Genomic DNA, 57,671 nt, shown 5'->3' with positions numbered 1-57,671 from the left:
AATCCAAATGCAAAAAATAAGAACAGCAGTGCAGGGGGGCTGTATCAATTTCTCGATTCAACAGCAAAACACTATCAACTGAATGACAAGTTTGATCCCTTTCAAGCAACCGATGCTATGGCACGGTTAACGAAGGATAATACGCGTTATTTAGTCACAGCATTAGGCAGAGAGCCATCAGAGGCAGAGCTTTACCTCGCACACCAACAAGGAGCAGCAGGGGCAGTAAAGCTTATCAAAAATCCACATATTCCAGCAAGCCAGCTTTTAGGTCGACAGGCAGTCACACTCAATGGTGGCAATATGGAAGCTACAGCAGGGGATTTTATGAATCATATTTATGGGCTTTACAATAAAACGGGAGATGCTTTGAAGAGAACGATACAGCAAAACCAAAGCAATGGACAAGCAGCACCAAACGAGGTGGGTCCTTTGCGTGGGTTTGAGAGGCTTCAAAAGACACTTCAAGGTAATCAAGTGGGTCAAGGTGATCAAGGGGGCAACCAATTGATGGCATATGACACGCCATTCCCAAACAGAATGATGGCACCTGAAAGCAGAGACAATTTAACAGGACAGATTATGGAAACCACACCATTGCAAGCACAAGGTATTGATGCAGGTGCTCTTAAAAAGGGCTTTTCCGGTTTGCTTCATTTAATGAGAGAGAATGGAGAACGACAAAAACAGCAGGCACAGATGGTACAGCAACAAATGTTACAGCAACCAGTCATGGCGGGTTTCTCACAATCGACTGGGGGACCGACAGATTTAACACCTCTTATTGATCCTTCTAGGCGGCAATCTGTTGGTTCCTATGGGCGGCAAAAAGAAGAGCAATTGCGCGAAGAGCTATTAAGAAGAACGGGGGCTTATCATGTCTGATATTTATGACTGGTCACTCACAGCTGATCAAAATGCGAATTCCGATAGTATCATTAATTGGGCAGAAGGGCAGCCGCCTAGTTCTGTTAATGATAGTGCGCGGGTCATGATGCAGCGTATACGTGAATATCTTGCCGATAATGGTGGTTCTCTTGACTCAAAGTTTATTGTGAATGGAAAGGAACAAACAACATCAATCACGTTGACGACGGTGTCGCCGATAGCGAAATATAAAAACGATATCATTATCCGCTTTAAGGCGCGTGGTATAAATATTGGTACGACAACAATAAACATGAATAATATAGGAGCAAAGCCACTCTATAAAGCCACCAGCACAGGGATAGTACCATTAACAGGTGGTGAGTTACAAACAAATGGTATTTATGAAATAGTCTATAATGATGGCGTATCAACAAAAGGTCTTGATGGCTGGTATCTTTTAAACCCTACCCCCATTCCACCACCGAAGGTCGAAACCTTTCCTTGTGGTTTTATTGCGACCTTTGCTATGCAAGAAGTCCCAAACGGCTGGCTTTTATGTGATGGCGCTACTTATGAACGCAAGGATTATCCGCAATTATTCAAGGCGATAGGGGATAAATGGGGAAAAAACAGCGATACAACCTTTAAAGTTCCAGACTTTAGAGGAATGTTTTTGCGCGGCTTTGATAATGGGCGCGGTTTAGATCAAAATAGAGACTTCGCAGAGGTGCAAAAAGACAGCATTAAATCTCATACACATGCTTGTACCATTGAAGAGGCAGGTCAACATACGCATAAGCATGATTATTCTATGGTTACAAGAGTTGGTCAAATAGGTGGCAGAAATCCTGCTTTTGGTAATTCATATTATACAAAAGATACACAACCTGCTGGAGTGCACACGCATAAGGTAACTATTTCTTCAACGGGCGAGGCAGAAACACGCCCTGTTAATGTACCGGTTGTTTATGCCATAAAATCGTGAGTTTTTCAAATGATCAATAATCCGTCTGCTATTGATGATATTGCGGACGCGGAGCAAATCCGCGTCCTTTTTTATGCAAGCAATCGAATGGTTCATGCACCCTTAAATAAGGTACTTGATCTTGTCAAAAGCGACATACAGCATGATCTTTTAAGCGCTTTGGCAGAATATAAAGAAGCGACAGATCAACGCATAGAGATCATGCAAAAACTGATTGATGAATTGCAGTCCTCTCTCTCACACAACAAGACAACGAACTGATTAAGGAATGAAACGCGATGCCATTACCCTATCACACACATATATTTAAGCTTGAACCAGCAACAAAAGAAGAAGTCAAAGAAGGTGTTTTAGATAGTAAGGCTCTTGCACCTGTTTCAGTGGGGAGTGCAGCAGCTTATGAGGTAGAATATTTTGCAACCGCTGCTCAAGGAAAAAAGGCTGATGATGCTATTGCAAAGAGAGATATTGGAGCTCTTGCTTACAAAAATAAGGTCACAATTCACGATATTGAAGCAAGTGGTGAAGCGCATGAGAATGCGATTTTATCAGGCGCTGGCTGGGTAAAAATATCGCCTTTAGGGATTGGCGATATGAAGGCTGCTACATATGATCCCGACAATGTGGGGGCAAATGCATTTTCTATGGAAAATATGCACGAGGGTCCTACCAAAAAGATCTTAACCATAGAGGAAAGATCAAAGCTACGATGGTTGAGTTCTACGCAGCCAACGATGGAAAAATGGCGGAGGGGAGATGAAGGTGTTTATTATCCCATATCTCCGGTAGATCTCAAAAATACCATTCGTTATTTTGTAGGCTCAAAGTCTTTTGGTATGTCAAAATCAGTTTATGATCCAGATAAAATAGAAAAAGATGTATTTGATATGGAGAATATGAAGGAAGGGAAAAAGCATCTTATCTTAACTCCTCCAGAACGTGCACAGATTGCAAAAATTGATAAAGTTGAAGATGTTGCACAACAAGGGATTCATGTTGCAAGTGAAGCGAAGAACGTTGCAGATAGTGCATTAAGAACAGCAAATGATGCAAAAGCTTATGCAGTAGATGCAAAAAAAACGGCTGAGACAGCACAAAAAACGGGAGACAGTGCAAAAGCTGAGGCAAATATTGCGCAAACAGCAGCCGATAAAGCGCAAGATACAGCACATAGTGTACAGAAAAAAGTTGATCTCATTCAACCTCTTGCCAAACAAGACTGGATTGATGGCACAAAAACAGTGGATGCACTTATCTCACCAGCCAAACTGATGGCTTCAATCAAAGCAAATAGTAGCAATAGCAGCGGCGGCAGCAACAATGGTGGCGGGGTTAGAAAACCTGTTGAAATTCTGATGACAGAAAGCGGAGATATTCCATTGCCGGATGGTATTACTGCTGACACCGATATCGAAGTATGGGCTTGGGGCGGTGGAGGTGGTGGCGTTAAGGATGGCGGCGGCGGCGGTGGTCAATGTGTGCATGTTAAAATGAAAGGTTCTGATTTAGATAAATTAAAAACAGCTTACATTGGTCGTGGTGGTAAAGGCAATGACAGTAACATTTTGTGCAATGGTGGTAGAACAATGATTAAAGGGCTTGTTACAGCAGAAGGAGGATATTCCGTTTCCATGACTCTCGTTAACTTTGGAGGGAAAGGCGGCGATGGAGGAGGAAACAGGGAGGGCAGCAGTGGTGAAAGCTTTATTTTTTCTGGTGGTAATGGTGGAGGGAGTGGAATAGACGGCAAGAGAGCTGGTACTGGTGGAAGTTCTTTTCTTGGCGGCGGCGGCGGCGGCGGCGGTAAATGTAAGGGTTCTATCATGGGGCAGGGTGGTGAGAGTTACAAAGGTGGTAACGGTGGTAGAGGTGGTAAAGAATGTGGCGGCGGCGGCGGTGGATATTTTGATGGGAAACACGGAAGCGACAAAATTGGCGGCGACGGCGGTGATGGAGCAGTACTCATAAAGGTATATTTATAAGGTGAATTGAACAATGGCACGGAAAATAAGTAAAGACTGTTTATACTGTTTAAAAAAGTGGGAAGGTTTGCGCTTGCAGGCTTATCAAGATGCTTCTGGCATATGGACGATTGGTTATGGTCATACGAAAAAAGCCGGTCAACCAACAGTTGTTGAGGGTATGGTGATTACAGAAAAAAAAGCTGAAAACATGCTTTTAGCAGATTTGCGGCAATATGAGAGGGCGGTAGAAAAAGCAGTTTGTGTGAATTTAAGCGACGAGCAGTTCGGCGCTCTTGTTTCCTTTTGTTATAATGTGGGTATTGCAGCTTTCCAAAACTCTACATTGCTTAAAAGGCTTAATCGGGGGGATTATGAAGCGGTACCAACCGAATTGCAGAAATGGACCAAAGCGGGAGGCAAACGTTTACAAGGTCTCGTACACCGGCGTGTAGCAGAGGCAGGGCTATGGGCGAAAGGGGCTTATGTTTCTTCTAATTATCAAACAGTAGAAACGAAACAACCAACAGGGTTTCTCAAAGCAGAAGCATTGGCACCGATTATTGGTTCTTTCTCAGGTCTTGGTGGGTTTTTAGCGGGCAATGGACCAATCCAATGGGCTTTAGCCGCCATTATGGTTTTAGCGGCATGTACTGGCATTTTCTTTGTTGCTAAACGCTTTCAGGAGCACCGCCTATGATCTTATGGATGAAAAGAAACTTGATGGTAACAGGTGCGGCTTTAGCCGCTTTTTTTATTGCCTTAGCAAAAGCTTTTACTCTTGGGAAAAAAGTAGAGCAACAAAAGCAAACAGAAAAAGCTTTAAAAGCAGCCACAACACGGCTTGAGGTGGAAAGTGAAGTTAATCAAAAAAGTGATGCTGATATGCGTGCTGCTCTCTCTCACTGGTTGCGCGACAAATAAATATGCTTCTTCTTGTGTTGGCTGGTTGCCAATTTATTTAGACAAGAAAGATCTGAACGCCATCAGTTCCAATTTAGCAAGAGAGATCTTAAAGCACAATACTCTAGGTGAACGCTTGTGTGGGTGGAAACATGGTTAGAAAAAAATCCAAAAAACACACAGAGCTTACAGAATCAGAAAAAGAAATGCTTCAAGAAATGATCATCACCTATCAAAGCGTGAAAATGATGTCTCGCTTGATGAAGTGGATAGCATTTTTTCTTTTTTTGCTTATCCTCGATTTTGCACGCCTCATGGACGCGCTAGATAATGTCATTGCACATTTAAAGCAGTGGTTTTCAAAAAATTAAAAAAACCATTATAGTAAAAAATCAGTTAACAAAAACCTGAGAATTTCTGCTAGAATCACGAGAGAGCTTCTTTTTTAATAGGATTTTTTAGATGCCAACACCATTTGGTAAAACCTTACGCAAACTTCGCATTGATCATTCAGAACGCCTTTTAGATATGGCTAAAAAATTAGATATATCTGTAGCATTTTTATCATCTGTAGAAATTGGCAAAAGATCTGTTCCTGTAGGATTAGAGGAAAAGATAATTGAACTCTATACTTTAGATCAAGAGGTAGCAGAAATTTTGAGAAGAGAATCGGATGCTTGTCGCAAAAGTTTCACTATAAAGCCTTCTGATACATTCAGATGTGAAGCTGTTGGTATGTTCTCTAGACTGATAAACATTATTTCACAAGAAGATTTAGAACTATTAAAAAAATTATTAGAGAAAGCTGGCAAAAAGAATGCGCTTCGTAGAAGCATGTTCGAGAATCCTATTCCCGAACCTTTATTTACGAATCCCGCACCTTGAAAAAACACACATGAAATCAATAAGTTATAGCACCATAAAAGTGCTGTGGCGGAGGGGGTGGGAATGCTACATTTATATGCAATCAATAACTTATATAAAGGTAAGGGAATTTTAATTCCATTGATTTTATTAACTTATTTTTATGTCTATCCCGAACTTTTTTATAGCTTATTCTCAATCATTTTATCCAAATATGTAATCAGATTTTCCAGTATCTTACTTGACTCTTATTTTTATAAATCGTATAGTAATAGTATACGATAAGGGGTGCTAATGGCAATTGTGAGTTTCAGACATAAGGGCTTAAAATTATTTTATACAACAGGTTCCACAAAAGCTATTCGACCAGATCACGTAAAGAAATTACGCGTTATCTTAACGGCTTTAACAAGTGCTACCACGCCCGAAATGTTGAAAGCACCTGCCTTTAAAATGCATCCTCTTAAAGGTGAACTTACAGGATACTATTCTATATGGGTGAATGGAAATTGGCGTGTTACTTTTCGCTTTATAGGAACAGATGTGGAGCTTGTTGATTATCAAGATTACCATTGATGAAAGGAACGAAAATAATGATGCATAACCCCGCACATCCGGGCGAAGTTCTAAAAGTAGCTTTCTTAGACGAAATGGGGATAACAATACAAAAGTTAGCTAATCATCTCCATATGACAAGAGCTTCTCTATCAAGAGTGATTAACGGACATGCCTCTATGAGTACCGAACTTGCAGTGAAATTAGAACTAGCTGGTTTTAGTAAAGCGAAATTTTGGCTGGATATGCAAACAAATTATAATTTATGGCAAACAATGCAACAGACACAACCACCTATTTCTCCTCTGGTTTCTGAAGCACATCAAACGTCGCTTTGATTTCGTTTATAATTTTGACGGGGCTTTAGTTTTTTAGCTTCCGCCCGTTGCTCTAACCTTTTTGAAGTTTTTTAATGGCTTCTATTGCAAGGCGTTTTCTATCGGCTGTTTTGGTATAAAGAGATGCCATTTTATCTTCTGTCCAGCCAAAAAGCGCTTTCATTTGCGAAACTGTCGCACCAGCATTGGCTGCACGTGTTGCTGCTAATTTTCGCAATCCGTGCGCTGATTTTTTAATACCCGCCGCATTACATGCTTCACGAAAGAGGTTGCCAAAACTTTCTTTGACAAGCTTATTTCCACCTTTACCACAAATAAATGTTTCATTNTACGAATCCCGCACCTTGAAAAAACACACATGAAATCAATAAGTTATAGCACCATAAAAGTGCTGTGGCGGAGGGGGTGGGATTCGAACCCACGGTACAGTCTCCTGCACGCCGGTTTTCAAGACCGGTGCCTTAAACCGCTCGGCCACCCCTCCAAACTAGATATGCTTTCTGACAAATTTCTTGTAAAAGGTCAATCATTTTAATACGCATTTTAAAGCGTTCTTTGTAAAACTATTTAAGTTTCAATTAAAATAATTCTTCATAAGTTAATTCTTTGAGTGTGTTATCTAAGAGTTTCATTTTTTTACATGATAGTTTTTCCTGTTTAAAAATTTTTTACAAAGCAATATTTTTTTAAGTTCTAACAATCGTTTTCGTAATAATAAGAAATGTTTAGTTGAAAATGTTTGATAAATTATATTAAATTCCGGTCGTGTATTTTTGAATTATTTTACCTTTCCAGATATTTATTTTATTTAGATCGTTCATATTGGCGAAAAGAAAATGTTATTACTCTGACAGTTTATGAGAGATAAATTTGTAAGAATGACATATATATTCAAGGAAAGTTTTTATTGAGTTTAAATTAAGTACAATTCAATAAGAAAGCTCTTTAAAAGATTTTAATTTTTTAAATAAAAATATTCAGATATTTAGTGCATCTAAAAAGTACCTTGGAGGAAAGGGCTGATTTACACTATTTGAATAAAACATTATGTAAGATTTGCATCGACAGTTTAAAATCTCTTCCAGATATAACTGAAAATTAGGTTCTATAGTGCTTTTTCTTTGGGATAAGCAAAAAGTTAATTTGAATGGAAGAAAAGATTATTGAATGCTTAGATCAATAGATAGTTTGTTAAGGTATTGCATAGTTTTTCAAGAATAGAACTTAAAAACGCTAAATTATGCAGAGGCAAAAAGCATAAACTTTAACAGACAAGGTTAAAGCCGATTCATTCACAAGTATATGTAAAATAAAAAATTTATTTACAAAAAAATGGTGCCCCCAGAGAGCGAATCAGGCTTTAGCAACAAGATTCAAAGTATATAAAGATNTTGCTGCTAATTTTCGCAATCCGTGCGCTGATTTTTTAATACCCGCCGCATTACATGCTTCACGAAAGAGGTTGCCAAAACTTTCTTTGACAAGCTTATTTCCACCTTTACCACAAATAAATGTTTCATTACCTATGGGACCAATTTTAAGGGTTTCCTCTAGTTCTGGTAAAATAGGAAGAAAAACATCTGTTTTAAATTGGCTCTTTTCTGTTTTGAGATAAATGATATTATCTTTTACGTCTTTCCAGCCGATACGAACGGCATCACCACGACGCAAGCCTGTATAAAGAAGAACATCAATCCAGACGCGTTCATGTGTACCATATGACCAACGGTGATAATATTTGTCTATGTCCTCTTCTAGCCATGGCAGTNTAAAATGGTGCCCCCAGAGAGACTCGAACTCCCGACCCCCTGATTACAAATCAGGTGCTCTACCAACTGAGCTATAAGGGCGTAACCATGTAGGAGTTAGCACAAACTAACAAAAAGGAAAACAGAAAATTATTAAATTTTATGTATATTAAAAGAAAACTATGTAAAAAATAACCAATTTATTTCCTTTTTCCACTTTTTACAGCAAGGTTGGAACTATCCTTATGTTGATATCTTATAGAATCTTTTATAAGAATGCACCGTTTTGCTATCGAATTACGAATCTGAAGACTTTGATTGATGAGCAAGGTAATTTTCTAGCCAGTGAATATTATAATTACCATCAGCAACATCTTGATTATTAATAAGATCGCGAAAAAGAGGTAGTGTAGTTTTTATCCCATCGACGACAAATTCATCTAAAGCACGCCGTAAACGCATCATACACTCTAAACGGGTACGTCCATGAACAATCAGCTTTCCAATCATGCTATCATAGTAAGGAGGAATGCGATAACCTGAATAAGCGCCTGAATCAACACGAATCCCTAAACCTCCAGGTGTATGAAAATGTGTAATGGTTCCAGGTGATGGCGTAAAGTTAATAGGATCTTCTGCATTAATACGGCATTCAATGGCATGACCAGAAAAACAGACTTCATCTTGTGTCACTGAAAGTTTACAGCCTGATGCAATATGGATTTGTTCGTGGACTAAATCTATACCTGTAATTGCTTCAGTTACAGGATGCTCGACTTGTAAACGTGTATTCATTTCAATAAAATAAAATTCGCCATTTTCATAAAGAAATTCAATAGTACCAGCTCCACGATATCCAAGTTGGGCACAAGCATTTGCAACAATATTTCCAATTTTTTTCCGTTCAGTTTCATTAAGTGCAGGTGACGTAGCTTCTTCCCATACTTTTTGATGCCGTCGTTGAAGTGAACAATCGCGTTCTCCTAAATGAATAGCATTTCCCGCACCATCACCTATGACTTGAATTTCAATATGACGGGGTTTTTCTAAATATTTTTCTATGTAAACAGCGTCATCACCAAAAGCAGCTTTCGCTTCTGAACGCGTTGTTTTGAGAGCTATAGAAAATTCTTGTTCAGAATGAACGACTTTCATACCACGTCCGCCACCACCGGCAGAAGCTTTTATAATAACTGGATAACCAATTTCACGAGCAGTGCGTAAAGCATCTGATTCTTCAGTGACTGCTCCATCTGAACCTGGAACTACAGGAATACCAAGTTTTTTGGCGGTTTTCTTTGCTTCGATTTTATCGCCCATGATGCGGATATGAGTAGCTGTTGGACCGATGAATGTAATATCATGGGCTTCTAGAACATCTGCAAATTTTGCATTTTCAGAAAGAAAGCCATAACCTGGATGAACAGCATCCGCTCCTGTAATTTCACAAGCAGCAATAATTTGCTGAATACTCAAATAAGAATCACGAGCGGGAGGAGGGCCAATACAAACACTTTCGTCAGCAAGACGAACATGCATTGCATCTGCATCAGCGGTAGAGTGAACAGCCACGGTTTTTATGCCAAGTTCTTTACATGCACGTAAAACGCGAAGAGCAATTTCTCCTCGATTAGCAATGAGGATTTTTCGAATCATGGTTGCCCCTCGCTTTATTCAACAATAATAAGTGGTTCACCAAATTCAACAGGTTGACCATCTTTGACAAGAACAGTGGTTACCGTACCGGAGCGCGGTGATGAAATTTGATTCATTGTTTTCATGGCTTCAATAATAAGTAATGTCTCCCCTTCAGAAACATTTTGTCCTACTTCTACAAAAGGTTGTGCGCCTGGTGAGGGTGCAAGATAAGCTGTTCCAACCATTGGGGAGGTTATTGTGTTTTTTGATTTATCTTCTTGGATAGATTGTATAGGAGATTCAGCTGTTGGAACTGGAGAAGATGTTACAGAAAAAGTAGGAGTAGAAACAGGGGCATAGATTGCTTGCTCAGAAGAAGTTAAGGTATTTTGGCGTGAGACACAAATACGAAGCTCCCCTTGTTCAACTTCAATGTTCGTTAAATTTGTATCATTCAAAATTTCAGCAAGATCACGAATAATTTTCGTATCAATTGCGGTTTTTGCCGAATCCATTTTTTTTGTTGCCATTTTATTTCTAACTCCTTGATCAATGAAGATCGTCATTATCTCATTTTATGACCGAATATCTCTAGATTAGGGATGACATCTTTTGAGGCTTTAAAGATTTTTATTTCCTTTAAATCATTATACTTTGCAATTTAAAACTTGTATCTGCTTTACGTAAAATTGCACTTATAAGCCTGTTATCAAAAAAGAGAAAGCATAAAATTACCTCATTTACAGTATTCTTCCTAAAACGGATCAGGTATTCACTGTGTATTATCTATCGCTTGTTTTAGAATATCTTGTCTGGCTGCGCCGATGAATATTTTATCACCAATGATGTAAGAAGGTGTTCCCGTAATATGAAGTGCAGAGGCAATTTGAATGTTTTTTTTAAAAGCGTTTTGCAGAGTGGGATCTTTTATTGCATTATGTAGTTTTTTTTCATCTGCTCCTAATGAAACAGCTACTTTAATAGCTTTAGCTTCATTTGCACGACCCTGATACATTAAAAGCGTTTTGTGAAACTGAGGATATTTCTCTGGAAATTGTTTTCGAAATGCGTAGGCAACAGTATGGGCTGCCATAGAATCAGAGCTTAAAATTGGTAAGTCCTTGATAATAACCTTTAAATCTGGATATTCTTTTATCAAGTCTTCTATATTTGAATAGGAAATTTTACAATAACCACAGTTGTAATCAAAAAAATTGACAAGCACTCTTTTACCATTTGGGTTTCCCAAAACAGCGTCATGAGGAGAATGAAAAATCTCTTTTTCTAATGAATGAATGACAGAAGTTTGTTTTTGGTTTTCGTATTCATTCTGTTTTTCCAGCTTATCTTGAAGAATAAGCTGCATTTCAATCATAATTTCTGGATGAGTAAGAAGATACTCTCTGACGATTTGTTGAATATGATGAGAATCAGTATGTGGTATCATTTTTTCTTTAAGCTTAGATAAAAAGCTAGAATCTTCCAAAAGTTGTGATTTAAGCTTTTCTAAGCTTAAATCATTTGCTGTTTTTGAGTGTGATGTTGCGTTTGATAAAGAAGGTAAAAAGATTAAAATACTCGACATAACTATGACTAAAATTTTTGAAAAAAGTGTTATTTTCGAGTTTTGAGAGTGATAATTCATTTGTATACCTTCACATTTTTTAGGGTGTCATTGAGTGAACTATATGAAAAGCGCTATCTATGTGCAATGAAGCATTTAGTTATAGTGTATCTTTAAGAATGAGAAAAAACATCAATTTTTCTCTAAAAAGATTTCATATGATAAACCTTGGCTTGGTAAGGATTATGTTTTGTAAAAGATAAAAAAAATCTCTTTAATTTGTCAAATGTTGTTTTGATGTATAAGGGTATCAAAAGCTTTTTGTGCGTGTTTATTTTAGGAAAAAGTACGTTGATAATACAATGAAGAACATTTGTATTATTTTTTCCTGTTGCTTTATTGAGTACTGAGAAACAAAATTAAATAATGAAAAGTGAAATTATGAAAACCACAACACATTATGATCTGTTTATCATTGGAGGAGGGATAAACGGCTGTGGATTGGCAAGAGATGCAGCAGGACGCGGATTTAAAGTGGGATTGGCTGAAATGAACGATCTTGCATCTGGGACCTCAAGTGCGTCAACAAAGCTTATTCATGGTGGGCTTCGTTATCTTGAACACTATGAGTTCAAACTTGTTCGTGAAGCATTGAAAGAACGCGAGATTATTTTACGTATGGCTCCACATATTGTGCGTCCTTTGCGTTTTCTCCTTCCTTATCATAAAGAATTGCGCCCTGCTTGGATGTTGCGTTTTGGACTTTTTATTTATGATTATTTAGGGAATTGGAATCAGAAATTGTGGCGCAGTAAAACGATTAATTTTTCACAAAAATTTTGCTCTACACTGAAGAAAGAATATCAGAGAGGTTTTGAATATTCTGATGCAAGAGTAGATGATGCGCGTTTAGTTATTGGCAATGCTCGTGATGCAGAAAAGTGGGGAGCTGATATAAAAGTACGAACAGAAGTTCTCTCTTTAAAAAAAGAAGACAATAAATGGCGTATCTTTCTTCAAGACAAGTTAAGTAGCAAAGAATATAGTGTCACAGCTTCTTATGTCGCGAATATGACAGGTCCTTGGATTGATCATGTTTTAGCAAGCATATTAGATTGTAAAGAACATTCACCAGTACGGCTTGTTAGAGGTTCTCATATTTTGGTTCCCAAGCTTTATACTCATGATCGTGCTTATATTTTTCAAAATGGTGATGGGCGTATTATATTTGCTATTCCGTATCAAGAAGAGTTTACCTTACTTGGAACAACAGATTGTAATTATCAAGGAGATCCGGCTGACGTTCATATTACTGATACAGAAATTGATTATATTTGTGCAGCAGCCAGTGAATATTTCATACAACCAGTGTTGCCTGAAACGATTGTCTGGTCTTACTCGGGAGTTCGTCCACTCTATGATGATGGAGCTTCAAAAGCACAAGAAATTACGCGCGATTATGTTTTAAAAGAAATGGGAACAGGAACGACACCAAAGATACTTAATCTTTATGGTGGAAAGATTACAACTTATCGTAAGTTGGCTGAAGATGCGATGAAATTTGTTGAAAAAGAGCTTGGTAAAAAGGGAGCATCATGGACGGCTAAGGCAGTACTTCCAGGGGGTGATTTTCCCTATAACAAATTAGATACAATCGAAAATAGGATTGCTCTTTTAATGCCAGATTTAGATGCTTTTACACATCGCAGGCTTGCACGCTCCTACGGTACGGAAGCATTGGTGATCTTTGCACATGGTAAGGCAAATAAAGGAAAAAATTTTGGACATGGGCTTTATGAAGTAGAAGTAAAATGGTTGATGGAAAAAGAATGGGCTAAAGTATGTGAAGATGTGTTATGGCGTCGTTCAAAACTGGGGCTCCTATTTAATGAACAAGAGGTTGATACTCTTTCTTCCTATATGCAAAGCCAACAAGAGATTGAACAACGTTTATGATCATTTCATTTTACAGATTGTATCTGCAATATTGTAAAATATTTTCCTTCGAGAGATACTGATATTAGTTATAGATATTAAAAAGGCAATGGTTGTCTATACCCTGATTTTAGTTTTTTTTTGCAAGAATCACAAAATGGCAAAATTAGATAGAATATTTAGGATGAAATTTGTCTATCTTATAAAGTGAAATTCAAGAATGTTACCAAGAATAACTCATTGAAAAAAAATGATTTATAATTAGATTCATGTGAAATAAGGATTTTTATTCTTTCTTTAGGAGAAGATAAAGATACTTTCTGTAGCATTTATTTGCACAATAAGTTAAAAAAATCTAAAGAAAATTAAATCTATTATAAAAAATTGTATAATGTGTTAGTTTAGCATTTATTATCTTAAATGCTGTGCTAAATCATGTAAGGATGGAGGCTTGATGAGCGTAAGAAGAACTTGTAAATGAGTTTTTTATATTATGGTGAAAATCTTCTTTTTTCATGTTTATATACCTAAACACTAATCTATGAGAAATGCGATATTGTGTTTTATCATGATTGATTGTAGTAAACCTTGATATCAATTGAAAATAATGAACTGTTATTATACTCATGATAGTATAAGAGAATAAAATTTTCCGTAAACTAAAAGTAAGTATTTTTCTATGTATAAAGAGAGAGCTATAGGGACGTGAGAGTAATACCCTCATGATATTTTACAACCTTCCATCGCCTATAAAATTTGCAGTAGCACCAATGTTGGACTGGACAGACCGACATTGCAGGTTTTTTTATCGTCTTTTAACGAAAAAAGCTCTCCTTTATACGGAAATGATGGTAGCAGATGCTGTCATTCATGGTGTTCGCGAACAATTGTTGGCTTTTAGCGATAAAGAACGTCCAGTTGCATTACAACTAGGGGGGGCTGATCCGAGAAAGTTAGCAGAAGCTGCACGAATTGCTGAGGATTTTGGCTACAACGAAATAAATCTTAATGTCGGGTGCCCATCAAATCGTGTTCAAGCAGGTGTCTTTGGGGCTTGTTTGATGCTACATCCAGACATTGTGGCAAATGCCGTGGAAGCGATGAAACGAGAGGTTACTATACCTGTAACTGTCAAATGTCGGATTGGAGTGGACGAACAAGATGAAGAGTTAGCGTTAGATCTTTTGGCTAATCAGGTTTGGAATGCTGGATGTGATGCGCTCTGGATACATGCACGCAAGGCATGGCTGCAAGGATTGAGTCCGAAAGAAAACCGTAATATTCCGCCCCTTAATTATGAAAGAGTTTACAAATTAAAACGTAAATATCCTCATAAATTCATTGGGATAAATGGTGGAATTAAATCGATTGATGAGATCAAAGAACACTTAACTTTCTGTGATGCTGTCATGGTTGGTCGCCAAGTTTATCATAATCCAGCTTTGTTAAAACATATTGATTTTGAACTCTATGGTGAGACGCAAAATAATCTGAGTGAGAGTGATCTTATTGAGGTTATGTGTGATTATACAGCTCGACATATTGCATCGGGGGGGCGGCTTTCTCATGTGACACGTCACATGATTGGTTTATTTCATGGGCGGGGTGGGGCACGTCGATGGAGGCAAATATTATCAAATGATGCGACAAAACCAAATGCAGATATATGTATTTTAAAAGAAGCTTTTTATGCTCTCATTTAATAATAGCCTAATAATTAACATATATTAAAGTTGAGATCCTTTGCGTTTGGATGTCTTTGCGATAATTTTGATCTCTTCAATTTTATAAGTTTTTGAAAGTTTATAACTTTTATTATGCATAAGAATTGTTGGAATGTATATATTAAACGGCATGCTGATTATGCCTATTAAATAAAAAATAGGTTAAGGGTATCACTGTAAAGGTAATCATAAGATATTAATAACATTTTGAATCTTGCACGTTTGTTATTAGGGTTGAAAATAGAATGTAGAAATTATTGCTTTCATAGTATTTAACATTTTTAAAGCACTGTTAAAAAAACAATAAATTATTCATATCCTGTATATATGACGGGATTTTCATAAACATTGTAGATTTTAAAAGGTATCCTTATGACCGCTAGTCCATTTGATGATTTTCGTGCTTTGCTTACAAATTTACCTGTTGCTGATGAGTTTTCTATAATTTTGGCAAAAAAACGGCAAAAAGACTTAACAAAAGAGCAAGGAACATTAGGAAAACTAGGAGATATTGCTGTTTGGTATGCGGGGTGGAGGGGTACAGAAAAACCTATCGTAACGAGACCTTTGGTCGCTATTTTTTCTGGAAATCATGGTATTGTAGAGGAGAATATTACACCATTTCCACAATCTATGACACAAAAAATGGTAGAAAATTTTGCCTCTGGTGGAGCTGCTATCAATCAAATTTGTATTGCTTATGATCTTGGATTAAAAATATTTGATTTAGCATTAGAATATCCAACAATGAATATTACGAAGGATGCCGCAATGGATGAGCGGAGTGCGGCTGCTACAATGGCATTTGGAATGGAATCCATTGCGGGTGGAACAGATCTTTTATGTATTGGAGAAATGGGAATTGGAAACACAGCAATAGCTTCAGCTTTATGCTTAGCATTGTTTGGAGGGGAAGTGGAAGAATGGACAGGAAATGCTATGGAATCAGAAGGTGATTTTTATCAGCGTAAAATTGCAGCGGTTAAGACAGCTATTTCTTTGCACAAGGATTATTTCAATGATCCTTTTGAGATAATGCGTCGCTTAGGAGGACGTGAGATTGCTGCTATGGTTGGTGCTATTTTAGCAGCAAGAATAGAAAAAATACCCGTTATTTTAGATGGTTTTGTGGCAACAGTAGCTGCAGCGGTTCTTTATAAAATGCATCCAAAAGCTCTTGATCATACCCTTGTTGGACATGTTTCTTCTGAGACAGCTCATCGTAAACTTTTAAAAAAAATTGGCAAAGAACCACTTCTAGATTTGGGGATGCGTCTTGGTGAAGGGACAGGAGCAGCTATGGCAGCTGGTATCGTCAAAGCCGCTGTTTTAACACATGCACAAATGGCAGTTTTGGAACAAGAAAGTTTGAATGCCTAAAAGATCATGAGACGGATATAAAAATCTTAAGAGTTTTGTTCATGCGTCTTGTCGTGTAATTTAATATAATTAAGTGGAAGTTCCGTTGTATATTTAATCTGTTCCATTGCGAAAGAAGATGAGACATCACGGATATCAATTTTAGAAATTAATTTTTTATAAAAAAGATCATAAGCTTCAATGTTGGGCACAACAACACGCAATAAATAGTCAATATCTCCACTCATTCGATAAAATTCAATGACTTCACGGAATTCTTGCACAATTTTTGAAAAACGCTTAAACCATTCATGACTATGTGTATTTGTGCGAATAGACACAAAAACAGTGACGTGTGCGTTTACTTTTTCTGGAGAAAGAACAGCAACACGACGCTGAATGACGCCATCTTCTTCAAGTTTTTGAATTCTACGCCAGCAAGGAGTGGTCGAAAGTCCCACTTTTTTAGCAATATCAGCAACAGAAAGTGTCGCATTTTCTTGCAAAAGATGTAAAATTTTTCGGTCAAGACGATCCATATTTTTTCTCAATATTTTAATTTATAAAAATTTACGCACTAAACAACGCAGATATACAATAAGCTCATCGTTAAACCATGGGTTTTTCTGTAACCAAGAAGTATTTCGCCATGACGGATGAGGCAAAGGCATAACATTATAGCCTCGAGGTTGAGGAATGGAAAGAATATTTCTCCAATCACCAACAGTTGCAGAAACGGTTTTATGTTTTAATTCTGTAATGTGCCACTTTTGCGCATAACTGCCAATAGCAAGAACAAGCTTTATTTGAGGCATTGCCTGAAATATCTTTTCATGCCATATTTCTCGACATTCACGTCTTGGTGGTAAATCAGCTTTATTTTTATCATAACCTGGAAAACAAAATCCCATAGGAACAATAGCAAAGAGAGATTTATTATAAAATTCTTCTTTCGTGACACCTAGCCAATTACGCAATTTTTCGCCAGAGCGATCATTAAAAGGGATAGAAGTTTCATGGACACGCAACCCTGGCGCTTGGCCTGCAATTGCAATCGAAGCAGTATCGGATAAATAAACGACAGGGTTTGGTTCATGAGGAAGAGGAGGAAAATAATGGGGTTGTTGGACGCAAACACGACAGGAATAGATCTCTTTTTCAAGTTTGATAATTGGGCTACATTGTTTCATTAGTAAATAAAATTAAAAAATATTTTTTTTATTCTGTGCGAGGATTTGCTTTGCGCCATTCTTTTGGTCGTTGAAAACTTGATGCCCATATTCCTTTCTTTTTCTTTCTAGCTTCTTGCTCTTCTTTGGGGTATTCATAATAATTTACAGCCCAACCATTATGTACAAGTGTTGCGTTGATATTGCTAACTTGTTTTGTTTTACATGTTGCAAGAATACGGCGATATTTATCTGTTTTTTGCCAGTGACATGTAACAGTTTGATTTTTTAATAGTTTTTCTAAATATTTCTTTGCTTCAAGCCCACAAGGGTAGCGTGCTTCTTTTTTTCCACAAAATTGGTGGAGTTCAGGAGCATCAATTCCAGCTAGTCGAATCTTAATTGAAGAAATCATAATGGTATCGCCATCAATGATTAATGCATTTCCTTCAACAGTGTTTTGAGAAGAAAATTTTTCTTTTTGAGGCAACAGCTGAGTTTTCTTAAAATAAGTTGACATAATGATAAGAATGCTAGCAGCGACAAAAATACTGAAACCGATAACTTTTAGATTAAAGCTTCTTAGATTAAAATGAGAAAAAGATTTTTTCATGAAATAAAGAAACTGCTAACATTATTATAACTCTATTTTAGTATTGTTTATAATTGACCCGAGAAACTTTATTCATATGACGAAACAGTGTTTCGTTTTAATGACAAAATTTTCATTAGATATCACAATAATCAAATACTCATACAGAATATATGTAAGCAACTTAAATAATAAATCAACTTATCCAAATCCGTACAAAACATACAAAGTTTAAAGTAAACTTTTTAAACTTAAGGAAATAAAAAAACATCCCTCAAAAAATAACTTTGAAGAGCAATACTCCCACATTTCTTTTGGAGTATAAAATCTATCAATTTAATAATAATTTTATTTATTTAATTTTTGTTTCCTTAAATTCAACGTGCTTTTTTACAACTGGATCATATTTACGCTTGCTCATTTTATCTGTCATTGTACGGCTGTTTTTCTTTGTTACATAGAAAAAACCAGTATCTGCAGTTGATAAAAGCTTGATCTTAATGGTTGCTGCTTTAGCCATAATGTAAATACCCTATTTATACTGAAAAAATATTATTGCTGTCAAAACTTATTTCCGACATCATCAGATTTTCCGGCAACACTACGGATGTTCTCAAAAAAGTCAAGAGCTGATTAATTTTCTCATAAGTTGGACAAACACCAAAATGACATATAAACCGAAAAAAACAGCCATGGCTATTGAAAAACCAAAGGGTTTAAAGATATCCATGGATTTTCCGATAAAGGTCGGTCCGATGAGCATACCAATTCCATAACAAAAAATAAAAGCAGAATTAGCAGCAGCAAGTTCTTGCCCCTTGAGACGGGCTCCTAAATGTGCAAGACTAATTGTATAAAGGCTCGCTGATACACCACCCAGAAAAAACAAATCAAGCATCAGAATCCATGGATATTGAAGAATCCATGGTACTATAAAAGTTCCTATAAAACCTAGAATAGCGCAACTCATCAGCGGGTAGCGTCGATCTTTGGCGTAGTCGCTTATAATGCTGATAGGAATTAAGAGGAAAATATTCCCAAGTGCAAGGGTTGCCATAAAATGTGCTGCTTCATTCTCATTATAACCAATGGATAAACTAAAGGGTATTATAAGAGTTAATACGCCCATTTGAATGGCCCCGTAAACAAGGACCGCCATCATTGCACTTGGAACGTGAAAAAGATAACGAAAAAATGGCATATATTGATTTTTTTGAAATTCTGGACTTAATTTCCAAGCGGTAAGAATTGGTATAGTAGCAAGTATAATAAGGCTATATCCAACAGCAAAAGGAATAAATCCTTGTGTTCCCACTTTTGCTAGCAGCGTTAGACCTATTATAAACCCTAATCCTAAGACAATAGCATAAATAGAAAGGATCAAACCGCGTTTTTTTGGGGGAGCATAACTGTTGATCCAAAACTCTGACAGGATAAACATAACTGTCATGCTGAAATGTAATATAAACTTTAAAATAAACCAAATCCATATGGGATCAAAAAAATAGAATCCTAAAAAACTTAAAGATCCTATCGCCATCATAAGCAATATTGTTTGAGCGATTCCTAAGCATAAGGCAATTCGAGACGTAAAAATAGCTGCAATAATTGTGGCGATTCCACCAACTGTTCCACTATAGCCGATTGTACTGTTGGAAAGTCCTTTCTCTGCCATAAGAAGAGAGACAAGTTGTGTTCCCATTGCCAATGCTGTTCCAACAGTGCCAATGGTTGCAATAGCGGCAATAATTGCACGCAAAGAATTATTTTGAGAGTCAAAAGGTTTTTTTTTCATGAGAATGGCTTAAGGTACTCTTGTTTATTTAAACAATGAAAAGATGAGCTGAAATGAAAGGGAGCCAAAACTATCCTTTGCAGTTTCTCTCATTTTCTAAGTATAAAAAACTGCAAGATTTTTATATGGTTATTATAGACTTAACAATAAAATTTATCCTCTTGTATACTAAAGAAATAAGATTGTATATATAAATATTATATAATATAAGTCATTTCTTAAATTGAATTTATTATTCATATATATTCAATGGAGGGCAAGAAGATTAATTTTTTCTTTTCCCATAAAAAGTATACTTTTGTTTTTTTAATTTGTTTTTATGGTAGGATGTCGGTGAAAATTTTATTGGACGAGGTTTTGTTAACAGTTCAAAGCATAAAGCGCCAGCAAAAGGTTGTACCGTTATAAGTTTTACTTCTACAACATCACTGAGCTGATAGCCTTTATGGCTACGCTGTCCTACAAGAACATGTTGTGCTTCATCAAAATGATAATAATCATTTTTAAGTGTAGAAATATGGACAAAACCATCTGTATTGAGTTTATCAAGTGAGATAAAAAGACCTGCTTTTGTAACTCCGGAAATGCGGCCTGTAAAAATACGACCGATTTTATTCGTTAAATAGTGAGCAACAAGCCGATCAATCGTTTCTCTTTCAGCCATCATTGCACGGCGTTCGTATAAAGAAACTTGCGTAGCAATTTCTGCAAGATTTTGTTCTTGTGTATCTGTTAATTGATCATTTCCTAATTTGAGAGCTTTAATGAGTGCTCGATGAATAATGAGATCAGCATAACGACGGATTGGTGATGTAAAATGTGTATAGTTCTGCAAATTCAAACCAAAATGGCCACTATTTTTAGGGTTGTACTCTGCTTGTGATTGTGAACGCAAAATAACTTGATTGACTAGTTCTTGTTGTTGAGTATGAGCGACCTTTTCTAAAATTCTATTAAGGCGCGCTGAGGTAAGTTCGCTTCCGCGGGAGAGTGGTATCCCCAAACTTTGAAGAAAGCTCCGAAGTATTTCTTGCTTAGCAAGAGAAGGTTTTTCATGAATACGATAAATGAGCGGCTGGTGATGTTGTTTTAATGTTTCAGAAGCTGCAATATTAGCTTGTATCATAAACTCTTCAATTAAACGATGCGCTTCTAATTGTGTTTCACTCACAACATCTTTTATGCATCCATTTTGATCAAGAATAATCTTTTTTTCTGCAATTTCTAATTCTAGTGGTTGGCGACGATTTCGCGCAGCTTTAAGGCATGCATAGGCTTCCCATAAGGGGTGCAAAATGCTCTCAAAAAGAGGGGTTATTTTTTCATTTATATTACCTTCAATTGCCAATTGTACTTCTTGATAAGAAAGTTTGGCTCTTACACGAATCATAGTACGATGAAAACTATGTTTTCGTTTATTACCGTTTGCATCAAAAATCATACGAACGGCTAAAGCTGGTCTTTCTTTTCCTTCACGCAGAGAACATAAATCATGAGAAAGGCGTTCAGGTAACATTGGCACAACGGTATCGGGAAAATAAACAGAATTTCCACGTTTCAATGCTTCTTTATCTAAAGCACTTCCTGTTTTGATATAATAAGAAACATCTGCAATGGCTACAATAATAATCCAACCATCATTATTTGCTGGATCCTTATCCTTGGTTGCATAAACTGCATCATCATGGTCTTTTGCATCTGGTGGATCAATTGTAATAAAGGGTAATTGTCGCCAATCTTCACGATTATCCATATTGGCAGCTTTGATATGTTTGGCTTGCTCAAGAACACTTTCAGGAAAAATATAAGGAATTCCTTTCGAAAGAAGCGCTATCATTGAGAGTGTTTTCTCACTCTTAATGTGCCCTAAAACATTCTTTATTTTTGCGCTCTTTAATCCGTAACCAGTATTTTTTTTTATTTCGACTTCAACGAGATCACCAATTTGAATCTTCATTTCTGGAGACATTTCAACAATGAGTTCATTGGTTTTGCGGTCTATAGGATCAAGGCGCCATTGATTATTTTCCAATTTTCGTACAATAGCAAATGCGCTTTTGGGAGATACATCAATTTTACGAATAATTCGTCCCGTATAAGGATGGCTTGAGCTTTCAGAATTTTTATTTCGAAAAACTTTTACAAGAATATGATCTCCAACACCAATATTACTTCCTGTTATGTGATGAAAAGAGTGTATTTCAATATTGGGCTTTGGAGAATCTTCCCATTCAAGAGGTTGTGCAATAAAACTTCCATCTTTATCACGTCCGCTAATTTTTACTAAAGAAACAGGGGGTAATTTTCCTTTGTTTATTGCTCTTTTGTGGTGTTTAGATATGAGATTTTGATCCTTTAACTCACGTAACATATCTCTAAGCCAGATACGAGAATCGCCTTTTAAGTTAAAAGCTTTAGCGATTTCTCGTTTACTTGAGTGGTTAGGATTCTCAATTATAAAGGAAAGGATTGCTTCCTTATTGGGAAAAGTTTTCCCCTTGAATGAAGAGAGATATTTTATGTTTTTTTCACCTTTAGCCAAAATTTATGTCTCTTTTATTTTTGCTTTTGTTTTAGAAGAAGCTCTTTTTGAAGTTGTTTTTTTACTCGATGCTTTAGCCGATATAAGTTCTAGTGCCTCTGGAAGTGTTACACTAATGGGATCTTTATCTTTTGGCAATGTTGCATTAATTTTACCCCAATTGACATAAGGACCATAACGCCCGTTGCGCACGGTAATGGTTCCTCCTTCGGGATGCTCTCCTAATGTTGCCAATGCTTCAGGTGTTGTTCTGCTTTGCCTGGTTTTGTTTTCTTGTTGTTCTGCTAATACTGTAACAGCGCGATTGATACCAATATCAAAAACTTCATCTGCATGAAGAAGGCGCGCAGATTTTCCATTATGGCTAAGATAGGGACCATATCGTCCAATCGTAGCCGTGATTGTTTTTCCGGTTTCAGGATGAATGCCAATTTCACGGGGAAGGGATAGTAAAGCCAAGGCTTTATCAAGGGTTACATTTTCTGCCTGCCATTCTTTTGGTAATCCTGCACGCTTAACTTCTTTGCTTTCACCAAGTTGAATATAGGGACCAAACCGGCCATTACGAAGAGAGATCTCTTTTCCTGTTTCAGGGTCAATACCAAGTATAACAGGTTCATCATTGCGTACAGCTTCATTCTCTTCTCCAGTATCTGTACCAAGTTGGTGTGTGTATTTACATTCGGGATAATTGGAACAGCCAACAAAAGCACCATAACGCCCAAGTTTTAATGATAATTGACCATTTTTACAAAGAGGACAGGAACGCACATCACTTCCATCTTCGCGTTCAGGAAAGGCGAGAGGTGCTAATGTTACATTTAAAGCATCAAGAACATTGGTTATACGGAGTTCTTGGATATTGCTAATAGATGCATTAAATCCATCCCAAAAATCTCGCAATACGTCTTTCCAAGAAAGTTTGCCATCAGAGATAAGATCCAGCTTTTCTTCAAGATCTGCTGTGAAACCATATTCTACATAGCGATTAAAAAAATTTTCAAGAAAGGCTGTAACAATACGTCCCTTGGCATCGGGAATAAGCTTTCGTTTATCAATGACAATATATCCACGGTCACACAATGTCGCTAATGTGGATGCATAAGTTGAAGGACGACCAATTCCTAACTCCTCAAGCTTTTTAATTAATGAAGCTTCAGAATAACGAGAAGGGGGCTCTGTGGTATGTTGTACAGATTCAACTTTTTCTTTTGTAAGTGCTTCACCAGTGTTTATTTGTGGTAAACGTGTTGTTTCATTTTCTTCATTATTTTCTTCGTCTCGTTGATCCGTGTAGACGGAAATAAAGCCATCAAAACGAACAACAGATCCTGTTGCCCGTAGATTTGCACGCTCTTCTCCTTGCTGTGCTTCAATTTCAACGGTTGTACGTTCAATGTCAGCAGAGCGCATTTGGCTGGCAATGGCACGCTTCCATATCAGATCATAGAGCTTTGCTTGATCGCTATCGAGAAAATTACGGACTTGACTAGGATTGCGTTGAAAATCTGTTGGGCGGATCGCTTCATGTGCTTCCTGTGCATTTTTTGCCTTTGTTGAATAAAAACGTGGCTTTTCAGGAATATAGTCTTTTCCGAAAGTTTCATGAATAACTTTTCTTGCTGAATCAATAGCCTCAGGTGCTATCTGCACACCATCGGTACGCATATAAGTAATAAGCCCTGCCGTTTCACCATTAATTTCAATGCCTTCATAAAGCTTTTGGGCAATTTGCATAGTGCGAGAAGCTGAAAATCCTAATTTTGAAGAAGCTGCTTGTTGTAGTGTAGAGGTTGTAAATGGAGGAAAAGGATTTCTCTTTGTAGGTTTTGCTTCAACACTGAGTGTATGATATTGAGCTTTCTCCAGCATAAAGCGAATTTGGTCTGCTTGTTCTTGAGATTGAATATCAAGCTTGCCTATTTTTCTTTGATTAAACATTGTCAATCTTGCTTGGAAACTATCATTTCGGATGGTTTTTAACTGTGTTGTAATGGACCAATAATCTTCTTTGATAAAATGTTCTATTTCTGATTCACGATCACAAATAATACGCAAAGCAACCGATTGAACGCGTCCTGCTGAACGCGCACCAGGGAGTTTACGCCATAAAACAGGTGAAAGTGTAAAACCAACGAGATAATCGAGAGCACGACGTGCAAGATAAGCATCGACAAGGGATGTATCAATATCACGTGGATTATTCATAGCATCAAGCACAGACTTTTTGGTGATGGCATTGAAGACAACTCTTTTAATAGGTTTATCTTTTAAAACTTTTTTTTGACGAAGAACATCCAGAATATGCCATGAAATAGCTTCCCCTTCACGATCAGGGTCTGTTGCTAATATAAGGCTATCAGCTTCTTTAACGGCTTTTGCTATTTCATTTAAACGTTTAGCGGCAGCAGAATCTATATCCCATTTCATAGAAAAATCTTGATCCGGTAAAACAGAACCATCTTTTGCAGGCAAATCACGAACATGTCCAAATGATGCGACAACTTTGTATTGAGATCCAAGATATTTATTAATTGTTTTTGCTTTTGCTGGAGATTCAACGATAACGATATTCATAATTTTACCCAAATATTGAAATAAAAATTTTTTTATAAACGCCTTTTACGCGAATAGCTAATGCCAATTGCTTAAGAGCACATAAAAAAATATTAGCCATATAAAAAACATGAATATTGTACAACTTATGATTGTCATTATTAGAGTACACCCTATATAGAATTACACGATTTATTTTCCACTGTTATTACAAAAACATACGGCGAAATACTAAGATAACGTCTATTGAGAGGTAGGAGGGGAAATGCTCAAGGATAGAGGATTATGTTTATAAATCATTTAAAAGTTATCCAATATATTACAGACATGTCAAAGCAAATGAATCAGATGGCGCGTCAGGCGCACAGTCCGCTTTTAGCATTGCTTTTGGATATGGTTGCCAAAGAAGGGCAAAGCATTATTAATAGTGCTGAGGCTCTTGGGGAAGATCAAGATTCGACAATGACACACAACCACCAGAGTGTCGAATAAGCTTTCCAGCAAGCTCGAGTTCTACCAACAAGAGGTAGAGAGTTGGGAGTGAAATACCTGAGTGGATACTGAGTGTGTCTAAGTCGATTGGCGTTGTTGAAAGAGCGGAGAGAACTGCTGCACGTGCTGCATCATCATCTGCTAAAGAGAGATCGCTGTTTTTTTCATCTGCTAAATTAAAATTCTCCTTTTCAAGTTGTAAGGAGGATGGTTCCTCAAAAAAATTGAGTTGCGAATTTGGAAGCGGTGAAATTAATGGCGTAAGTGTTTCTATAATGTCAGAAGGATGTGTGGTGAGTAGAGCACCGTCTTTGATAAGATTGTTTGTACCAACAGATCTTGGATCAAGTGGAGAACCGGGAATGGCAAAAATTAGCCGTCCCATTTCAGCTGCTTGACGTGCGGTAATTAAGGACCCTGAGCGCAGGGCTGCCTCTACAACCAAGAGACCAAGTGATAGAGCTGCAATAATACGGTTTCTTCTTGGAAAATCGATAGCACGCGGCTTCCAAGAAATGGGCATTTCGCTGATGATGGCTCCACCGTTGGCAATAATATCTTCATGCAACTTTTTATTTTCAGGAGGATAGATATGATCAATTCCTCCCGCCATGACTGCAACAGTTCCTGTTTTTAAACTTGCTTGATGCGCAACGCTATCAATTCCACGAGCGAGCCCAGAAATTGTTACAAAGTCTGCTTCTCCGAGAAAACGCGCAAATTGAGCTGTAAGCTTTTTTCCCGCAGCTGAAGCATTTCGAGAACCTATAATTCCAATAGAAGTTTTTTGAAAAATTGAAACATTACCTTTGATAGCAATAAGCGGCGGGGGGGCTTCTGTAACCTTAAGAAAAGCTGGATAATCTGGTTCTCCCATACCAATAAACCGGACACCTAATCTTTCAGCCTCTTGCATTTCTTTTTCTGCATCTTCTAAGCTTGCTATTTTAATAGATACAGAACCACCCCCTTTTCTACTAAGCTCTGGCAGCGCTGCCAGAGCATTTTCTGCTGTTTTATAATGATCAATGAGATTGCGAAAACTAACAGCTCCAATATTTTCACTGCGCAATAACCGTAACCAGCTTAGACGTTGACGATCAGTAAGCAGGATTCCTTTATTTATCTCCGTGTTGCGTACCAATCTTACTTTCTTCCCCAATTAATAATCTACCGATATTTGCAGAATGTTTTATAAACACAAATACGCTCATCACAATCAGCATACAATAGAAATAAGAAGCGGAAAAATAAAAAACAAATATCGGTGTGATCGTAACAGCAATAAGCGCAGATAATGAAGAATAACGCATGAGGAGAAAAATCGCACTCCATACAATAATAAAAATAATTGCTGCAGGCCAATAGATTCCTAAGCAGACTCCTAGATAGGTAGCAACACCTTTGCCACCTTTAAATTTAAGCCATACGGGGAAAAGATGTCCTAAGAAAACAAAAAAGCCTGCTAGAGAAACAAGGATACTATTGTCTAGCGGATCACTAAAAAACTTTATAACGAAAACAACGATAGTTCCTTTCAACATATCACAAAGAAGTGTTAGAGCAGCAAGCTTTTTATTTCCTGTTCGTAAAACATTTGTTGCTCCAATATTGCCGGAACCGATTGTTCTTATATCACCAATTTTGAACAATTTCGTAAAAAGAAGCCCAAATGGAATCGAGCCAATGAGATAAGATATGAGGAAAATAAACCATGGAGTGGATTGAAAAAATATTTCTGCTTCATTCATTAAGAATCTCATTAAATTTGTTGATCAAGTTTAAAAACGTTTTTCCCTTTCACAAAGGTCTGGAGCACGCGTCCTTGAAAACGTGCATTCTCAAAAGGGGTATTTTTTGAACGTGAATAGAGCTTCTCTTTCGAAACAACCCATGGTTCTTCAAGATCAACCACAATAAGGTCTGCATAAGCCCCTTTTTTGAGTGTTCCTGCATTGAGTCCAAAGAGCTTTGCAGGCGCCGTTGACAAAAGTTCCGTTATCCGTAGAAGAGATAGGCTCTCATTATGATAAAGACGTAAGGCTGCGCTCAATAAGGTCTCCATACCAATAGCGCCAATTGCCGCGTCATTAAATGGTAAATGTTTTGTGTCGATACTCTGAGGATCATGAGAAGAGACAATAACATCTATAATCCCATCCTTTATTGCTTCAATCATTGCTACACGGTCTTCTTCTGTACGCAATGGGGGCATTAAGCGAAAAGAAGTGCGATATTGTCCAATGTCATTTTCATTGAAAGATAAATGATTAATAGATACACCCGCTGAAATTTTCTCACTGCGTTTTTTACCTAAACGAAGTGCATCAGCAGAGAGTGCTGTCGATATTTGAGCGGCATGATAGCGTGTTTGCGTTAATGCTGCTAAACGTAGATCTCTTTCAAGTGGGATAACTTCTGCTTCGCGAGGGATGCCAGAAAGACCAAGCCAACTGGCAAGCAGTCCTTCATTCATCACACCTTGCCCTGTAAGATCTTTATCTTGCGTTTCATGCATCAATGGAACATCAAAATCGCGTGCATAAGTCATTGCACGCCGCATAACAGATGAATTTTGAAGTGTTTTTTTTCCTTCACTAAAGGCAACGGCTCCAGCATCTTTGAGCAAACCAAATTCGGTTATTTCTTGTCCGTTGAAACCTTGTGTGATTGAAGCAACGGGATAAATATTGACCAATGACATTTCCTGTGCTGTATGCGTAATAAATTTAACGAGTGCTACATTATCAATAACTGGATGCGTGTTTGGCATCATAAGAAAGGAAGTAATACCACCTGCTGCGGCCGCGTAACTTGCTGATGTAATTGTTTCACAATGTTCATTCCCTAATTCTCCAACAAAAACGCGCGCATCAACAAGTCCAGGGAGAATTGCTTTGTTTTGTGCGTTAATAACTTCTGCTTCTTCAGGAAACCCCTGATTCAGAGCTTCTTTTCCAGCGGCTATAATTCGTCCATTTTCAACAATAACTGTACCAATTTCATCGATTGCGCGCGAAGGATCAATAATACGAGCATTTTGAAAAACAATTGGTTTTATCATTTTTTTTCTCCACTGATCTTTGCGCGTGAATCTAATAAAGCCTCCATGACAGCCATACGCACTGCAATTCCCATTTCTATTTGTGTATGAATCATACTTTGTGGTCCATCTGCTATGTCGGATGCAATCTCTACACCACGGTTTAATGGGCCAGGATGCAGAATAATAGAATCATTTTTGGCATAGGCTAAATTTTCTTTATGTAAGCCAAAATAATGGAAATATTCACGCGTAGAGGGAATAAAAGAGCCTGTCATCCGTTCATGCTGTAAGCGCAACATCATGATAACGTCAGCATTTTTAAGACCTTCTTTCATCGTGTTAAAAACCTCAACACTCATATGAGCGATTTCTGCGGGTAAGAGTGTTGAGGGAGCAACAGCACGAACACGAGCACCCAAAGCATTGAGACACAGGATATTGGAACGGGCAACACGTGAGTGTAAGATATCTCCGCAAATCGCAACAGTTAATCCTTCAATACGACCTTTTGCCCTTTTAATGGTTAGAGCATCTAATAAAGCTTGGGTTGGATGTTCATGAGCACCATCACCTGCATTAATAACACAACAATCAACTTTTTGCGCTAATAAAGCTGCCGCTCCTGCACTGTTATGGCGAAAAACCAGTATATCTGGCTTCATCGCATTGAGAGTTGTAGCAGTATCAAGTAATGTTTCTCCCTTTTTTACAGATGAGTTGCCGATCGCAAGACTCATCACGTGTGCACCTAGCCTTTTACCCGCTAATTCAAAAGAAGATTGTGTTCGCGTAGAGGCTTCAAAAAAGAGATTAATTTGAGTCCGTCCATGCAAAGTAGATTTTATTTTATCAATTTTGTTAGAAAGGATAATATTTGCTTCTGCACGATCAAGCAATGTATTAAGATCTTGTACACTCAGATCTTTAATAGCTAAAAGATGTTGATGAGGGAAAAGTGGGAAAAAATTATCTTGCATCATAGCATTCTTCTTTATCTCTCTCTAAACAGGTTAAACAAGCATTTGTTTGAATATGATAAATGTTTCTTAACTCTAAAAAGACAAATAGTCTATGATATGAATGATTTGAATGTAGGAATATACCTATGAGTGCTGTATCTGCGCAAAATACTCGTCGAAAAAATACATTTCTTAGCGATACGCTTATGTTTCGTATTGCTTCTACTTTGCCTAAGTTTTTGTTAGCAAGTTTTGAAGAAATAGGGGATTTTGCCGCGAGTCGAGAAGCATGGAAACTTTCTTGCTTAGCGAATCATTATAAGCCTTTACTATGCTATAATGATGAATGGGGGCAACCAACAGAAAGATTAGAGATCCATTCTTCCTATCAAGCTCTTCAACAATATTCTAGACAAGCAGGTTTGGTTACCTCGCTTTGGGAAAATACGAGCTCAGAAAATGGAGTACGCTATCAAGCGCGTGCGATTCGTTTAGCTTTATCTGCTGGTTTAGAAACAGGACATTTGAATGAAGTTATCATAACGAGTGCAGCTATTGCTGTTTTAATTAGTGATATTGAGCTCTTCAAAAAATGGCAAAATGTACTTTTATCACGCCAATATGATTCCTCATCAAAGCCTATTCATCATAAAAAGGCTGCTTCTCTAACTTGTGCATTTGACGATATTGAAAAATACGCTTTCAATTTTCCAAGTGTTAAGAAAATTTCTTTCGATGAAAGTATGGAACGTGATCTATATCGTTTAAATGTTGTAAAAACCAACGTTATTAATCCTACCGCTGACGGATATCTTGTTAGTGCAGATTTAGATGGTCATTTAAGTTGTTTTTTTATTCCACGCATACAAGAAAATGGCGCATTAAATGGATCTATATCGATTCGTCATTTAATTCAGCGATCTGGAGAACTTTTAACACCAGAGGGGGTTGTCGACTTCCAAGGCAGTTATGGCTGGCTTTTGGGAAATGCTGGAGAAGGGCTTAAAGTTATTAAAGATATCGAGACGATGATGCGTTTCGATCAATCTGTCATATCGGCAGGTGTTTTACGAGCGGCTCTTCAATTTGGTATGGATTTTTTCCGGAAAAAAATACCCAATCAGCCGTTACCTCCACTGACAGAACGTATTTTTGCAGATATTGCATTAGATATAGCTGCCTCACAAGCATTGGTTTTGCGTTTAGCGAGAGCATTTGACAATGCAGCAAATGACCGTTCTGAAGCAGCTTTTGCCCGCATTATGACACCTATTATTGCTTATCATGTAAGTCAATTGGTTGTGCCTATTATTGGTGAAATTATTGCACAACTTGGTATTGAAAGTTTTATAGAGAATAATCCATTATCACAAATGTTGCATAATGGGCCTGCGCGAATTGTGAGAAATAGTTCTGCTAATCAATTGGTAAAGGATGCAATTCTTATTGCTGAAAAAGCACCGGGATTGTTTCAGAAATTGTTGGAAAAAATTGCTCTTGATATTGGACCAGCGGGACCCCGAGCAATTGAAATTATTAAGTCAGCAGGTGATATGGCATCAGCAAATGAAGGTGCAGGAAGATTTTTTGTTGAACAAGTAGCTTATGCAGCAGCAGCAGCAGCATTACGTTCTACAGACATAGAACATGTTGCGAATGCCTATATGGAAAGCCGCCTTGGGGGACAATGGAGATCTTCTTACGGGATGCTCATTGCACGATATAATGCAGGGCATTTGCTCAATGTCCTCTATCCTTCCATATGATGAAAGTTTTGAATTCTATTGAGAGCACCTTGCAATATAAAAGCGGCGGCTGCCGAATCAATACGGCTTGCTCTTTTAGCGCGCGATACATTCATTTCTAAAAGAGACCGTTCCGCAGCAATTGTTGATAAACGTTCGTCCCAAAAAACAAATGGAATTTTTGTATAAGCTTTCATATTGCTCACAAAAGCTCTGGTTGCTTGAACACGAGAGCCACTGCTTCCATTCATGTTAAGAGGTAAGCCAATGATAATAACGCCTACATTTTCACGGTCAAAAATTTTAATAAGTGTGTAAGCATCTTCTGTAAATTTTTTTCGCTGTAGTACAGGACGCGGATTTGAGACAGTCAGCCCCATATCAGAAATCGCAATTCCGATAGTTTTTGTCCCTAAATCTAAGCCTGCTATTGTTTGTCTAGGCAAAAGATGTTTTATAACTTCATCTATATTAATAACAGTCATAAAGGTATAATACGTTTTTTAATGTTTCAGATCTATAGTTATATTCTTTATTCATGTTATCTAATATTCTTGCACTTACAAGTGCACCCTTGTATAGCCAGAATAAAGATCAAATAAATAAACAAAAAAGCAGAAAGGCGTAAAGAGTATGTCTGTTGATCAAGAGACAGTCAAGCGGATAGCACATTTAGCAAGGATTGCCCTCCACGATGATGAGATAGAACCTGTGACAAAAAAATTCAATGCTATTTTAGGTTTTGTAGAGCAATTGAATGAAGTTGATGTCAGTGGGGTTGAGCCATTAACATCTGTGATGCCGATGACTCTACGAATGCGTGAAGATAGTGTTACAGATGGCGATAAAGCAGCAGATATTGTAGCCAATGCCCCTGTTACAGAAGAAAATTTTTTTCTTGTCTCAAAAATTGTTGAGTAACTTTTTATATTTTTGAAATTTGAGAACCAATATGACTGATTTAACAACTCTCACAATTGCGCAAGCTCGTGATGCTCTAACAAAGAAAAATCTCAAAGCAACAGAATTAACGGAAGCTTATTTACAAGCAATAGAGTTGGCGAATCCAACTTTGAATGCTTATGTAACAATAACAGCAGAACAGGCAATGAAAATGGCTGCTGAATCAGACAGTCGCTTAGCGAAAGGGCAGGGAGGGCTTTTGGAAGGAATTCCCTTGGGGATTAAAGATCTTTTTGCAACCTATGGTGTTCATACTCAAGCCTGTTCAAATATCCTTGATGGTTTTAAACCGCACTATGAATCAACTGTCACGGCTAATTTATGGCAAGATGGTGCTGTGATGTTAGGAAAACTTAATATGGATGAGTTTGCTATGGGCTCATCCAACGAAACATCATATTATGGTCCCGTTATTAGTCCATGGAGAAAAAAAGGCTCAAATGAAAAACTCGTACCCGGTGGTTCTTCGGGAGGATCCGCAGCCGCTGTTGCTGCACAAATTTGTGCTGGTGCAACTGCAACCGATACAGGTGGCTCAATACGTCAACCAGCAGCTTTTACTGGAACTGTGGGAATAAAGCCAACTTATGGACGTTGTTCGCGATGGGGCGTTGTCGCGTTTGCTTCATCTCTTGATCAAGCTGGACCTGTTGCTAGAGATGTTCGTGATTGTGCTATCTTACTCAGATCAATGGCCTCTTTTGATGAAAAAGATTCTACTTCCGTCAATTTACCAGTTCCTGATTATGAAAGTTATCTTGGTCAATCAATCAAAGGAATGAAAATCGGTATTCCAAAAGAATATCATGTGGATGGAATGTCTCCAGAAATTATTGAGCTTTGGCAAAAAGGAATAAATTGGTTAAAAGAAGCAGGTGCTGAGATTAAAGATATTTCTTTGCCCCATACAAAATATGCTCTACCTTCTTATTACATTATAGCTCCTGCAGAAGCCTCTTCTAATTTAGCGCGTTATGATGGTGTGCGTTTTGGTTTGCGCATGCCTGGGAAAGACATCATTGAGATGTATGAAAATACGCGTTCTGTTGGTTTTGGTGATGAAGTCAAACGGCGCATTCTGGTTGGGACTTATGTTCTTTCATCAGGTTATTATGATGCCTGTTATTTAAGAGCTCAAAAAGTAAGAACACTCGTAAAACGTGATTTTGATCAATGTTTTGCTTCAGGCATTGATGCTATTTTGACACCAGCAACACCAACATCTGCTTTTGGTATTGCTGATGAAAAAATAAAAAATGATGCTGTAGCAATGTATCTTAATGATATTTTTACTGTACCAGTTAATATGGCTGGATTACCAGGAATTTCTGTTCCTGCTGGTCTGTCATCAAATGGTTTACCTCTAGGATTGCAATTGATTGGTAAACCTTTTTCTGAAGAAGTCATTTTTCAGATAGCGCACATTATTGAACAAGAAGCAGGAATATTCAGTGCAGAAAAATGGTGGATGTAATAGTCAAAATTCACAAAGGAGCATTTCTCATCCTTAATGAGAAATGCTCTTTTAAATGGTGGAGGGAATGAGCTCTATTTCCTTAATTCGTAGTCTTACCCACCAAGATAGGCTTCTTTAACACGCGAATCAGAGAGCATAGTTTTTCCTTCACCGTGAAATAAAATATGTCCTACCTCTAAAATATAAGCATAGTCAGCTATGGAAAGTGCAGCAAATGCATTTTGTTCAATAAGAAGAACAGTTTTCCCCATATCATTAATTTTTCGAATAATCGAAAAAATTTCTCGAACGAGAAGTGGTGCTAACCCCAACGAGGGTTCATCTAATATGACCATATCAGGATTGCTCATGAGTGCACGGCCCACAGCAACCATCTGTTGTTCACCACCTGACATTGTTCCTCCCAACTGTTTTGCTCTTTCACGTAGGCGCGGAAAAAGGTCAAATATCCATTCAATATCACGGGAAATTCCCTGCTTATCGTGACGAATATAAGCGCCTAGATGAAGATTCTCTAAAACAGTGAGATGGGGCATGATACGTCGTCCTTCAGGGCTTAAAGCAATCCCTAATCGCAAAATCTCTTCTGGTGATTTTTTAATAATAGATTTGCCATTATAGGTAATTTCTCCATAAACAGAGCGATTAAGCCCTGTAATAGAACGTACAATACTGCTTTTTCCTGCACCATTGGCTCCAATTAAAGTGACAATACTGCCCCGCTTTATGGACATAGAAAGATTTTGGACAGCTTTAATGGCGCCATAATGAACGTAAAGATTTTTTATTTTAAGAATATCCATAAACATCTCCGCCAAGATAAGCTTCAATAACTTTAGGGTTATTACGAATTTCATCTGGTGTACCACTGGCAATGCAACAGCCATATTCCATAACCAAAATATGTTGGCAAAGCCCCATAACCACTTTCATATCGTGCTCAATAAGAAGAATTGTAAGATCAAAGTCTTTTTGCACTTTTGCTATGAATTTTCTAAGATCTTCACTTTCTTGTGGATTCATGCCAGCAACAGGTTCATCAAGAAGAAGCAATTTGGGCTTTGTGGCTAACGCACGTGCAATTTCTAGACGTCGTTGCACACCATAAGGTAAAGCTGTTGCCGATTGATTGGCAAGATGATCAAGTTGTAGCTGTTCAAGGAGCTCCAAGGAATTTTTATAAACTTCCTTCTTTTCTTTTATTGCTTTTGAAAAAAAGAGAGCTGAAGAAAACCAAGGATATTTTTGTCGAACATGCGCTCCTACCATAACATTCTGCAAAACCGTTAACCCTGAGAAAAGACGAATATTTTGAAATGTTCTGGCAATATGGCTTCTACAGATAATATAAGGAGACGCTCCAGAAATTTTTTTCTCATCAAAAAGAATGATGCCGCTTGTAGGAGCATAAAATCCAGAAATCATATTGAAAACTGTTGTTTTTCCAGCACCATTGGGACCAATTAATCCAGTAATACTTCCTCGTTTAATTGCCATATTAACATTATTTACAGCAACTAATCCGCCAAAACGCATTACAATATTATTGAGTGAAAGGATATTGTCGTTCATAGCTTTCCCTCAGTATTAGAAAGCTTTTTGCGTGTCAAAAAGCTATAAATTCCATTCCATGAAAATTCTCGTTGTCCCATTAACCCTTTTCTCCAAAACAAGATAATTACCAGCAATAAAAGAGAAAAAACAACCATACGAAGCCCTGGGGTTTCTGGAATATGTATAAAACCTAAGTCAAATGGACTTTCAATGATACGAAGCCATTCAAGCATGACTGTAATAATAATGCTGCCAATAATGCTCCCTGTAATTGAACCGAGACCACCAGCAACAACAATCATTAAAATATTAAAAGTCAGAAGAAAATTAAACATTTTTGGATCAATGGTTGAAATAAGAGCCGCCATTAATGCGCCACCTATACCTGCAAAAAATGCTCCAACAGTAAAGGAAAAACTACGGTAGAAAAAAGCATTAATTCCCATAGTTTTCGCAGCTATTTCATCATCACGGATAGCACGTAATACGTTACCAGTATTGCTTTGCAGTAAGAGGACAATAAAGAGAACTGTAAATGCTAGCCAACCATAGTTCCACCATAATGTTGCATTTTGAGGTATTCCTTTGATTCCCAAAGAGCCATTTGTGAGCGATGTTGCGTTCGTAATGACAATGCGAATAATTTCCGCAAAACCTAATGTTGCAATTCCAAGATAATCGCCACCAAGACGCAATATTGGTAAAGCAATTAATAAACCTACAACAGCAGCACACAAACCACTTACGACAACAGCGATAAAAAAAGGTAACTGCAAATGATATAATGGTTCAGCAATAGGATCAAGAATCCACATCATTTCTTTTTGTTCAGGGGAAAGAAGTAAAATTGCGCAAACATAAGCACCAATAGCCATAAATCCAGCATGTCCAAGAGAAAACATACCTGTGAAACCGTAAATCAAATTAAGCGAAATTGCCAATATCGCATTAATAGCAATCAGATTGATGATACGAAGCGTATAGTCATTAAAATGGCTATCAGCATAAAATAAAAAACCTATGAGAACTAAAACACTTATACACGATAAAACAGTTGTCGCTGACTTTGCCATTAGATTTTCTCCTGATTTCTTTTACCCATTAATCCTGTGGGCAATATCAATAGAATCAGAATCAATAAAATGAAAGCGAAGGCATCTCGATATCCAGATAGCGCGGGGAAAAATGCGATAATCATAATTTCAATAAACCCTAATAACAATCCTCCCAACATTGCTCCTGGTATCGAACCAATACCTCCGATAACAGCAGCAATAAATGCTTTGAGACCAGGAAGAACACCCATATAAGGCTGAATTTGAGGATAACGTAAAGACCACATAATGCCTGCTATGGCGGCAAGAGCTGAGCCTATTCCAAATGTAAACGCAATAACTTTATTGACAGACACACCCATCAAACGTGTTGTTTCAATATCATGGGAGATTGCGCGCATAGCAAGACCCGGTTTTGTTTTATGGATAATCCATAATAGTAATAAAATAAGAATTAATGACACAAAGGGAACGATCAGAGACATGGGAGCAATTCTGATGATACCATCTGCTCCTGATCCTAGATGCCATAAAAATGGTGTTACAAGAAAGTCTGGCTGTTGTACACCTTTCGGAACACCACTAAAGAGTACAGTAGCAAGATTTTCAATAAAAAAAGAAACACCAATTGCACCGATAAGTGCCGAAATACGCGGAGCATGGCGTAGAGGTTTATAAGCAAATTGATCAACAGCAACACCCACAGCACTTGTAATAAAAATGGAAAAACAAAGAGCTAAAACCCAAATCGGTGTAAAGTCTTGCGGGGAAATTTTAAAATAATAAACAAATCCTAGCGCAAGAATTAAAAAAGCAGCAATCCAATAAATTGGAGGACGCCTTTTAAAGCCTATAAAGACCGAATAATAAACAAGAGCAGCAAGGAACAAAAGAAGAAAAGCTGCCCAAGCAGGCATAAAGCCAATTGTGGAAAAGAAAACAAAATATGCTCCCAGCATAAAGATATCACCGTGAGCAAAATTAATGAGTCTCAGTATACCGTAGACCATGGTGTAGCCAATAGCAATAAGCCCATAAAGAGATCCCAATGCCAGTGCATTAAAAAAGTACTGGATGAACATTTCAGTGCTCATCTCTCATCCTTCCACATTTGTTAATTTACATAGGACAATAAGAAATTTCTAAGTTTTTGGTTGAGAAAAAGATCCTCAACCAATTCTTGCATTTTAATAAGCACAACTTTTTAATTAAAAAGCAGGTTTAACTTCTTCTAAATAAACACGTTTTCCATCCTGTATTTTAATGATACCAATAGGAATTTTAGGATTATGATTTTCATCCATTGACATATCCCCAAAGGGGGTAGGAAAATCTTTTAATTGGCTAAGTGCGATAGTAATTTTTTCACGATCAGTGCTACCAGCATTTTCAATAGCCTTCATGAACATCATATAACTCGTGTATCCCAAAACAGAATTGATATTTGGCTCTTTGTCTGGGTAAGCTTTTTTCCATTCTTTTGTGAATTCTTGCGCAGCTACTGACATATTTGGCATATCCTCACTATAGGGAAGTGTCGTATGTAAGAAACCTTCTGCAGCTTTTCCTGCAATCGTAATGGTTTCTGGATTATCCATAGCATCTCCACCCATAATTTGAAATTTAGCCCCTAATTCTCGTGCTTGTTTCATGATGATAGCACCTTCAGAAAAGTAAGATGGAATGAATAAGATATCAGGTTTCTGGGCGATAATTTGCGTGAGAACAGCTGAAAAGTCCTGATCTCCAGAATTATAATTTAAATTTGAGATAACTTCACCACCTAATTTTTTGAAAGCACGCGTAAAATAACTTGCAAGACCAATAGCATAATCGCTTGAAATATCTTTAAGGATAGCAGCCTTTTTTGCGTGTAAAGTTTGGCTTACATAAGTTGCGATTCCTACTCCTTGATAGGAATCAATAAAGCAAGCACGAAAGTAATATTTTTTACCCTGTGTAACAAGGGGACTTGTTGAGGACGTTGCAATGGTTGGAGTCTTTGCCTTTTCAGATATTTCACCACCTGCTAACGAGAGCGAAGAACCATAGCTACCAATGATTCCACTCACTTTTTCACTTGCTGTTAAACGCATAACAGCATTAGCCGCTTCTACTTTATCAGACTTATTATCAATAATAACAAGTTCTACTTTACGTCCTAAAATTTCTGGAACTTTTTTATGGGCTAATTCTATACCTCTAATTTCAAGCTGACCTCCAAATGCATTTTGACCACTTAATGGAAGATAAACACCAATCTTAATAGGTTCACTCGCATAAACATTTGCTGTAAATGCCATAAATGCTGCGATTATCGTAAGGATTTTCTTCAATTGCATTGCGCATTTTCCTTAATTGAATTGTCGTTTTTTCACCTTATATTGAACTTCTTCATCATGCAAGTTACACATTAATCAAAATATCATTATGTAAAAAAACTTTTATATGATCTCTTTTGTAGGGCACTTCTTGTAAGGTATGTAAAGTGTACAATCAAATAGTTTTATAAATATTCACGTTGATATTCTCTGACATTAACATAGAAGATACGACAATGTGGGGAAATCTTATCTTGGGGCTTGCGTGTTGATACAAGAGCAATGTTTACTTAAACCTAGAGAATCAATATCGTACAATTTATAAGCTACAGGATCACGTTATTATGACGAGTAAGGATGCATTAAAGGATTGTTCCCCATCTGAGGATAGTATAGGTGCTTGTGGGGAGATTATCGAAATCAGTGGTGTCATTAAGTGGTTTGATGGTAGTAAGGGGTATGGATTTATTGTACCTGATTTACCTCATTTCCCCGATATATTATTGCATGTTACAGTAATGCGAAGGGATGGTTTTCAAACAGCTTTGGAGGGAGCTAAAGTCATTTGTGCTGTGGAAAAAACTGAACGAGGATTAAAGTGCGTTCAGGTGAAATCCATAGATTGTTCTTCAGCAATCCATCCATCAGAAGTTCCAGCCCGTACCCATGTTGTTGTTACTCCAGAAAGTGGACTAGAACGAGCAATTGTTAAATGGTTTAATCGTGACAAAGGATACGGTTTTCTTAGCCGTGGGCAAGGAACGGAAGATATTTTTATTCATATGGAAACATTGCGCCGTTTTGGTTTAGCAGAGCTTCGTTCGGGTCAAGTTGTTCTTGTACGTTTTGGTAAAGGAGAAAAAGGTTTAATGACAGCAGAGATTTATCCGGATATAGGCATTCCTTTAGCTACGCATTAAATTTCACGAGTGAAATCAGTGTGTTTTCTATATTTTTAAAGGTGATTGTTTCATAAATTGCTATAGAAGTAGATTTTTAAAGAAAATATAGCTCTCGTGAATCCATAAACCAAATGAAGAAAATTGTGCATATTACGTTGAAAGAAACTAGAAAATAACAAGGAAGCAATTCTCTTGTTTTTTGACTTTTAAACTCTGGTACTTTTTATTTTATAAACAAAATTTAAAATTTTTCTCTGGTGGAGACAAGAATGTTAAAGCCTTTTAAAAAGGAGTATATTGTTTTATTGGTGATGCTTTTTATGTTAGATATGCGTGTTGTTGTAGCAAAGGAGCCCATAGAGATTCCTGTGCATCCGATTCCTTTAGAAATACATACAAAGCAAGGTCCGGTTTTTTATAAGGTAGAGATTGCTTTTACGCCATCTCAAGCAGCAGCTGGTTTAATGTATCGAACTGATTTTCCACGCGATCGTGCAATGCTCTTTAAGCAGCTAAAAAGTTATCCATCGGGAGATGAGCAGAAAATTTTTATGTGGATGGCAAATACGCCTTTACCTTTAGATATGATTTTCTTAAACTCTGAGGGAATTATTGTATCGATTATTGAAAATACTTCTCCATTTTCAACAAATACCATTTCATCAGAAGTTCCTGCAGCTTTTGCACTTGAAATTAATGCTGGTGAAGTTTCTGAAAAACAGATACAAAAAGGACAACGTGTTATTCATCCTGTACTTTGTGGAAAGTGCAATAAAAAATGACCGCTGAAGATATTCGTTTTTTTGAATATAATGGTTTGCGATTTGCTTATCGAGAAGAAGGACAAGGCGCTCCTGTTTTGTTGATCCATGGTTTTGGATCTTCTGCACGGGTGAATTGGTATGCAACAGGTTGGTTTCGTATTCTCACGGAAGCAGGATATCGTGTTATTGCTCTTGATAATCGCGGTCACGGAGATTCAGTTAAAAGTTATGATCCTGCTTTTTATACACCTCAAGCTATGGCTGGTGATGCGATAAAGTTACTACAGCATTTAGAGTTATCTAAAGCTCATGTTATGGGATATTCTATGGGAGCTCGTATTAGTGCTTTTATGGCTCTTTTGCATCCAACATATGTGAACAGCGTTATTTTTGGTGGTTTAGGTATTGGTATGGTAACGGGAGCAGGAAATTGGGAGCCTGTGGCTGAAGCTCTTCTAGCGGAAGATATTTCTACCATTACCAATACGCGCGGTTTAATGTTCCGTAAATTTGCAGATCAAACGAAAAGCGATAGGCGTGCTCTTGCTGCTTGTATCATTACATCAAAACAGGAGTTAACGGCGTCTGAAGTTTACAAAATCAAACAACCAGCACTTGTTGCCGTTGGTTCATTAGATGAAATTGGCGGTGATGCAGAGCCATTGGCAGCCTTGTTGCCTTGTGGTGAAGCTTTATCAATTCCTGATCGAGATCATATGCTTGCTGTAGGCGATAAAGTTTATAAAAAAGGCGTTATCGATTTTCTTTCTCGTTATCCTATAAAATAAGAACTCTTCATAGCTTTTAGAATTTACAGAAATACCCAATATTTTTATTTCGTATAAATTGAAAAAAGCTTATTAAAAAATCTTTCTGTTATGACGTAAGTTTTTATAAAAAATGAAAAGAAAAATAAACTCTTATTAGCTTATTTTGTATATTTTCCAGAGAGGTAATTCTTCTAAGATTAGATAATTATACTTTAAAGGTTATTAAAAAGAATTATTTTCGAATGATGTAATAAATATTTTTTGCTAAAAAATGTAGTTTTAAATAAAAAAATATTTTTATTTGTATTTTTTATAAAATAAACAAAATTATAAATTATTGATCAATTTATTCTTACGAATATGCATTTTAAATACAGATGCTAAAATTGGAGATAAAGTAAAATTATTAAAAATATACAGTTTTTTTTGCCATTTTTTAATCTATACGGGTATATTTAATAATGATAGACTCCTTTTGTAAACGTTCTTTATGAATGTATAAAGAACGTTGTGAATATATGTAATATTAAGTAAATATTCAGATTATGCTTTTTTACTGACTTTACAGAATCATAAGAGTGTCTTATTTGCACGACACGCAATTATTTTAATCGTTTCAAAAAAACAGGAGAGCATAGTGAATGCTGATGAAATAAAAAAACTTGATAATTATTTTAAAAATATATTCCAAAACTCAGCATTGCAAGTCAGAGCACGGCCTAAAAAGAGTGATTCTTGTGAGGTTTATATAGGAGATGAGTTTTTAGGCATTATCTATCGAGATGAAGATGAAGATGAGCTCTCCTATAATTTCTCAATGGCTATATTAGATATTGATTTAGAAAATTGATTCGTTATTCATAGTTGAATGAAGTCTTTTTTATCCCATAAGATTTATATAAGTTTTAACGCTTTAAAACTCGTATGGTTATTTCGTGCAATAATAAGATGGTCATGGATAATAATGCCTAATGCATTTGCTGCATCTTTTAATCTATATGTCATTGTTATATCTGCATTAGAGGGGGTGGAATCGCCAGAAGGGTGATTGTGGACTAAGATAAGTCCTGATGCGGATAACTCTAAAGCTCGAGAAATAACTTCACGAGGATAAACAGGGGTATGATCAATGGTTCCAGTTTGTTGCACCTCATCAGCAAGTAAGCCGTTTTTCTTATCAAGAAACAAAATACGAAACTGTTCACGTGTTTCGTGAGCCATAACAGCTTTACAATACGCTAACACTTTATCCCATGATGAAAAAATATCGCGCTTAAACAATTGCGCACGAGCAAGACGTCCAGCAACATCTGAAATAATTTTTAAATCAACTGCAGTGGCGGGACCACATCCTGGAATTTCTTGAAGTCGGTGAATATCCGCTCCCAACACATCAGCTAATGAACCAAAACGCGCTATCAAATTTTTAGCTATGGGTTTTGTGTTTGCACGGGGTATTGTGCGAAAAAGCAATAATTCAAGATATTCATAATCTTCAATTGCATTTCCTTTTGACTTTAAATAGCGCTTCCGAAGACGTTCACGATGGCCTTGATAATGTTTATGAAGCTGTGCGTTTTTCTGAGGCTCTTCACTTTTTCTTTCTGATACTGGGGTGAGTGGAGAACGCGATGTTAATGCAAAGTGATTACTTTGAGTATCTTCCTTTTGATTTAATTTTTTAGCCATAACATCTCTACATTGCGTTAGGTATGGGAATTTGGAATATAAAAAATATTTTTAGGAGATTGTGTAAATATTTCATACCCTTCATTTGTAACACCAATTGTATGTTCATATTGTGCTGTCAGAGAGCGGTCACGGGTAACAGCAGTCCAACCGTCAGATAAAATCTTAACTTGTGGTTTACCAAGGTTAATCATAGGCTCAATTGTAAACATCATACCTTGTTTTAATTCAACTCCTTCTCCAGGATTTCCATAATGGAGAATATTGGGAGCATCATGAAAAAGCTGGCCGATACCATGTCCGCAAAAATCTCTCACAATTGAACAGCGTTCAGATTCTGCATACTGTTGAATGGCTGCCCCAATATCACCTGTCGTTGCTCTAGGCTTAACGACAGCGATTCCTTGCATAAGACTTTCATAGGTTATTTTTAGCAAGCGTTCTGCGGCACGCCTAATTTTTCCAACAGGATACATTCGGCTTGAATCCCCATGCCAACCATCAAGGATAAAGGTTACATCAACATTTACAATATCACCTTCTTGCAAAGGTCTTTTATTGGGAATGCCATGGCAGACAACGTGATTGATAGATGTACAGCATGAATGGCTGTATCCATGATAATTTAGATCAGCAGGAAGTGCTCCTCGCTTAGCTCCAAAAATAAATACAAAATCATCTATTTCTTGCGTAGTAACGCCCGGCTTAATAATATCTGTAAGCGCATCAAGGCATTCTGCAGCAATACGACCAACTTCACGCATTTTAGCAAAAGCATAATCATCGAAAATGCGGATTTTTCCATTAAATTTTAAAGGGATTTTATTATATTCGATATACTCAGTCATTGTTTCTTCTATTTTCTATTTTTACTCTCTGAATCGGAAAAATGCCTTCTACACTTACATGACACTTTACAGCATAACATTCTACTCCTGATTTTAATGCTAAATCAAACTTACGTCCATAGAGTGGATCAAGATCATGACAAATTGTAAAAGCTGAGCAATCTTCTCGTTGAATAATATAAAGCATAGCAGCTCGTTTTCCTTGTTGTACAACTCCTATGAGCTCATCAAGGTGACGTGCACCACGTTTTGTTTCGCTATCAGGAAATTCTGCTAATCCTTTCTGACGAATAAAATGAACATTTTTGACTTCTAGGTAACAATCAGGAAGAATGTCATCACGTAAAAGAAAGTCAATTCGTGATTGTGTCCCATAGCGTTGTTCTTTTAAAATTGTTTTATATCCATTTAATTCTGGTAGTAATCCGTTTTGAATTGCTTCTAACGCAAGTTTATTGGGTAAAGAAGTATTAATACCAACCAAAGTATTATCGGCTTCAATAATTTCTAATTGATAGGCATATTTTCGTTTGATGTTGTTATGATAAGAAAGCCAAATATTGGTGTTGAAAGCTGTTAATCCAAGCATTGATCCTGTATTAGGTACAGACACGGTGAGGACATGCTGATCATCTTGTTGAACATCCGCAAGGAAACGTTTATAACGACGGATAAGCTTTGCAGGAAAAAGTTTGGGAATAAAGTGCATATCCCTTTTTTAGGATTTATGATTTCATAATTCAACTGAGATTATGATTTATAGGGGCTGTTCCCTATTAAAAAAGATAAAATTGATGTAAAAAACGCTACGATATCTTATATAAATTGTTATAAATTCCATCGTTCACTTTAATGGCTTTTAAAATTTATTATTAGGTTTAGAAACTATTATCTTTGAATGAAAAGATAGATTATCTATAAGTTATTATTAAACAGCATTAGAGTATTGTGAAAAAGGTTTCGTAAAAAATAGTGGAGAGGGAGATAGTTTAAGTGAAACTAGGTAAAATTGATGGCAGGAACGAATAGGAATCGTGAAAATTTAACAAATGGTCCCATTATTATTTTAGTTGAACCGCAGCTTCCTGAAAACATTGGTATGGTCGCAAGGGCAATGGCAAATTTTGGGCTTTCTAAGCTTCGATTAGTCAATCCTCGAGAGATGTTTCCAAATGAAAAAGCTAGAGCTGCTGCGAGTAAAGCTGATCATGTCATTAACAATGCTGTGATTTTTAACACATTGCGTGATTCAATTGCAGATTTACACTATGTTTTTGCCACAACAGCACGTGAAAGATGTGGATTTAAAACTGTAAAAAGTGCTGTCGAAGCAGCAAGCGTATTACGTCAGCGTGAAAGTATCGGACATAAGACTGGGATTGTCTTTGGAAGAGAGAGATGGGGACTAGAAAATGATGAAATCAGCCTTGTTGATGAAATTATTACTTTTCCAGTTAATCCTGCTTTTGCGTCACTTAATATTGCGCAAGCGGTTCTTTTAATGTCTTACGAATGGATGAAAGCTGGTTTAGAGAATGTCAGCGATACGGCATTTCGTGCAGCAGAGATGGAACCTGCAAATAAAACAATATTCCATGGTTTTTTATCTCAGTTAGAAGAGGCTTTGAATATCCGTGGGTATTTTAGACCACCAGAACGTAAAGAAGTAATGCTTGCAAATTTGCGCTCTGTTTTTACGCGCGCTAACTTTAGTGAACCTGAGGTTCGTTTATTGCGAGGCATTATATCTTCTTTGGATCATTTTTCGCCACAATATCCACGGGGGAGTAGAGCACCGGAAGAGCGTGATCGTAAAAAAATTAAAAATAAGTGTGAAAACTAATGGATGAACGACCTGTTCTTTTTTTTGATAGCGGTATTGGTGGTTTAACAGTGTTCAGGGAAGCGCGTATTCTTATCCCCGACATGCAATTTATCTATGTTGCTGATGATGCAGGATTTCCTTATGGAAATTGGAAAGAAAATATTTTGAAAGAGCGTATTTTGAAGATTTTTACAAATCTTTTAACACGTTACAATCCAGCTTTATGTGTGATTGCTTGCAACACTGTTTCTACACTGATGATAGCAGATTTACGACAGAATTTTCCTCATGTCCCTTTTGTAGGAACGGTTCCTGCAATTAAATCAGCTGCGGAACAAACAAAATCTGGTTTTATTTCCGTATTAGCGACTCCTGGAACAGTTAAACGTGCTTATACAAATGAATTAATTAACTCTTTTGCTGGACAGTGTCATGTTCAGCTTGTGGGAAGTAAAAAGCTGGCTGGACTTGCTGAAGATTATTTACGGGGAAAATCTATCGATTCAGAAGAGTTAAGAAAAGAAATCTTGCCATGTTTTGTGGAAAAAAATGGACAATATACGGATGTTATTGTTTTAGCCTGCACACATTATCCTTTTTTGATTAATTTCTTTCGTGAACATGCTTTATGGTCCGTTGAGTGGATTGATCCGGCGAAAGCGATCGCCAAACATATCAGATCTTTATTACCATTGTCGGGAAAGATACACCATCAATATATAAAGAAATATCAAGATTTTGCGTTGTTGACATCAAAAAATATCACTTCTTTAACGGAGAATTTGTTTAAAGGATTTGGCTTAAAACTCATGAAAGGAGTTGACTTTGGGTTACGAGACCAATAATGATGATCTAGCTATTTTTTCAAGAAAATAGCATTAATTGACGTGTCCCGTGGATAACTTTGCATATTGATATGTTAAGGTATTCTGTCAGTCTTTAGTATTTAAAGGCAGAGGAGGGCGCGTTTCCTTGGGGTCTTAAGATCTCGTGTTTTATTTTATAAGGAAATGCGATGAGTAAACGCGAAACAACAAAGTATAAAATTGACCGTCGTATGGGAGAAAATATTTGGGGGCGTCCAAAATCTCCTGTCAATCGTCGTGATTATGGTCCAGGTCAGCATGGACAGCGTCGTAAAGGAAAACTTTCTGACTATGGGGTGCAGTTGCGCGCTAAACAGAAATTGAAAGGGTTTTATGGAGATATTTCAGAAAAACAATTTCATAAAACCTATGAAGAAGCTGCTCGTCGACGGGGCGATACTGGTGAAAATCTTATCGGTCTGTTAGAATCACGTTTGGATGCTGTTGTTTATCGTGCAAAATTCGTACCTACGATTTTTGCTTCTCGCCAATTTATCAATCACGGTCATGTTAATGTCAATGGGCGGCGCACAAACATTCAATCTTATCGTTGTAAACCCGGTGATGTTATTGAGGTTCGGGAAAAATCGAAACAACTTGTTTTAGTGTTAGAATCAGTGCAATTGGCAGAACGTGATGTCCCTGATTATATTGAAGCAGATCATAAACAGATGAAAGCAACCTTTACACGTATTCCTGCTTTTGCAGATGTTCCTTATGCTGTGCAAATGGAACCTAATCTGGTTGTTGAATTTTATTCTCGATAATTTTTCTGTAAGAGAAATTGTTTCTCTCTTCTATTATGATAACTTCAAAATATTGTGTTATTCTTACAATATTTGAAGTTAATAAGTTCTTTTTGTAAATGGTTCTATATTAAGTTTATTGCTATGTTTTATAGTCATAAATTTGTATAGTTCCATTTCTTTTTTGTGTATCTAATTTATAAATTCAAAAAACATAAATGTAAGCTTGCTTTAATATTTGTTTTTATCTTTGCAAAACGAGCCGTTTATTGTGCAGGATATGGTATTATGAATGATGTTTCAGTTGAATATCAGGCAATAGAAGAAAACAAAGGGAGAGATGATCCTTTAATAAGCGAAGCAGATAATTGTCATCCAATGTTTCGTGTTGCTCCTTCAAGCGTAGAATTTAATAAATTGCGCAAACGACTTTTACGTCATATGCGACAAGCTTTGGATGATTTTTCTATGCTCTCTACAGGGAAAAAATGGCTTGTTGCTTTATCGGGTGGAAAAGACTCTTATGGTTTATTAGCGCTTCTTTTAGACTTAAAGTGGCGAGGTCTTTTATCCGTTGAAATTCTAGCCTGTAATCTTGATCAAGGGCACCCAGGATTTCCTAAGCATATTCTTCCAGACTTTTTAAGTTCTTATAAAATTCCATATCGTATTGAATATCAGGATACTTATTCCATTGTTACAGATAAATTGGCAGAGTCGCAGACATATTGTTCACTTTGTTCTCGATTACGACGTGGTAATCTCTATCGTATTGCACGTGAAGAGGGATGTTCTGCATTAGTTTTAGGTCATCATCGTGATGATGTTTTAGAAACATTTTTTATGAATTTGTTTCACGGTGGCCGATTAGCTGCCATGCCTGGAAAACTTAAAAATGATGAAGGAGATCTTTTTGTATTACGTCCTCTTGTTTATGCTGCTGAGGAAGATATGGAAAAATTTTCTCAAGAAATGCAATTTCCAATTATTCCTTGTAATCTTTGCGGTAGTCAAGATGGATTACAACGTAATGCAATGAAAGAAATGCTGAAAAATATAGAAAGACAAATGCCAGGACGTAAAGATACGATGATTCGCGCTTTAACAAATGTACGCCCAAGTCATTTGCTTGATAAGAAATTCTTTGATTTTAAAACGTGTTAATAAAAATTAGATATTTTAAAAATAAGTTTAAAGAGTTTAAGATAAGATACTTATTTATAATGATAATTTATTTTTTTCATTTAAATATCGTCAGATTGTTTTGTTTCAAATTCTCTTATATTGCTTCCATAAAAAATATCCGTTTGCATATCACAAAGGAAATTCTTGTGTGCATAAAACACTCTTGAAAAAAGTTTCCTTTCACTAACCAATGACTGTCGCAATATCAAAAATAGGAAAATAGTACGATTGTCGATTTGCTCTTTTGTTAATTAAAAATGGTGTACCTTGTGGATTTTATTTTATTCTGTTGCGCCGCCGTCACCGTCATTTAAGGCATTAAATTAAGAGAATATATAACTGCTTGGTATTTTGGGAGTGTATAGCAAACACTCAGAGTAAGGATTGCTCGTAAATTCTCATGAAGTGAGTTACATGATCGGTTCTTGTTATGAAAAATCGCTTTTTTATAAACCAATGCTGATAGAAATCTTCATCATTGAGGACAGGGAAGGAGTTAAATTTTTAAACTGCTATACCATAAAGGTCATAGGCATCCGATTGTTCGATTTTAACGGTGACAAATTCACCAACACGCAGTGGGCGTCGTGATGATATATGGACAACACCATCTATTTCTGGAGCATCGTACTGACTACGTCCTTTGGCAACTTTTCCTTGACTTTCATCGATAAGCACTCGGAGTCTTTTTCCAATTTTTTTCTTTAAAAGATGTGTAGAAATTTGTTGTTGTTTTGCCATAAAACGATGCCAGCGGTTTTCTTTCACCTCTTCAGGAATATTTTCTAATCCCAAATCATTTGCGGCAGCTCCTTTTACTTCTTCATATTTAAAGCACCCCGCGCGTTCAATTTTTGCTTCTTCTAGCCATTCTAGAAGTATATTAAAATCTTCATTCGTTTCACCAGGAAAACCAACGATAAATGTTGATCGCAAAGTAAGATCTGGACATATTTTCCGCCATTTTTCAATTTTACGGTTTGTTTTTTCCATAAGTGCGGGACGCTTCATGTGACGCAAAACAGTTGGTGATGCATGCTGAAAAGGTATATCCAGATAAGGAAGAATTTTTTTTGCAGCCATAAGTTCGATAACTTCATCAACATGGGGATAAGGATAAACGTAATGCATACGTACCCAAATACCCATATCGCCTAGTTCGCGACAAAGATCAAAGAATTTAGTTTTGATTGTACGATCTTTCCAAGAATTTTCGAGATATTTAAGATCAACACCATAAGCACTCGTATCCTGTGAAATAACCAAAAGTTCTTTTACACCCGCTTGCACGAGTTTTTCAGCTTCACGAAGAACATCGCTGATGGGACGTGAAGTGAGATCACCACGCAAAGTAGGGATGATACAAAAACTACACCGATTAGAGCATCCTTCAGAAATCTTTAAGTAGGCGTAATGGCGAGGTGTTAAACGAATACCTTGGGGAGGAACTAAATCAAGAAAAGGATCATGAATTGGAGGAATTGCTGTATGAACAGCTTCTATAACGCTTTCATAAGCTTGCGGTCTTGTAATAGCCAATACATTAGGATATGTTTGGCGAATAGCATCAGGATCAGCACCAAGACACCCTGTTACAATAACTTTTCCATTTTTTTTAAGAGCTTCATCAATATTGGCTAATGATTCTCTCCTTGCCGAGTCAAGAAAACCACAGGTATTCACAATAACGACATCAGCTCCTTGATGTTGACGTGAAATCTCATACCCTTCAGAGCGAAGGCGTGTAATAATTCGCTCAGAATCTACGAGTGCTTTTGGGCATCCGAGGGAGACAAAACTAATACGAGGTGCTACCATGATGATCCTACAATTACTATGAATGATTGAGTTACGCTTTTATTAATTTAAAAATAATGTTCTTTATTTTTATACCTATGCAATACAATCTGTTACAAAGTTATTTGATTTTTTTCTACAAAATTTTATGTGTTTTTATGCATGCATACAATTTTGTCTTATTATATCGTAAAATTCCGTTATTGAGGATGATGATATAAGACAGCTTCCTTCAAAGCATTTAAGTTCTTTTCAAAGTACGTGGTGAATATTTTAAAACTTACTTGTCAAGCCTTGCATTAAGTGAAGAACATGGAGGGAAGGGAAAGTGAAACCTGCTCGATAAGGATCTGGATTGTTTATAAACCGAATTGGGGGCATCCTTTGGCTGTGGAGAAGAAGTCAATTGCGTGTGGCACAATAAAAAAAATACTCAACAGCTTCTTATTGCGATATCTATCGCGTACTATAAGGTTTATTTTTTAATATTTGCGAATAAGTCCGGTAAGTTTTCCTTGTATTTCTATACGCTCGGATTCGTATGTCCGTACTTCATAATGAGGATTTGCGGCTTCTAATGCAATAGAAGCTCCTTTGCGTCGATAACGTTTTAATGTGGCTTCTTTTTTATCAATAAACGCAACAATAATTTCACCTGTTATTGCTGTATTTTGACGTTTTACAATGATCGTATCTTTATCAAAGATACCAGCCTCCATCATAGAATCATCTTTAACTTCTAATGCGTAGTGCTCACCTGTATTAACCATATCGAGTGGAAGAGAAAGGCTGTTTATTTGTTGCAGTATAGCAGAGGCGGGTACGCTTGCAGAAATACGTCCCATAATAGGAATGGTGATATTTTTTTTTTCTTCTTCATCAAAGGGACTCAAGCTTTTTGATATTTCCCTTTTATTTCTTTCTATTATACTGGGAGAAATTTTACGTGCTAAAGAAAGGTTAAATGTTATTTTCTCAGGAAGTCGAATCACCTCCACAGCACGAGCACGATTGGGCAAACGACGTATAAAACCTCTTTGTTCTAAGGCTATAATGAGCTTATGAATACCAGACTTTGAAGAAAGCTCTAATGCATTTTTCATTTCTTCAAAAGAAGGAGGAACACCAGTTTCTTTTATATGGTTATGAATAAACAAGAGTAGCTCATACTGTTTACATGTTAGCATTCAATATTCCAATCAAAATAATAAAAATTAGTAAAGTAAAAATACATGTATATATAACACTTTTACAATTTTTATCGCCAAATCAAAATTATTTTCTTTGTTTTTGATCTTATCGTTTAATAAAGCAATATTTTTATTTATAGATATATTTAAATTATTATTTATATAGCTATATAGCTACATTAATATTAAATAATGTATAAAATACTTTATAGTTCTGACTGAATTATATAACACCAAATTTTATGACCAGTATTATCCTTTTCTTCTAAAAATATATCTACATGTTTTGTAATTTCTGATATAAAAAAGTTAAATAGAAGGCATTCTATATATTTAGAACTCTCTATGGGTATTTAAAATCATTTTACATACTGCATATTATTTCTGCTTTTTTATTCTTAGTAAAATTATCTACAGCTCTAATAGTGAGCACAATTTATAGTCATTCGGGATATTTTCAATGAGACTAAATTTGCTTCATATCTACTTTATTCTATAGGATAAATTGGCTTTCGTTATATATTCATTATGCATAAATAAAATTATACTCTCAAAATGCCATTGTTGCTCATTGTTCCATTTTCAGGTCTAACGTGTCAACTGCTATATACTATTTTCATGAACCCTAATGTTACGATAAATTTTGATTATTGAAAGGAGGCATAAAAGGTATTTTCATTTCTTTTTTATAGTTTTATTCTCTCACTTATATTGGTCAAGAAAATGCTTTTTATTGTTTCAATATAAAAAAGATTTGAAATGAGATAAGCTTACAGTATTTGAGACTTCTCACTCAAGTGAAAAATAATAAATTATTATAAATCAATATATTATCTTATAAAGCTGTATTCATATTTGAAAATTAAACACTAAAATATAAAGATATAAAAATAATATTATAATAAAAGGTATTTTTTCTTCTCTACCCATTATGCTCAACAACCCATGTGAGGGGAAGGGGGTATTGCTCATAATTTTAACGCTTCGAATCTATGCAATATTTTGCAGTGAAATTTTTCCTTTATTGAAACTTCAAAAAGAAGATTAAAGAGTACTTATACAATGATGACGTAAAGGGGCGAAAACGGAAAATTATTGATAACTGAAGAAAATAATAATATTTTTTCCAAAAGGTGTTGACCAAATGGAAAGTCAACCGTATGTTCCCTTCACTTTCTGCAAACTAGATAGCTTGTGTGAGAGCGCGTAGCTCAGCTGGTAGAGCAACTGACTTTTAATCAGTAGGTCCAGGGTTCGAATCCCTGCGCGCTCACCAAATTTAAGTAATATCAATAGGCTATAAAAAATTTAAGAATCTTTTTTGTTTTGATTCTTTTTGAAGTTTTTATCGATTCTATAGTCTGTCATTTTCTATCAGCTGTTTTGGAATAGAGCGGTGCTATGCTGTCTCCATTTTCAACAAACTTACGGATAGGGTTGTACCTGCGTTGGCAGCACATGCGGTTTCTAATTTTCTCAACCCATAGGTGGTTTTTTAATACCCACTGCATTACATGATTCGCAAAACAGTTGCTAAAATCACCACTTATTCACACTTATATTATGAAATGAATTTTCTATAAGATGTTGATTTATTTAACTTTTAATCTTTTTAACATCTACTATAGTACATTTATTTTGTATGAAAACCATAAAAAGGTTAACAATACGTTAATTTCTTGATAAAAGGGGCCAATTCAAGAGTGGTATATACGCGAGGGGAATCATTTAAAAACGTAAATTCTTCCGTTGCGTACAAAGAGCGTGACGTGGTTTTTACAGTAGTACTTAACAGAAATAAGTGGACTGAATAGATGCCTTCAAATAGAAAAAAGAAATTTACTTTTATGATTAAACCAACACTTCAATTGTTTTCTATGATCGTCATTTCTCAGTCACTGGTATCTTGTTGCGCAAGCCAAACTATGAATTTTTCAATAAAAGATTCCTATCATAATAAACCAATTAACGTAAACACTTCTGTACTACCTCAACAAGTCTCCAATAAGAAGAATCAATCGGAAGAAAAAAAGCGTGGACGAGCGATTGTTGGTAAACCTTATCAAATAAAAGGAAAGTGGTATTATCCTCAAAGTGATCCAACTTATAAACGTGTTGGCGAAGCATCATGGTATGGTTCAGATTTTCATGGACGTTTAACTGCCAACGGTGAAATTTATGACATGAATCTTTTGACTGCTGCTCATCCTACAATGCCTTTACCTAGCTATGCTCGTGTCACTAATTTGAAAAATGGATCTTCAATCGTTGTTAGAGTGAATGATCGCGGACCTTTTATGAAAGACAGAATCATTGATTTATCAAGGCAAGCTGCGACAATACTGGGGTATGTAGATAGGGGAGTTGCAGATGTTAAAGTAGAGTATATTGCTGAAGCACCTGTTGGCTATTATGATGGTGCATATTTAATGTCCTCTTATACTCCTGGAAATGCTGCCCCATATTCATTAGCGTCGGAAAATGTTGCGAAAAAAAGAGAAACTGTTTTGTTAAAAGAGCAGCGCAATACAAGGAACAAAAAAGAATTAGCTAAAGCAGCTGCTGTTGAACAAGAACAACGTAATAAAACTGTTGCAGTTAAATTGCCAGAAATTGGTCCTATCATGGTTGATAAGCCGATACCATTCGATCAAGTTGCTTCTATAAATAAGCTAAACAAAAAAACAAAGGTTAATTGGCTACAACTGTTTTAAGAAAAAATGCATTGATTTTTTATCTATATAATTTTCTAGTAAAAAAGGTAAGAAATTACGGATTTAGTGTAGGATTTTTATCTTAAAGCGCTTTGTCCTTTTCAAAAAGCGTGGTTGGATTCTATTATTATAAATTCAGTACGGCCTTTCCACTCCATTGCTGGTCTATTCGTCGTTTTATGATATTGCTTGCTTAATAAAGCGTGTACTTTTCTTGCTGTAATAGCTTTTGCTAGACGAAGGTAAATTATTGTGTCAGTCTGTTTGTGTAATCTCTAAAACAACTTGTACTCTCGATTTGAGAGGAATAAAAAGCTTAACAAGTAAAAAAATATTTTCTTTTGATTCGGCCTTGCATCTTTCTAAAGTATCTACGGTAATATCTTATGAAAAGATTATGCATTATCTCATGCTTTTGTTTATCATGTTCTTTAATGGAGTAAGTTCCCTCACGAAAAACAGAGCGTCTCAAACAAAATACACTTACATTGCCAATTCATGGACTTATTTAAAAGAGACATACTTTAACACGCTACAAGCCTATTTTACGACAGCCCCTGTGAATGGTATAACGATAAAGCCATTGAGCACCACCATCTTTATGCTTATGAAGAAGCAAGCCGGCACCATCATTATATTTGCCAGCCCCCAATGTTGCGACAGCCCTTGCATTAAGACGGTTCATAAGAGCCATTTTTAATCTTATACAAATTTTATCCACATACTCATCCCGCTTGTTATGTGCAAGCGAGTGGTTTTGATTGATTCAACATAAACAGGTTTGGAATGAGAGAATCTTGCGTTATTCGAGGGTCTAATTCAATATGAATAACGCTAGATTATCATTATAAATCAATATGATTGTATCTTTAATAAGAAATAAAAGTTTGTATTTTGGCGTCGAGTAGAACCTCTTTTAAAGGTAATTTCACCGCAAGTAGTAGTTCACAAAATTACAATTAAAACAGAAAAATAATTGAAAAATTTTTCTTCTGAGAAGCTGATTTACGCAACAACTATTCTTTATTTCAGCCCCAAAAAAACTTTTTAAAATTACTTGATAAAGCAGAGCATTGCATATTTCTTATTGCGATTGAAGTGAAATAGCCATTGAAATCAGGAATAACACTTTTTGAATGAACTTAATAATTAAAATGGAAATTAGCTGAGCACAAGAGTTTTTCGATTTATACCGGTATAGGCTAATTTGTTTTCCAAACTGAATATTGCGTAATACAGTTAAATTGACTTTACAATTATAAAGTTGTAGAATTTTAGACTTTTTATAAAATACTAATTGTCTTGAATATAAATAAAGTACATAATAACAATATGAGGGGGATATTATGTCATATAAAAAACCGCAGGTGATTGGCACTGTGAATAGTGCAACTTTAACTTGTTATAAACCATTGGTGTGAGATAGAAAAAAATAAAAAAGCAGGATAAGGGCGGTGCAGCGCCCTTATCCATTGTATTATTGAGAAACAATTTAGGAGGGGAAATGTTTCGTATTAATCTCGACGAGAATAGCATAACTAGATTAAATGATTTTTAGACTATTGTGCTTAATGATTCAGCTATAATTTTAATTGATTCAGCTTTTTTACAGAATCAGAAAATTGAAACTGTTGCGGCAAAGCTTAATGTAGAGACAGAGATTTTAGCATCAGATTTTTCAATCTTGTTAAGAGAACTAGAAAAGAATGGCTTTCTTTTAAAGAAGGAAAACTTGATTAGTGCGTCAGATTCGATTTTTGATCTTAAAAAATTATGGGTACCTGTAACACCTATTATACATATTATCCAGAATTGCAATAGCCCTTGTATCATGTGCGATTGCTGGAGGATTAAGGAAAAAAATTGGCATACTCCAGAAAGTTTAATACCCTTATTTAGAATGTTGAAAGAAAAAGGAGCTGCCTCAGTGATGCTTTCTGGGGGAGAACCTTTAATGCATCCGAAGCTTAAAGATATTTTATTAACGTTGAATGAACTAGGTCTGCCCGTTGAATTAAATACTAATGGCATCTTATTGCATAAAAATTTATGGATTTCACAGTATGACATAAAAGAAATTGTTATTTCTATGGATTCGACTAGTGTCCAAGGATATTATGATATACGGGGGGCGAATAAATTTGATCGCGTGTGGAAAAACATTGAAACAGTTAAGAATCTTCAACCTCTGCAAAGTATAGGAATAAGAGCGACAGTTACCAAAGAGATTCTAGAAAATATTATTAATTTTATCGATTTTTGTATAAGCAAAGATGTCGATTATATCGGATTCAGTCCGCTCGATACGTCGTCATTTAGTTTTTCTAGAAAAAATAATACAAAGGATCGATCTAAGGCTTTAAGAAACAAAACTCTTCCGCCAAACGCTTCACTTTTTCATTTGAGAGATGAATTATCAAGGAAAGAATCCCCCCTCCAGATTTATATAGATAAAAAGTTCCAAGAAAGGAAAATCTCATGGACGTCACAAAATTTTGTAAATTGTATTAATTATTACTTAGGCGAAAATTCTGCGTACGTTTCGTCGCCGTTAATGTGTTTATTTCCATTTTGATCCTTGGTATTGGACTATAATGGAGATTTAAAAAATTGCTTTTATTCAGAAGCTTTTGGGAATCTACAAATTATGAGGCAATAGATTGGTCTGCTCAAAGCGTTTTAAAATCTTTGAAAGAATCTGGCGCATGTAGCGGATGTCGTGGGAAGGTATTTTGTGGATAAGGTTAAGCAATTTAAGATTTATAGCGTTAGCAAGTCTACTGCTCTAGTGGTTGTTGTTTTACCACTTTTTTTGTCGGAAAAATTGCATTTGTCGCAAGCGGATATTGTTTTAATCGGTAGTTATTTTTTATTGCTTCCTTTGATCTTAGAAGTCCCCTTGGGTTTATTATCAGATGTTTATGGAAGTAAGCGCGTTATTTATACTGGGCTGTTTTTCTTTCTTTGCGGTTTTTTAGCTCTTTTTATGAATTATGCATATTTTGCTTACGCCACTTATTTGTTGTGTATCACATTAGCGGCCGCTTGTTTCTCAGGTGCGGAAGATAGTTTACTCTTTTCTGTAGTACCAAAGCATCGCACACTGTTTTCCGTTAAGTCCGAAGTGGCTGCTGTTACCTATAGTGTGACAACGGTACTTATTTTTTTAGGGGGAATACTTTATTATGTGCATCCTGCATTGCCTGTAATTTTTCAAATCCTTTCATTAATTTTTGCTATTTTTATGTTTTCAAAACTGACGAAGGGATTAGATAGTTTTCATATCAACGCTCATCCGAGTATTTTCACAGTTATGTGCGCCAGCCGTAAAGAAGTCAAAAACCCTTATCGCTTCACTCTTGTTTTTTTAAGTGCAGTTTCAGCTTTTGCTATTTTGGTTAATAATCGAACTGTTTCTATCGCATTTTCTGATTTTTTGCCATTTCAACCTGCTATTTTGGTTTCGATTATTTTTATCATTGGGAATTTTTTTTCAGCAAGTTCCAATATATTGTTTCAGAAGTATTTTTCAAAGTTTCAAAATCCTATTTTTCCCGTCTTAATGATTGGTTGTATGGTAACCATTGCTTTTTTTCTCATGTCATTTCAAATCATTGCGGCTCTTATATTAGGATTTTTACTGCTATGTGTTTTTAAATCTGCTT

The 57,671-nt window shown here is 36.4% G+C and carries 54 protein-coding genes, 3 tRNA genes and 3 pseudogenes (2 of these 60 cut by a window edge); 30 read left to right on the top strand and 30 right to left on the bottom strand.

Features of this window, described 5'->3' with window-relative positions; genetic code table 11:
- From ACFIMC_RS09070 to ACFIMC_RS09020, 11 genes are all read left to right on the top strand, one after another.
- Nucleotides 1-885, top strand: the 3' portion of a protein-coding gene (locus ACFIMC_RS09070) for a transglycosylase SLT domain-containing protein (RefSeq protein WP_375633753.1). Its footprint begins 108 nt before the window's first position; only the last 885 of its 993 coding nucleotides appear in the window; its start codon lies beyond the left edge, outside the window; the stop codon is at nucleotides 883-885.
- Nucleotides 878-1,855, top strand: a complete 978-nt coding sequence (locus ACFIMC_RS09065) for a tail fiber protein (RefSeq protein ID WP_375633752.1) — start codon at nucleotides 878-880, stop codon at nucleotides 1,853-1,855. Before ACFIMC_RS09070 ends, ACFIMC_RS09065 begins: the two co-directional genes overlap by 8 nt.
- Nucleotides 1,856-1,864: 9 nt before the next feature.
- On the top strand, nucleotides 1,865-2,116 hold the full coding sequence (locus tag ACFIMC_RS09060; protein ID WP_375610781.1) for a hypothetical protein: 252 nt from the start codon (nucleotides 1,865-1,867) through the stop codon (nucleotides 2,114-2,116).
- A 17-nt stretch (nucleotides 2,117-2,133) separates the two neighbouring features.
- Complete coding sequence (locus ACFIMC_RS09055) at nucleotides 2,134-3,837, top strand: alanine-zipper protein (protein WP_375633751.1); 1,704 nt, start codon at nucleotides 2,134-2,136, stop codon at nucleotides 3,835-3,837.
- 13 nt (nucleotides 3,838-3,850) lie between these two features.
- Nucleotides 3,851-4,516, top strand: a complete 666-nt coding sequence (locus tag ACFIMC_RS09050; protein ID WP_375612619.1) for a lysozyme — start codon at nucleotides 3,851-3,853, stop codon at nucleotides 4,514-4,516.
- Complete coding sequence (locus ACFIMC_RS09045; protein ID WP_375612620.1) at nucleotides 4,513-4,740, top strand: hypothetical protein; 228 nt, start codon at nucleotides 4,513-4,515, stop codon at nucleotides 4,738-4,740. The genes ACFIMC_RS09050 and ACFIMC_RS09045 overlap by 4 nt, the downstream gene beginning before the upstream one ends.
- Nucleotides 4,673-4,879, top strand: a complete 207-nt coding sequence (locus tag ACFIMC_RS09040; protein ID WP_375633750.1) for a hypothetical protein — start codon at nucleotides 4,673-4,675, stop codon at nucleotides 4,877-4,879. Before ACFIMC_RS09045 ends, ACFIMC_RS09040 begins: the two co-directional genes overlap by 68 nt.
- On the top strand, nucleotides 4,872-5,090 hold the full coding sequence (locus ACFIMC_RS09035) for a hypothetical protein (RefSeq protein WP_375630254.1): 219 nt from the start codon (nucleotides 4,872-4,874) through the stop codon (nucleotides 5,088-5,090). The genes ACFIMC_RS09040 and ACFIMC_RS09035 overlap by 8 nt, the downstream gene beginning before the upstream one ends.
- 91 nt (nucleotides 5,091-5,181) lie before the next feature.
- On the top strand, nucleotides 5,182-5,604 hold the full coding sequence (locus tag ACFIMC_RS09030; protein ID WP_375634828.1) for a helix-turn-helix domain-containing protein: 423 nt from the start codon (nucleotides 5,182-5,184) through the stop codon (nucleotides 5,602-5,604).
- 273 nt (nucleotides 5,605-5,877) lie between these two features.
- Nucleotides 5,878-6,159: a type II toxin-antitoxin system RelE/ParE family toxin gene (locus ACFIMC_RS09025; protein WP_183194586.1), complete on the top strand. Its 282-nt coding sequence runs from the start codon at nucleotides 5,878-5,880 to the stop codon at nucleotides 6,157-6,159.
- Nucleotides 6,160-6,176: 17 nt separating this feature from the next.
- Complete coding sequence (locus ACFIMC_RS09020) at nucleotides 6,177-6,476, top strand: HigA family addiction module antitoxin (RefSeq protein WP_183194585.1); 300 nt, start codon at nucleotides 6,177-6,179, stop codon at nucleotides 6,474-6,476.
- A 52-nt stretch (nucleotides 6,477-6,528) separates the two neighbouring features.
- Here ACFIMC_RS09020 and ACFIMC_RS09015 read toward each other — a convergent pair.
- The 7 genes and pseudogenes from ACFIMC_RS09015 to ACFIMC_RS08985 all read right to left on the bottom strand — a co-directional run.
- Nucleotides 6,529-6,807 (bottom strand): annotated as a pseudogene (locus ACFIMC_RS09015) (tyrosine-type recombinase/integrase); the annotation flags it as partial.
- 63 nt (nucleotides 6,808-6,870) lie between these two features.
- Nucleotides 6,871-6,960: transfer RNA gene (locus ACFIMC_RS09010), tRNA-Ser, on the bottom strand.
- 908 nt (nucleotides 6,961-7,868) lie between these two features.
- Nucleotides 7,869-8,240 (bottom strand): annotated as a pseudogene (locus tag ACFIMC_RS09005) (tyrosine-type recombinase/integrase); the annotation flags it as partial.
- Between the two features lie 10 nt (nucleotides 8,241-8,250).
- Nucleotides 8,251-8,326 (bottom strand) — tRNA-Thr (locus ACFIMC_RS09000).
- Nucleotides 8,327-8,521: 195 nt separating this feature from the next.
- Complete coding sequence (gene accC, locus ACFIMC_RS08995; RefSeq protein ID WP_375613402.1) at nucleotides 8,522-9,880, bottom strand: acetyl-CoA carboxylase biotin carboxylase subunit; 1,359 nt, start codon at nucleotides 9,878-9,880, stop codon at nucleotides 8,522-8,524.
- Nucleotides 9,881-9,894: 14 nt separating this feature from the next.
- Nucleotides 9,895-10,392 (bottom strand): acetyl-CoA carboxylase biotin carboxyl carrier protein, encoded by a 498-nt coding sequence (gene accB / locus ACFIMC_RS08990; RefSeq protein WP_375613403.1) that lies wholly within the window; start codon nucleotides 10,390-10,392, stop codon nucleotides 9,895-9,897.
- Between the two features lie 242 nt (nucleotides 10,393-10,634).
- Nucleotides 10,635-11,507, bottom strand: a complete 873-nt coding sequence (locus ACFIMC_RS08985; protein WP_375668375.1) for a DsbA family protein — start codon at nucleotides 11,505-11,507, stop codon at nucleotides 10,635-10,637.
- A 345-nt stretch (nucleotides 11,508-11,852) separates the two neighbouring features.
- On the opposite strand from ACFIMC_RS08985, the gene glpD reads away from it, so the two are divergent.
- From glpD to cobT, 3 genes are all read left to right on the top strand, one after another.
- The gene (gene glpD / locus ACFIMC_RS08980; protein ID WP_375613405.1) at nucleotides 11,853-13,382 is read left to right on the top strand and encodes a glycerol-3-phosphate dehydrogenase; all 1,530 of its coding nucleotides are present in this window, start codon (nucleotides 11,853-11,855) and stop codon (nucleotides 13,380-13,382) included.
- A 701-nt stretch (nucleotides 13,383-14,083) separates the two neighbouring features.
- Nucleotides 14,084-15,064, top strand: coding sequence for a tRNA dihydrouridine(20/20a) synthase DusA (gene dusA, locus ACFIMC_RS08975; protein WP_375613406.1), 981 nt, complete (start codon nucleotides 14,084-14,086; stop codon nucleotides 15,062-15,064).
- Nucleotides 15,065-15,457: 393 nt separating this feature from the next.
- Nucleotides 15,458-16,465 (top strand): nicotinate-nucleotide--dimethylbenzimidazole phosphoribosyltransferase, encoded by a 1,008-nt coding sequence (cobT, locus tag ACFIMC_RS08970; RefSeq protein WP_375628152.1) that lies wholly within the window; start codon nucleotides 15,458-15,460, stop codon nucleotides 16,463-16,465.
- Between the two features lie 26 nt (nucleotides 16,466-16,491).
- Here the strand turns inward: cobT and ACFIMC_RS08965 are convergent, their stop codons facing one another.
- The 7 genes from ACFIMC_RS08965 to topA all read right to left on the bottom strand — a co-directional run bounded on the left by ACFIMC_RS08965 (nucleotide 16,492) and on the right by topA (nucleotide 25,119).
- On the bottom strand, nucleotides 16,492-16,983 hold the full coding sequence (locus ACFIMC_RS08965; RefSeq protein WP_015856433.1) for an Lrp/AsnC family transcriptional regulator: 492 nt from the start codon (nucleotides 16,981-16,983) through the stop codon (nucleotides 16,492-16,494).
- Nucleotides 16,984-17,004: 21 nt separating this feature from the next.
- A complete protein-coding gene (locus tag ACFIMC_RS08960; protein ID WP_375613408.1) occupies nucleotides 17,005-17,634 on the bottom strand; it encodes a uracil-DNA glycosylase family protein in 630 nt (209 codons plus the stop codon).
- 28 nt (nucleotides 17,635-17,662) lie between these two features.
- Nucleotides 17,663-18,226, bottom strand: a complete 564-nt coding sequence (locus tag ACFIMC_RS08955) for a thermonuclease family protein (protein WP_375611942.1) — start codon at nucleotides 18,224-18,226, stop codon at nucleotides 17,663-17,665.
- Between the two features lie 331 nt (nucleotides 18,227-18,557).
- Entirely contained in the window at nucleotides 18,558-18,725 is a 168-nt protein-coding gene (gene rpmG / locus ACFIMC_RS08950) for a 50S ribosomal protein L33 (protein WP_004864083.1), read from the bottom strand.
- A gap of 102 nt (nucleotides 18,726-18,827) precedes the next feature.
- On the bottom strand, nucleotides 18,828-20,000 hold the full coding sequence (locus ACFIMC_RS08945; protein WP_273791015.1) for an MFS transporter: 1,173 nt from the start codon (nucleotides 19,998-20,000) through the stop codon (nucleotides 18,828-18,830).
- A gap of 265 nt (nucleotides 20,001-20,265) precedes the next feature.
- Nucleotides 20,266-22,542, bottom strand: coding sequence for a ribonuclease R (gene rnr, locus ACFIMC_RS08940; RefSeq protein WP_375613410.1), 2,277 nt, complete (start codon nucleotides 22,540-22,542; stop codon nucleotides 20,266-20,268).
- A gap of 3 nt (nucleotides 22,543-22,545) precedes the next feature.
- Nucleotides 22,546-25,119, bottom strand: coding sequence for a type I DNA topoisomerase (gene topA / locus ACFIMC_RS08935; protein ID WP_375611939.1), 2,574 nt, complete (start codon nucleotides 25,117-25,119; stop codon nucleotides 22,546-22,548).
- Between the two features lie 264 nt (nucleotides 25,120-25,383).
- Here topA and ACFIMC_RS08930 point away from each other — a divergent pair, with 264 nt between their 5' ends.
- The gene (locus ACFIMC_RS08930) at nucleotides 25,384-25,590 is read left to right on the top strand and encodes a hypothetical protein (protein ID WP_005773510.1); all 207 of its coding nucleotides are present in this window, start codon (nucleotides 25,384-25,386) and stop codon (nucleotides 25,588-25,590) included.
- On the opposite strand, the gene dprA is transcribed toward ACFIMC_RS08930, so the two are convergent.
- The 4 genes from dprA to ACFIMC_RS08910 are packed head-to-tail and all read right to left on the bottom strand — an operon-like array spanning nucleotide 25,520 to nucleotide 29,616.
- Complete coding sequence (dprA, locus tag ACFIMC_RS08925) at nucleotides 25,520-26,752, bottom strand: DNA-processing protein DprA (protein ID WP_375621280.1); 1,233 nt, start codon at nucleotides 26,750-26,752, stop codon at nucleotides 25,520-25,522. The two genes, ACFIMC_RS08930 and dprA, sit on opposite strands and share 71 nt — an antisense overlap.
- Nucleotides 26,709-27,341 carry a glycerol-3-phosphate 1-O-acyltransferase PlsY gene (gene plsY, locus ACFIMC_RS08920; protein ID WP_375613412.1) on the bottom strand — a complete coding sequence of 211 codons (633 nt, stop codon included), beginning with the start codon at nucleotides 27,339-27,341 and terminating at the stop codon, nucleotides 26,709-26,711. Before plsY ends, dprA begins: the two co-directional genes overlap by 44 nt.
- An 11-nt stretch (nucleotides 27,342-27,352) precedes the next feature.
- A complete protein-coding gene (locus ACFIMC_RS08915) occupies nucleotides 27,353-28,654 on the bottom strand; it encodes a dihydroorotase (protein WP_375636758.1) in 1,302 nt (433 codons plus the stop codon).
- Nucleotides 28,651-29,616: an aspartate carbamoyltransferase catalytic subunit gene (locus tag ACFIMC_RS08910; RefSeq protein WP_375611935.1), complete on the bottom strand. Its 966-nt coding sequence runs from the start codon at nucleotides 29,614-29,616 to the stop codon at nucleotides 28,651-28,653. The genes ACFIMC_RS08915 and ACFIMC_RS08910 overlap by 4 nt, the downstream gene beginning before the upstream one ends.
- Before the next feature lie 125 nt (nucleotides 29,617-29,741).
- On the opposite strand from ACFIMC_RS08910, the gene ACFIMC_RS08905 reads away from it, so the two are divergent.
- Nucleotides 29,742-31,361 carry an acyl-CoA dehydrogenase family protein gene (locus tag ACFIMC_RS08905; RefSeq protein WP_375613414.1) on the top strand — a complete coding sequence of 540 codons (1,620 nt, stop codon included), beginning with the start codon at nucleotides 29,742-29,744 and terminating at the stop codon, nucleotides 31,359-31,361.
- Here the strand turns inward: ACFIMC_RS08905 and ruvX are convergent.
- On the bottom strand, nucleotides 31,346-31,825 hold the full coding sequence (gene ruvX / locus ACFIMC_RS08900) for a Holliday junction resolvase RuvX (protein ID WP_375611932.1): 480 nt from the start codon (nucleotides 31,823-31,825) through the stop codon (nucleotides 31,346-31,348). The genes ACFIMC_RS08905 and ruvX overlap by 16 nt on opposite strands.
- Nucleotides 31,826-31,973: 148 nt before the next feature.
- On the opposite strand from ruvX, the gene gatC reads away from it, so the two are divergent.
- Both gatC and gatA read left to right on the top strand, forming a co-directional pair.
- Entirely contained in the window at nucleotides 31,974-32,261 is a 288-nt protein-coding gene (gene gatC, locus ACFIMC_RS08895) for an Asp-tRNA(Asn)/Glu-tRNA(Gln) amidotransferase subunit GatC (protein WP_375606898.1), read from the top strand.
- 31 nt (nucleotides 32,262-32,292) lie between these two features.
- A complete protein-coding gene (gene gatA / locus ACFIMC_RS08890) occupies nucleotides 32,293-33,777 on the top strand; it encodes an Asp-tRNA(Asn)/Glu-tRNA(Gln) amidotransferase subunit GatA (RefSeq protein ID WP_375611931.1) in 1,485 nt (494 codons plus the stop codon).
- Between the two features lie 95 nt (nucleotides 33,778-33,872).
- Here gatA and ACFIMC_RS08885 read toward each other — a convergent pair whose 3' ends face one another.
- The 5 genes from ACFIMC_RS08885 to ACFIMC_RS08865 form a co-directional block, all read right to left on the bottom strand.
- Complete coding sequence (locus ACFIMC_RS08885) at nucleotides 33,873-34,583, bottom strand: ABC transporter ATP-binding protein (RefSeq protein WP_273791026.1); 711 nt, start codon at nucleotides 34,581-34,583, stop codon at nucleotides 33,873-33,875.
- Nucleotides 34,570-35,352, bottom strand: a complete 783-nt coding sequence (locus ACFIMC_RS08880) for an ABC transporter ATP-binding protein (protein ID WP_375611930.1) — start codon at nucleotides 35,350-35,352, stop codon at nucleotides 34,570-34,572. Before ACFIMC_RS08880 ends, ACFIMC_RS08885 begins: the two co-directional genes overlap by 14 nt.
- Nucleotides 35,349-36,407: a branched-chain amino acid ABC transporter permease gene (locus ACFIMC_RS08875; protein ID WP_375611929.1), complete on the bottom strand. Its 1,059-nt coding sequence runs from the start codon at nucleotides 36,405-36,407 to the stop codon at nucleotides 35,349-35,351. The genes ACFIMC_RS08880 and ACFIMC_RS08875 overlap by 4 nt, the downstream gene beginning before the upstream one ends.
- On the bottom strand, nucleotides 36,407-37,483 hold the full coding sequence (locus tag ACFIMC_RS08870) for a branched-chain amino acid ABC transporter permease (protein ID WP_375611928.1): 1,077 nt from the start codon (nucleotides 37,481-37,483) through the stop codon (nucleotides 36,407-36,409). Before ACFIMC_RS08870 ends, ACFIMC_RS08875 begins: the two co-directional genes overlap by 1 nt.
- Nucleotides 37,484-37,597: 114 nt before the next feature.
- Nucleotides 37,598-38,731, bottom strand: coding sequence for an ABC transporter substrate-binding protein (locus ACFIMC_RS08865; protein WP_273791030.1), 1,134 nt, complete (start codon nucleotides 38,729-38,731; stop codon nucleotides 37,598-37,600).
- A gap of 323 nt (nucleotides 38,732-39,054) precedes the next feature.
- Between ACFIMC_RS08865 and ACFIMC_RS08860 the strand changes: the two genes are divergently transcribed.
- The 4 genes from ACFIMC_RS08860 to ACFIMC_RS08845 all read left to right on the top strand — a co-directional run bounded on the left by ACFIMC_RS08860 (nucleotide 39,055) and on the right by ACFIMC_RS08845 (nucleotide 41,996).
- The gene (locus ACFIMC_RS08860) at nucleotides 39,055-39,630 is read left to right on the top strand and encodes a cold-shock protein (RefSeq protein WP_273791031.1); all 576 of its coding nucleotides are present in this window, start codon (nucleotides 39,055-39,057) and stop codon (nucleotides 39,628-39,630) included.
- 251 nt (nucleotides 39,631-39,881) lie between these two features.
- A complete protein-coding gene (locus ACFIMC_RS08855) occupies nucleotides 39,882-40,394 on the top strand; it encodes a DUF192 domain-containing protein (protein WP_375628133.1) in 513 nt (170 codons plus the stop codon).
- On the top strand, nucleotides 40,391-41,164 hold the full coding sequence (locus ACFIMC_RS08850; protein WP_375638412.1) for an alpha/beta fold hydrolase: 774 nt from the start codon (nucleotides 40,391-40,393) through the stop codon (nucleotides 41,162-41,164). The genes ACFIMC_RS08855 and ACFIMC_RS08850 overlap by 4 nt, the downstream gene beginning before the upstream one ends.
- Nucleotides 41,165-41,783: 619 nt before the next feature.
- The gene (locus ACFIMC_RS08845) at nucleotides 41,784-41,996 is read left to right on the top strand and encodes a DUF3126 family protein (protein WP_375638411.1); all 213 of its coding nucleotides are present in this window, start codon (nucleotides 41,784-41,786) and stop codon (nucleotides 41,994-41,996) included.
- Between the two features lie 44 nt (nucleotides 41,997-42,040).
- Here ACFIMC_RS08845 and radC read toward each other — a convergent pair whose 3' ends face one another.
- From radC to sfsA, 3 genes are read right to left on the bottom strand one after another with little or no spacing between them, the layout of a single operon-like run.
- Nucleotides 42,041-42,835, bottom strand: a complete 795-nt coding sequence (gene radC / locus ACFIMC_RS08840; protein WP_375680907.1) for a DNA repair protein RadC — start codon at nucleotides 42,833-42,835, stop codon at nucleotides 42,041-42,043.
- A gap of 17 nt (nucleotides 42,836-42,852) precedes the next feature.
- Nucleotides 42,853-43,683, bottom strand: coding sequence for a type I methionyl aminopeptidase (gene map, locus ACFIMC_RS08835; protein ID WP_375680906.1), 831 nt, complete (start codon nucleotides 43,681-43,683; stop codon nucleotides 42,853-42,855).
- Nucleotides 43,676-44,392 carry a DNA/RNA nuclease SfsA gene (gene sfsA / locus ACFIMC_RS08830; protein WP_375611922.1) on the bottom strand — a complete coding sequence of 239 codons (717 nt, stop codon included), beginning with the start codon at nucleotides 44,390-44,392 and terminating at the stop codon, nucleotides 43,676-43,678. Before sfsA ends, map begins: the two co-directional genes overlap by 8 nt.
- 303 nt (nucleotides 44,393-44,695) lie before the next feature.
- Between sfsA and ACFIMC_RS08825 the strand changes: the two are divergent.
- The 4 genes and pseudogenes from ACFIMC_RS08825 to ttcA all read left to right on the top strand — a co-directional run bounded on the left by ACFIMC_RS08825 (nucleotide 44,696) and on the right by ttcA (nucleotide 48,284).
- Nucleotides 44,696-45,533, top strand: a pseudogene (locus ACFIMC_RS08825) (RNA methyltransferase).
- Nucleotides 45,526-46,353 (top strand): glutamate racemase, encoded by an 828-nt coding sequence (gene murI, locus ACFIMC_RS08820; protein ID WP_375611921.1) that lies wholly within the window; start codon nucleotides 45,526-45,528, stop codon nucleotides 46,351-46,353. Before ACFIMC_RS08825 ends, murI begins: the two are co-directional and overlap by 8 nt.
- 170 nt (nucleotides 46,354-46,523) lie before the next feature.
- Complete coding sequence (gene rpsD / locus ACFIMC_RS08815; protein WP_273722651.1) at nucleotides 46,524-47,141, top strand: 30S ribosomal protein S4; 618 nt, start codon at nucleotides 46,524-46,526, stop codon at nucleotides 47,139-47,141.
- 267 nt (nucleotides 47,142-47,408) lie between these two features.
- Nucleotides 47,409-48,284 (top strand): tRNA 2-thiocytidine(32) synthetase TtcA, encoded by an 876-nt coding sequence (gene ttcA, locus ACFIMC_RS08810; protein ID WP_375628128.1) that lies wholly within the window; start codon nucleotides 47,409-47,411, stop codon nucleotides 48,282-48,284.
- A 525-nt stretch (nucleotides 48,285-48,809) separates the two neighbouring features.
- Here the strand turns inward: ttcA and rimO are convergent.
- Both rimO and lexA read right to left on the bottom strand, forming a co-directional pair.
- Nucleotides 48,810-50,123: a 30S ribosomal protein S12 methylthiotransferase RimO gene (gene rimO / locus ACFIMC_RS08805; protein WP_375680905.1), complete on the bottom strand. Its 1,314-nt coding sequence runs from the start codon at nucleotides 50,121-50,123 to the stop codon at nucleotides 48,810-48,812.
- A 461-nt stretch (nucleotides 50,124-50,584) separates the two neighbouring features.
- Nucleotides 50,585-51,289 (bottom strand): transcriptional repressor LexA, encoded by a 705-nt coding sequence (gene lexA / locus ACFIMC_RS08800; RefSeq protein ID WP_375611918.1) that lies wholly within the window; start codon nucleotides 51,287-51,289, stop codon nucleotides 50,585-50,587.
- Nucleotides 51,290-52,492: 1,203 nt separating this feature from the next.
- On the opposite strand from lexA, the gene ACFIMC_RS08795 reads away from it, so the two are divergent.
- Nucleotides 52,493-52,568: transfer RNA gene (locus tag ACFIMC_RS08795), tRNA-Lys, on the top strand.
- A 538-nt stretch (nucleotides 52,569-53,106) separates the two neighbouring features.
- The gene (locus ACFIMC_RS08790) at nucleotides 53,107-54,006 is read left to right on the top strand and encodes a septal ring lytic transglycosylase RlpA family protein (RefSeq protein WP_375668368.1); all 900 of its coding nucleotides are present in this window, start codon (nucleotides 53,107-53,109) and stop codon (nucleotides 54,004-54,006) included.
- A 532-nt stretch (nucleotides 54,007-54,538) separates the two neighbouring features.
- Here the strand turns inward: ACFIMC_RS08790 and ACFIMC_RS08785 are convergent.
- On the bottom strand, nucleotides 54,539-54,700 hold the full coding sequence (locus tag ACFIMC_RS08785) for a DUF4102 domain-containing protein (protein WP_375668367.1): 162 nt from the start codon (nucleotides 54,698-54,700) through the stop codon (nucleotides 54,539-54,541).
- An 870-nt stretch (nucleotides 54,701-55,570) separates the two neighbouring features.
- Between ACFIMC_RS08785 and ACFIMC_RS08780 the strand changes: the two genes are divergently transcribed.
- Together ACFIMC_RS08780 and ACFIMC_RS08775 are read left to right on the top strand one after the other, a co-directional pair.
- Nucleotides 55,571-56,581, top strand: coding sequence for a radical SAM protein (locus ACFIMC_RS08780; protein ID WP_375680904.1), 1,011 nt, complete (start codon nucleotides 55,571-55,573; stop codon nucleotides 56,579-56,581).
- 159 nt (nucleotides 56,582-56,740) lie between these two features.
- On the top strand, nucleotides 56,741-57,671 hold the 5' portion of the coding sequence (locus ACFIMC_RS08775) for an MFS transporter (protein WP_375680903.1). 854 nt of this gene lie beyond the right edge of the window; 931 of the gene's 1,785 nt are visible here — the first part of the coding sequence; the start codon lies at nucleotides 56,741-56,743; its stop codon lies beyond the right edge, outside the window.

Origin of the sequence: Bartonella sp. AP21QHHD (genome assembly GCF_042196205.1) — a bacterium.
Classification (GTDB): Bacteria; Pseudomonadota; Alphaproteobacteria; order Rhizobiales; family Rhizobiaceae; genus Bartonella.
Note: the sequence above shows the minus strand (reverse complement) of the source record. Positions and strands in the feature narration are given on the sequence as shown.

What these genes read in the sequence shown, in the direction of transcription:
- ACFIMC_RS09065 (WP_375633752.1), top strand. Translation starts at nt 878, where the DNA reads ATGTCTGATATTTATGACTGGTCACTCACAGCTGATCAAAATGCGAAT.
- ACFIMC_RS09060 (WP_375610781.1), top strand. Translation starts at nt 1,865, where the DNA reads ATGATCAATAATCCGTCTGCTATTGATGATATTGCGGACGCGGAGCAA.
- ACFIMC_RS09055 (WP_375633751.1), top strand. Translation starts at nt 2,134, where the DNA reads ATGCCATTACCCTATCACACACATATATTTAAGCTTGAACCAGCAACA.
- ACFIMC_RS09050 (WP_375612619.1), top strand. Translation starts at nt 3,851, where the DNA reads ATGGCACGGAAAATAAGTAAAGACTGTTTATACTGTTTAAAAAAGTGG.
- ACFIMC_RS09045 (WP_375612620.1), top strand. Translation starts at nt 4,513, where the DNA reads ATGATCTTATGGATGAAAAGAAACTTGATGGTAACAGGTGCGGCTTTA.
- ACFIMC_RS09035 (WP_375630254.1), top strand. Translation starts at nt 4,872, where the DNA reads ATGGTTAGAAAAAAATCCAAAAAACACACAGAGCTTACAGAATCAGAA.
- ACFIMC_RS09030 (WP_375634828.1), top strand. Translation starts at nt 5,182, where the DNA reads ATGCCAACACCATTTGGTAAAACCTTACGCAAACTTCGCATTGATCAT.
- ACFIMC_RS09025 (WP_183194586.1), top strand. Translation starts at nt 5,878, where the DNA reads ATGGCAATTGTGAGTTTCAGACATAAGGGCTTAAAATTATTTTATACA.
- ACFIMC_RS09020 (WP_183194585.1), top strand. Translation starts at nt 6,177, where the DNA reads ATGATGCATAACCCCGCACATCCGGGCGAAGTTCTAAAAGTAGCTTTC.
- accC (WP_375613402.1), bottom strand. Translation starts at nt 9,880, where the DNA reads ATGATTCGAAAAATCCTCATTGCTAATCGAGGAGAAATTGCTCTTCGC.
- accB (WP_375613403.1), bottom strand. Translation starts at nt 10,392, where the DNA reads ATGGCAACAAAAAAAATGGATTCGGCAAAAACCGCAATTGATACGAAA.
- ACFIMC_RS08985 (WP_375668375.1), bottom strand. Translation starts at nt 11,507, where the DNA reads ATGAATTATCACTCTCAAAACTCGAAAATAACACTTTTTTCAAAAATT.
- glpD (WP_375613405.1), top strand. Translation starts at nt 11,853, where the DNA reads ATGAAAAGTGAAATTATGAAAACCACAACACATTATGATCTGTTTATC.
- dusA (WP_375613406.1), top strand. Translation starts at nt 14,084, where the DNA reads ATGATATTTTACAACCTTCCATCGCCTATAAAATTTGCAGTAGCACCA.
- cobT (WP_375628152.1), top strand. Translation starts at nt 15,458, where the DNA reads ATGACCGCTAGTCCATTTGATGATTTTCGTGCTTTGCTTACAAATTTA.
- ACFIMC_RS08965 (WP_015856433.1), bottom strand. Translation starts at nt 16,983, where the DNA reads ATGGATCGTCTTGACCGAAAAATTTTACATCTTTTGCAAGAAAATGCG.
- ACFIMC_RS08960 (WP_375613408.1), bottom strand. Translation starts at nt 17,634, where the DNA reads ATGAAACAATGTAGCCCAATTATCAAACTTGAAAAAGAGATCTATTCC.
- ACFIMC_RS08955 (WP_375611942.1), bottom strand. Translation starts at nt 18,226, where the DNA reads ATGAAAAAATCTTTTTCTCATTTTAATCTAAGAAGCTTTAATCTAAAA.
- rpmG (WP_004864083.1), bottom strand. Translation starts at nt 18,725, where the DNA reads ATGGCTAAAGCAGCAACCATTAAGATCAAGCTTTTATCAACTGCAGAT.
- ACFIMC_RS08945 (WP_273791015.1), bottom strand. Translation starts at nt 20,000, where the DNA reads ATGAAAAAAAAACCTTTTGACTCTCAAAATAATTCTTTGCGTGCAATT.
- topA (WP_375611939.1), bottom strand. Translation starts at nt 25,119, where the DNA reads ATGAATATCGTTATCGTTGAATCTCCAGCAAAAGCAAAAACAATTAAT.
- ACFIMC_RS08930 (WP_005773510.1), top strand. Translation starts at nt 25,384, where the DNA reads ATGTTTATAAATCATTTAAAAGTTATCCAATATATTACAGACATGTCA.
- plsY (WP_375613412.1), bottom strand. Translation starts at nt 27,341, where the DNA reads ATGAATGAAGCAGAAATATTTTTTCAATCCACTCCATGGTTTATTTTC.
- ACFIMC_RS08915 (WP_375636758.1), bottom strand. Translation starts at nt 28,654, where the DNA reads ATGATAAAACCAATTGTTTTTCAAAATGCTCGTATTATTGATCCTTCG.
- ACFIMC_RS08910 (WP_375611935.1), bottom strand. Translation starts at nt 29,616, where the DNA reads ATGATGCAAGATAATTTTTTCCCACTTTTCCCTCATCAACATCTTTTA.
- ACFIMC_RS08905 (WP_375613414.1), top strand. Translation starts at nt 29,742, where the DNA reads ATGAGTGCTGTATCTGCGCAAAATACTCGTCGAAAAAATACATTTCTT.
- ruvX (WP_375611932.1), bottom strand. Translation starts at nt 31,825, where the DNA reads ATGACTGTTATTAATATAGATGAAGTTATAAAACATCTTTTGCCTAGA.
- gatC (WP_375606898.1), top strand. Translation starts at nt 31,974, where the DNA reads ATGTCTGTTGATCAAGAGACAGTCAAGCGGATAGCACATTTAGCAAGG.
- gatA (WP_375611931.1), top strand. Translation starts at nt 32,293, where the DNA reads ATGACTGATTTAACAACTCTCACAATTGCGCAAGCTCGTGATGCTCTA.
- ACFIMC_RS08885 (WP_273791026.1), bottom strand. Translation starts at nt 34,583, where the DNA reads ATGGATATTCTTAAAATAAAAAATCTTTACGTTCATTATGGCGCCATT.
- ACFIMC_RS08880 (WP_375611930.1), bottom strand. Translation starts at nt 35,352, where the DNA reads ATGAACGACAATATCCTTTCACTCAATAATATTGTAATGCGTTTTGGC.
- ACFIMC_RS08875 (WP_375611929.1), bottom strand. Translation starts at nt 36,407, where the DNA reads ATGGCAAAGTCAGCGACAACTGTTTTATCGTGTATAAGTGTTTTAGTT.
- ACFIMC_RS08870 (WP_375611928.1), bottom strand. Translation starts at nt 37,483, where the DNA reads ATGAGCACTGAAATGTTCATCCAGTACTTTTTTAATGCACTGGCATTG.
- ACFIMC_RS08865 (WP_273791030.1), bottom strand. Translation starts at nt 38,731, where the DNA reads ATGCAATTGAAGAAAATCCTTACGATAATCGCAGCATTTATGGCATTT.
- ACFIMC_RS08860 (WP_273791031.1), top strand. Translation starts at nt 39,055, where the DNA reads ATGACGAGTAAGGATGCATTAAAGGATTGTTCCCCATCTGAGGATAGT.
- ACFIMC_RS08855 (WP_375628133.1), top strand. Translation starts at nt 39,882, where the DNA reads ATGTTAAAGCCTTTTAAAAAGGAGTATATTGTTTTATTGGTGATGCTT.
- ACFIMC_RS08850 (WP_375638412.1), top strand. Translation starts at nt 40,391, where the DNA reads ATGACCGCTGAAGATATTCGTTTTTTTGAATATAATGGTTTGCGATTT.
- radC (WP_375680907.1), bottom strand. Translation starts at nt 42,835, where the DNA reads ATGGCTAAAAAATTAAATCAAAAGGAAGATACTCAAAGTAATCACTTT.
- map (WP_375680906.1), bottom strand. Translation starts at nt 43,683, where the DNA reads ATGACTGAGTATATCGAATATAATAAAATCCCTTTAAAATTTAATGGA.
- sfsA (WP_375611922.1), bottom strand. Translation starts at nt 44,392, where the DNA reads ATGCACTTTATTCCCAAACTTTTTCCTGCAAAGCTTATCCGTCGTTAT.
- murI (WP_375611921.1), top strand. Translation starts at nt 45,526, where the DNA reads ATGGATGAACGACCTGTTCTTTTTTTTGATAGCGGTATTGGTGGTTTA.
- rpsD (WP_273722651.1), top strand. Translation starts at nt 46,524, where the DNA reads ATGAGTAAACGCGAAACAACAAAGTATAAAATTGACCGTCGTATGGGA.
- ttcA (WP_375628128.1), top strand. Translation starts at nt 47,409, where the DNA reads ATGAATGATGTTTCAGTTGAATATCAGGCAATAGAAGAAAACAAAGGG.
- rimO (WP_375680905.1), bottom strand. Translation starts at nt 50,123, where the DNA reads ATGGTAGCACCTCGTATTAGTTTTGTCTCCCTCGGATGCCCAAAAGCA.
- lexA (WP_375611918.1), bottom strand. Translation starts at nt 51,289, where the DNA reads ATGCTAACATGTAAACAGTATGAGCTACTCTTGTTTATTCATAACCAT.
- ACFIMC_RS08790 (WP_375668368.1), top strand. Translation starts at nt 53,107, where the DNA reads ATGCCTTCAAATAGAAAAAAGAAATTTACTTTTATGATTAAACCAACA.
- ACFIMC_RS08785 (WP_375668367.1), bottom strand. Translation starts at nt 54,700, where the DNA reads ATGGCTCTTATGAACCGTCTTAATGCAAGGGCTGTCGCAACATTGGGG.